The sequence below is a fragment of the Rubritalea squalenifaciens DSM 18772 genome, assembly GCF_900141815.1.
Taxonomy (GTDB): Bacteria; Verrucomicrobiota; Verrucomicrobiia; order Verrucomicrobiales; family Akkermansiaceae; genus Rubritalea; species Rubritalea squalenifaciens.
In genome coordinates this window covers 627580-685250 of sequence record NZ_FQYR01000002.1, presented here as the reverse complement: position 1 = coordinate 685250, position 57671 = coordinate 627580, and the positions used below count along the sequence as shown (strand labels likewise).

General features: G+C 52.7%; 49 protein-coding genes and 1 pseudogene (2 of these 50 only partly in view). 24 read left to right on the top strand and 26 right to left on the bottom strand.

Going from position 1 to position 57671, the window contains the following annotated elements; translation table 11 throughout:
• Window positions 1–829, bottom strand: partial view of a cobalamin-dependent protein gene (locus BUB27_RS03215; protein ID WP_143158097.1) — the 5' portion only. It extends 284 nt beyond the left edge of the window; only the first 829 of its 1113 coding nucleotides appear in the window; its start codon is at window positions 827–829; its stop codon lies beyond the left edge, outside the window.
• Between the two features lie 189 nt (window positions 830–1018).
• Here BUB27_RS03215 and BUB27_RS03210 point away from each other — a divergent pair, with 189 nt between their 5' ends.
• A complete protein-coding gene (locus tag BUB27_RS03210) occupies window positions 1019–2362 on the top strand; it encodes a DUF5690 family protein (RefSeq protein ID WP_143158096.1) in 1344 nt (447 codons plus the stop codon).
• Between the two features lie 139 nt (window positions 2363–2501).
• Window positions 2502–6818 (top strand): polysaccharide lyase family 8 super-sandwich domain-containing protein, encoded by a 4317-nt coding sequence (locus BUB27_RS03205; RefSeq protein ID WP_143158095.1) that lies wholly within the window; start codon window positions 2502–2504, stop codon window positions 6816–6818.
• Between the two features lie 5 nt (window positions 6819–6823).
• On the opposite strand, the gene BUB27_RS03200 is transcribed toward BUB27_RS03205, so the two are convergent.
• Window positions 6824–7981, bottom strand: coding sequence for a helix-turn-helix domain-containing protein (locus BUB27_RS03200; RefSeq protein WP_143158094.1), 1158 nt, complete (start codon window positions 7979–7981; stop codon window positions 6824–6826).
• A gap of 234 nt (window positions 7982–8215) precedes the next feature.
• Between BUB27_RS03200 and BUB27_RS03195 the strand changes: the two genes are divergently transcribed.
• The 3 genes from BUB27_RS03195 to BUB27_RS03185 all read left to right on the top strand — a co-directional run bounded on the left by BUB27_RS03195 (window position 8216) and on the right by BUB27_RS03185 (window position 10896).
• Window positions 8216–8950 (top strand): PEP-CTERM sorting domain-containing protein, encoded by a 735-nt coding sequence (locus BUB27_RS03195; RefSeq protein WP_143158093.1) that lies wholly within the window; start codon window positions 8216–8218, stop codon window positions 8948–8950.
• A gap of 154 nt (window positions 8951–9104) precedes the next feature.
• The gene (locus BUB27_RS03190) at window positions 9105–10382 is read left to right on the top strand and encodes a 3-keto-disaccharide hydrolase (RefSeq protein WP_143158092.1); all 1278 of its coding nucleotides are present in this window, start codon (window positions 9105–9107) and stop codon (window positions 10380–10382) included.
• Between the two features lie 67 nt (window positions 10383–10449).
• Window positions 10450–10896: a c-type cytochrome gene (locus BUB27_RS03185; RefSeq protein ID WP_143158091.1), complete on the top strand. Its 447-nt coding sequence runs from the start codon at window positions 10450–10452 to the stop codon at window positions 10894–10896.
• A gap of 67 nt (window positions 10897–10963) precedes the next feature.
• Here BUB27_RS03185 and corA read toward each other — a convergent pair whose 3' ends face one another.
• Both corA and BUB27_RS03175 read right to left on the bottom strand, forming a co-directional pair.
• Complete coding sequence (gene corA / locus BUB27_RS03180; protein ID WP_143158090.1) at window positions 10964–12070, bottom strand: magnesium/cobalt transporter CorA; 1107 nt, start codon at window positions 12068–12070, stop codon at window positions 10964–10966.
• A 42-nt stretch (window positions 12071–12112) separates the two neighbouring features.
• A complete protein-coding gene (locus tag BUB27_RS03175) occupies window positions 12113–13183 on the bottom strand; it encodes a DUF21 domain-containing protein (protein WP_143158089.1) in 1071 nt (356 codons plus the stop codon).
• 150 nt (window positions 13184–13333) lie between these two features.
• On the opposite strand from BUB27_RS03175, the gene rimK reads away from it, so the two are divergent.
• Genes rimK through BUB27_RS03160 form a run of 3 tightly spaced genes read left to right on the top strand, consistent with a single transcriptional unit; the run spans window position 13334 to window position 15800 of the window.
• The gene (gene rimK, locus BUB27_RS03170) at window positions 13334–14239 is read left to right on the top strand and encodes a 30S ribosomal protein S6--L-glutamate ligase (protein WP_143158088.1); all 906 of its coding nucleotides are present in this window, start codon (window positions 13334–13336) and stop codon (window positions 14237–14239) included.
• Window positions 14240–14278: 39 nt separating this feature from the next.
• Complete coding sequence (locus BUB27_RS03165) at window positions 14279–15370, top strand: succinylglutamate desuccinylase/aspartoacylase family protein (protein ID WP_159434770.1); 1092 nt, start codon at window positions 14279–14281, stop codon at window positions 15368–15370.
• A gap of 37 nt (window positions 15371–15407) precedes the next feature.
• Window positions 15408–15800: a hypothetical protein gene (locus BUB27_RS03160; RefSeq protein WP_143158086.1), complete on the top strand. Its 393-nt coding sequence runs from the start codon at window positions 15408–15410 to the stop codon at window positions 15798–15800.
• Window positions 15801–15905: 105 nt separating this feature from the next.
• Here BUB27_RS03160 and BUB27_RS03155 read toward each other — a convergent pair whose 3' ends face one another.
• Window positions 15906–16820, bottom strand: a complete 915-nt coding sequence (locus tag BUB27_RS03155; protein ID WP_143158085.1) for a uracil-DNA glycosylase — start codon at window positions 16818–16820, stop codon at window positions 15906–15908.
• A gap of 169 nt (window positions 16821–16989) precedes the next feature.
• Between BUB27_RS03155 and BUB27_RS03150 the strand changes: the two genes are divergently transcribed.
• A complete protein-coding gene (locus BUB27_RS03150; protein ID WP_143158084.1) occupies window positions 16990–17262 on the top strand; it encodes a type II toxin-antitoxin system TacA family antitoxin in 273 nt (90 codons plus the stop codon).
• Window positions 17263–17757: a GNAT family N-acetyltransferase gene (locus BUB27_RS03145; protein ID WP_143158083.1), complete on the top strand. Its 495-nt coding sequence runs from the start codon at window positions 17263–17265 to the stop codon at window positions 17755–17757.
• 87 nt (window positions 17758–17844) lie between these two features.
• Here the strand turns inward: BUB27_RS03145 and BUB27_RS03140 are convergent, their stop codons facing one another.
• Both BUB27_RS03140 and BUB27_RS03135 read right to left on the bottom strand, forming a co-directional pair.
• Window positions 17845–18186 carry a hypothetical protein gene (locus tag BUB27_RS03140; protein ID WP_143158082.1) on the bottom strand — a complete coding sequence of 114 codons (342 nt, stop codon included), beginning with the start codon at window positions 18184–18186 and terminating at the stop codon, window positions 17845–17847.
• A 188-nt stretch (window positions 18187–18374) separates the two neighbouring features.
• Window positions 18375–18878 carry a hypothetical protein gene (locus BUB27_RS03135; RefSeq protein WP_143158081.1) on the bottom strand — a complete coding sequence of 168 codons (504 nt, stop codon included), beginning with the start codon at window positions 18876–18878 and terminating at the stop codon, window positions 18375–18377.
• Window positions 18879–19631: 753 nt separating this feature from the next.
• On the opposite strand from BUB27_RS03135, the pseudogene BUB27_RS03130 reads away from it, so the two are divergent.
• Window positions 19632–19985: pseudogene (locus BUB27_RS03130) on the top strand (transposase); the annotation flags it as partial.
• 191 nt (window positions 19986–20176) lie between these two features.
• Here the strand turns inward: BUB27_RS03130 and BUB27_RS03125 are convergent.
• The 9 genes from BUB27_RS03125 to BUB27_RS03080 form a co-directional block, all read right to left on the bottom strand.
• The gene (locus BUB27_RS03125; protein ID WP_143158079.1) at window positions 20177–20788 is read right to left on the bottom strand and encodes a hypothetical protein; all 612 of its coding nucleotides are present in this window, start codon (window positions 20786–20788) and stop codon (window positions 20177–20179) included.
• A gap of 48 nt (window positions 20789–20836) precedes the next feature.
• Window positions 20837–26227: an RHS repeat domain-containing protein gene (locus tag BUB27_RS03120; protein ID WP_159434768.1), complete on the bottom strand. Its 5391-nt coding sequence runs from the start codon at window positions 26225–26227 to the stop codon at window positions 20837–20839.
• Between the two features lie 952 nt (window positions 26228–27179).
• On the bottom strand, window positions 27180–28385 hold the full coding sequence (locus BUB27_RS03110) for an RHS repeat domain-containing protein (protein WP_159434767.1): 1206 nt from the start codon (window positions 28383–28385) through the stop codon (window positions 27180–27182).
• Between the two features lie 184 nt (window positions 28386–28569).
• Complete coding sequence (locus tag BUB27_RS03105) at window positions 28570–29643, bottom strand: transposase (protein WP_159434766.1); 1074 nt, start codon at window positions 29641–29643, stop codon at window positions 28570–28572.
• Window positions 29644–29708: 65 nt separating this feature from the next.
• Window positions 29709–30263 (bottom strand): transposase, encoded by a 555-nt coding sequence (locus BUB27_RS03100; RefSeq protein ID WP_143158075.1) that lies wholly within the window; start codon window positions 30261–30263, stop codon window positions 29709–29711.
• 139 nt (window positions 30264–30402) lie between these two features.
• The gene (locus tag BUB27_RS03095) at window positions 30403–31155 is read right to left on the bottom strand and encodes a hypothetical protein (protein WP_143158074.1); all 753 of its coding nucleotides are present in this window, start codon (window positions 31153–31155) and stop codon (window positions 30403–30405) included.
• Between the two features lie 261 nt (window positions 31156–31416).
• Window positions 31417–31872, bottom strand: a complete 456-nt coding sequence (locus tag BUB27_RS03090; RefSeq protein WP_143158073.1) for a DMP19 family protein — start codon at window positions 31870–31872, stop codon at window positions 31417–31419.
• Window positions 31873–32167: 295 nt separating this feature from the next.
• A complete protein-coding gene (locus BUB27_RS03085; RefSeq protein WP_143158072.1) occupies window positions 32168–32608 on the bottom strand; it encodes a hypothetical protein in 441 nt (146 codons plus the stop codon).
• Window positions 32609–32665: 57 nt separating this feature from the next.
• Window positions 32666–33391: a hypothetical protein gene (locus BUB27_RS03080; RefSeq protein ID WP_143158071.1), complete on the bottom strand. Its 726-nt coding sequence runs from the start codon at window positions 33389–33391 to the stop codon at window positions 32666–32668.
• Window positions 33392–33704: 313 nt separating this feature from the next.
• Between BUB27_RS03080 and BUB27_RS19025 the strand changes: the two genes are divergently transcribed.
• Window positions 33705–35690, top strand: a complete 1986-nt coding sequence (locus BUB27_RS19025; RefSeq protein WP_200797048.1) for a sodium:solute symporter family transporter — start codon at window positions 33705–33707, stop codon at window positions 35688–35690.
• Here the strand turns inward: BUB27_RS19025 and BUB27_RS03065 are convergent, their stop codons facing one another.
• Complete coding sequence (locus tag BUB27_RS03065) at window positions 35691–36149, bottom strand: tRNA (cytidine(34)-2'-O)-methyltransferase (protein ID WP_143158523.1); 459 nt, start codon at window positions 36147–36149, stop codon at window positions 35691–35693.
• A gap of 94 nt (window positions 36150–36243) precedes the next feature.
• Between BUB27_RS03065 and BUB27_RS03060 the strand changes: the two genes are divergently transcribed.
• Genes BUB27_RS03060 through BUB27_RS03040 form a run of 5 tightly spaced genes read left to right on the top strand, consistent with a single transcriptional unit; the run spans window position 36244 to window position 41042 of the window.
• Window positions 36244–37584, top strand: a complete 1341-nt coding sequence (locus tag BUB27_RS03060) for an OmpA family protein (protein WP_143158070.1) — start codon at window positions 36244–36246, stop codon at window positions 37582–37584.
• A gap of 26 nt (window positions 37585–37610) precedes the next feature.
• A complete protein-coding gene (locus BUB27_RS03055) occupies window positions 37611–38471 on the top strand; it encodes a M23 family metallopeptidase (protein ID WP_143158069.1) in 861 nt (286 codons plus the stop codon).
• 33 nt (window positions 38472–38504) lie between these two features.
• The gene (locus BUB27_RS03050; RefSeq protein ID WP_143158068.1) at window positions 38505–39614 is read left to right on the top strand and encodes an AAA family ATPase; all 1110 of its coding nucleotides are present in this window, start codon (window positions 38505–38507) and stop codon (window positions 39612–39614) included.
• Between the two features lie 13 nt (window positions 39615–39627).
• Window positions 39628–40296: a LamG domain-containing protein gene (locus BUB27_RS03045; RefSeq protein WP_143158067.1), complete on the top strand. Its 669-nt coding sequence runs from the start codon at window positions 39628–39630 to the stop codon at window positions 40294–40296.
• Window positions 40297–40313: 17 nt separating this feature from the next.
• Window positions 40314–41042, top strand: coding sequence for a uracil-DNA glycosylase family protein (locus BUB27_RS03040; protein WP_143158066.1), 729 nt, complete (start codon window positions 40314–40316; stop codon window positions 41040–41042).
• Window positions 41043–41055: 13 nt separating this feature from the next.
• On the opposite strand, the gene BUB27_RS03035 is transcribed toward BUB27_RS03040, so the two are convergent.
• From BUB27_RS03035 to mqo, 3 genes are read right to left on the bottom strand one after another with little or no spacing between them, the layout of a single operon-like run.
• The gene (locus BUB27_RS03035) at window positions 41056–41469 is read right to left on the bottom strand and encodes a VOC family protein (RefSeq protein ID WP_143158065.1); all 414 of its coding nucleotides are present in this window, start codon (window positions 41467–41469) and stop codon (window positions 41056–41058) included.
• A gap of 21 nt (window positions 41470–41490) precedes the next feature.
• A complete protein-coding gene (locus tag BUB27_RS03030) occupies window positions 41491–42591 on the bottom strand; it encodes a TlpA family protein disulfide reductase (protein ID WP_143158064.1) in 1101 nt (366 codons plus the stop codon).
• Between the two features lie 39 nt (window positions 42592–42630).
• Window positions 42631–44139: a malate dehydrogenase (quinone) gene (gene mqo, locus BUB27_RS03025; protein WP_143158063.1), complete on the bottom strand. Its 1509-nt coding sequence runs from the start codon at window positions 44137–44139 to the stop codon at window positions 42631–42633.
• Window positions 44140–44265: 126 nt separating this feature from the next.
• Here mqo and BUB27_RS03020 point away from each other — a divergent pair, with 126 nt between their 5' ends.
• Window positions 44266–44784: a tyrosine phosphatase family protein gene (locus tag BUB27_RS03020; RefSeq protein WP_143158062.1), complete on the top strand. Its 519-nt coding sequence runs from the start codon at window positions 44266–44268 to the stop codon at window positions 44782–44784.
• On the opposite strand, the gene BUB27_RS03015 is transcribed toward BUB27_RS03020, so the two are convergent.
• Entirely contained in the window at window positions 44781–45719 is a 939-nt protein-coding gene (locus BUB27_RS03015) for a GNAT family N-acetyltransferase (RefSeq protein WP_143158061.1), read from the bottom strand. The genes BUB27_RS03020 and BUB27_RS03015 overlap by 4 nt on opposite strands.
• A 244-nt stretch (window positions 45720–45963) precedes the next feature.
• Here BUB27_RS03015 and BUB27_RS03010 point away from each other — a divergent pair, with 244 nt between their 5' ends.
• The 3 genes from BUB27_RS03010 (at window position 45964) to BUB27_RS03000 (ending at window position 48808) form a co-directional block, all read left to right on the top strand.
• The gene (locus BUB27_RS03010; protein ID WP_143158060.1) at window positions 45964–46503 is read left to right on the top strand and encodes a sigma-70 family RNA polymerase sigma factor; all 540 of its coding nucleotides are present in this window, start codon (window positions 45964–45966) and stop codon (window positions 46501–46503) included.
• The gene (locus BUB27_RS03005; RefSeq protein ID WP_143158059.1) at window positions 46500–48023 is read left to right on the top strand and encodes a LamG-like jellyroll fold domain-containing protein; all 1524 of its coding nucleotides are present in this window, start codon (window positions 46500–46502) and stop codon (window positions 48021–48023) included. The genes BUB27_RS03010 and BUB27_RS03005 overlap by 4 nt, the downstream gene beginning before the upstream one ends.
• A 110-nt stretch (window positions 48024–48133) precedes the next feature.
• Entirely contained in the window at window positions 48134–48808 is a 675-nt protein-coding gene (locus BUB27_RS03000; protein ID WP_143158058.1) for a PEP-CTERM sorting domain-containing protein, read from the top strand.
• Between the two features lie 76 nt (window positions 48809–48884).
• On the opposite strand, the gene BUB27_RS02995 is transcribed toward BUB27_RS03000, so the two are convergent.
• Window positions 48885–49457 carry a pseudouridine synthase gene (locus BUB27_RS02995; protein WP_143158057.1) on the bottom strand — a complete coding sequence of 191 codons (573 nt, stop codon included), beginning with the start codon at window positions 49455–49457 and terminating at the stop codon, window positions 48885–48887.
• Between the two features lie 2 nt (window positions 49458–49459).
• The gene (locus BUB27_RS02990) at window positions 49460–50488 is read right to left on the bottom strand and encodes a hypothetical protein (RefSeq protein WP_143158056.1); all 1029 of its coding nucleotides are present in this window, start codon (window positions 50486–50488) and stop codon (window positions 49460–49462) included.
• A gap of 62 nt (window positions 50489–50550) precedes the next feature.
• On the opposite strand from BUB27_RS02990, the gene BUB27_RS02985 reads away from it, so the two are divergent.
• Entirely contained in the window at window positions 50551–51036 is a 486-nt protein-coding gene (locus BUB27_RS02985; protein WP_200797047.1) for a GDP-mannose mannosyl hydrolase, read from the top strand.
• Window positions 51033–51614: a DUF1877 family protein gene (locus BUB27_RS02980; RefSeq protein ID WP_143158055.1), complete on the top strand. Its 582-nt coding sequence runs from the start codon at window positions 51033–51035 to the stop codon at window positions 51612–51614. Before BUB27_RS02985 ends, BUB27_RS02980 begins: the two co-directional genes overlap by 4 nt.
• 2 nt (window positions 51615–51616) lie before the next feature.
• On the opposite strand, the gene BUB27_RS02975 is transcribed toward BUB27_RS02980, so the two are convergent.
• Both BUB27_RS02975 and BUB27_RS02970 read right to left on the bottom strand, forming a co-directional pair.
• A complete protein-coding gene (locus tag BUB27_RS02975; protein ID WP_234991657.1) occupies window positions 51617–52651 on the bottom strand; it encodes a ThuA domain-containing protein in 1035 nt (344 codons plus the stop codon).
• A gap of 118 nt (window positions 52652–52769) precedes the next feature.
• Window positions 52770–55799 carry a LamG-like jellyroll fold domain-containing protein gene (locus BUB27_RS02970; protein ID WP_143158054.1) on the bottom strand — a complete coding sequence of 1010 codons (3030 nt, stop codon included), beginning with the start codon at window positions 55797–55799 and terminating at the stop codon, window positions 52770–52772.
• Between the two features lie 469 nt (window positions 55800–56268).
• Between BUB27_RS02970 and BUB27_RS02965 the strand changes: the two genes are divergently transcribed.
• The gene (locus BUB27_RS02965; RefSeq protein ID WP_143158053.1) at window positions 56269–57330 is read left to right on the top strand and encodes an SGNH/GDSL hydrolase family protein; all 1062 of its coding nucleotides are present in this window, start codon (window positions 56269–56271) and stop codon (window positions 57328–57330) included.
• 57 nt (window positions 57331–57387) lie between these two features.
• On the opposite strand, the gene BUB27_RS02960 is transcribed toward BUB27_RS02965, so the two are convergent.
• On the bottom strand, window positions 57388–57671 hold the end of the coding sequence (locus BUB27_RS02960) for a DNA repair ATPase (RefSeq protein ID WP_143158052.1). The gene runs 4849 nt beyond the window's last position; the window shows 284 of its 5133 coding nt (coding positions 4850–5133); its start codon lies beyond the right edge, outside the window; the stop codon is at window positions 57388–57390.

Here is a 57671-nt window from a genome sequence, read left to right as displayed (position 1 = left end):
CCACGGTTTCCACGAGAACATAATCAAAGCCCGCTTCCTCACTTGCCATCCAGCGCAGGCATTCCTCACTCGCTTCACTTAAGCCCCCTTGCTTCCCTCGGGTCGCCATACTGCGAATAAAGACCCGGTCATCCTGACTGTAAACCATCGTAGCACGATCCCCTAACAGCCCACCTTTACGTACGCTACTCGGATCGTGGGAAAGAACGCCGATACGAAGATTCTCATTTTCTAACAAGGCACCTCGAATCCATTCATCGATCAAGGTTGTCTTGCCCACACCACCAGGGCCTGTGAAGCCGATCACCCTGGCCTTTCCGCGCGATCCTGGCTTCGCTCTCCCTTCCAATCCATACTCCACCGCCGTCAGGGTCTTGGCCAAGCCAAGATCCGTGCTGACCGGCATCATCTTCAGCTCCCTCTCGCCATAGAGTTCCTCCAGCCGCTGCGTGATTTCGTCAAAGCTCGTCCCAGCGAGAAAAATCTCATCCACACCGTCTGCCCTCATCAACTTCACGTCGTCACGGGTGATGGTGCCCCCGCCTCCTCCGAAGACTCCCAGATCGCATCCCTCTACCATCCTGAGCTGATTGACAACATCCCGAAAGAACTCCACATGACCACCATTGTAGCTGGAGATCCCCAGGCCCGCTACATCCTCTTGGATGGCCGCCCGCACCATATCCTCCACAGCTCTGTGGTAGCCCATGTACACCACTTCAAAACCTTGCCGGATCAGCGCTTCATTCACCGTGGTCACCGCGCTGTCATGTCCATCACACAGGGGGACTGCGGTTAGCAAGCGGATAGGCCTCAAGACTTCTTTCACCCTAACACTCTAGCTGATCCAGCCTCCCTAAACCAGATCATTTTAGTACCTTTACGAAACATCATCCGATCCAGATTACCAAGCCTGATTTTCCCGATCACCATCACAAGTTTCCCGAAAGACACTTTCGTCACATTGAAAGCTAATCATTGCATCCTTCGATTCATGAAGTAAAAGGGCAGAATCTCTATGACGCATTCGCCCACCTCACGTTTTGACCCACGCACCTTGATTGCCGTCGCGGCAGCCTTTGTGACGTATTACTGCATGTATGCCTTCCGCAAGCCCTTTACCGTCCTGGACTTCGAGGGCAGCTGGCTTGGAGGCCAGACGGCTTTGAAAACGGCAGTCGTCGTGTCCCAGCTACTTGGCTACACCACGGCCAAGTTTCTCGGCACCCGATTCTGCTCCGGGCTGCACCGGGAGAAGATCTTTGGGGCCCTCGTAGGCTGTATTGTCAGCGCCATGCTCTCTTTGGTAGCCTTGCCCTTGCTTCCGGGTGCCTGGGCAGTCATCGCCCTTTTCTGGAACGGTATCTCACTGGGGATGGTCTTTGGCATGGTGATGCGCCCACTTGAGGGACGTGGAAACTCAGAGTTTCTGCTCGCCGGTCTCTCCTGCTCCTTCATCATCGCGAGCGGAGACGTCAAATCCGCAGGCAAGAATGTCCTCAATTCAGATTGGTTTGCCCAGACCTTTGGGGGCAACGAACTGTGGATGCCCTTAGCTACCTGCGCTCTCTACTTTATCCCTTTCTTGATTGCCGCCTTTATCCTTTCCAAAACCCCACTCCCATCGGATGCCGATATCGCCGAGCGTAGTGACCGTCATGCGATGGATGGGAAAGACCGTCTCGCTTTCGTTAAAAATCTCGCAGGCATCCTGATCCCGCTGGCCATCAGCTATTTTCTTCTGACCGCCTTTCGCGATTACCGGGACAACTTCCAGCAGGACTTACTACGTGAAGCCGGGGCTACAGTGAAAGCCGGAGTCTTCTCAGCGATCGAGCGCAAGGTCGCCATCACCGTCCTCATCGTTTGCTCCCTGCTGATCCTGATCCGCAGTCACCTGACAGCCCTGAGAGTCTCGCTCATCTTCATGGCTCTCGGCTTGGTCCTACCAGCCTCACTCATCATCCTGCGCAACCAGGGATGGATCTCCGCACTGGACTGGATGACCTACATCGGTGTTGGTGCCTATCTTTGCTATATCCTCGTGCACTGCATCCTGTTTGAACGCTTGGTGGCCCTGACCCGGGCGAAAGGAAACTCCGTTTTTGCGATGATGCTCTTCGATGGGCTCGGATACATCGGCCCTATTCTCCTCATCGGTTTCGGAGACAAGATCGGCGGTGAAAGCAGGCTAGCCACCTTTGATGCCTTTACTTGGGTTCTCGCTATCTTCGGTGGTGCGGCTCTGATTTACACCAATCTTATTCTGAAAAAATACACCGCCAAGAAAGCGGAGGAAAATACCGCAGCGGCGGCGGCCGTAGCTACGAGTACAGACTGCACCAGTACACAGACCACCTGAGCTAAAGACCGTTTACCTGTGTGAGAATGCCAGGCCGGTTCACTCAATGGGCCAGCCCAATAGGCAAAATATTAGTATGACAGGTTTCTGTAAAGGAAATACCCTTCATCTGAAGTAAGCTGTCTACACTCACATCGGCATGAACAAGCTCACGAAATATCTACTCATCCCCGCGCTAACAGCTGGAGGCTACTTTTCCTACCCCTATCTCTACCCGGGCGATCAGGCCAGCGCTCCGACTCAAGAGGAAGCGGAAGTCACGCTCAGACCTCAGCCTCCGGTTCAGGAGTTCAGGCTAAAAAGCACGGCCAGCCCCGTTTTCCGTGAAGCCCTGCCATCAACTTCAGGCAGCTGGAGTAAGACAGGGGTGAAAGGCTTCACCCAGGGGAGAAAAGTCAGCGACACACACGCCTATTTCGTACTTAATCCTGACACGGAGCACAGCTCCAGCTTTGGCTTGTTCGCAGTCAGTGGCAGACCATGGGACAACTTCCTGAGCATGTCCTACAACAAGGACGGCAGCATCAGTTTCGGAGGCGAATCCGGACGAGGAGGTAGAGTAGGCGCTCACCTCAAAGCGGAACTCTCGCCCAAGCCTGGCGATCCCTTCCTGCTGGAACTGCATCCCAATACCAAGAATGTAGCCCTCTTGGTAAACGGACAGGCAGCCGGAGCGATACCGGCAGACATGTCAGCCAATGTGTTCGGCGCGAATTACCCCAATCGTCCTTCATACAAAGGTCAGATCGGGGAAGTACGTTTCTATGACAAGGGACTGACTGCGGACCAGCAAGAGGCTGAGCGCACACTCCTGTCCACGTACTGGCAGCTCCCAGGCAGCCAAGAAGGCGCCTTTCAAGACGGCTACCGCTTGGAGCCAGCGATCCTCACCAAGAAGCAAACGAGTGCGCAAAGTGCCGGGCTGACTCTGCAAAGCCCCCATGACATCGATCAGGCTATCTTCATCGCTGCTAGTGAATCTACTCCCCCTGTGATCGAGGGATTGCCCCGCTCCATCACCATCGCAGCGGGACGAAGCTGGAATATTAGTAGCCTGGAAAATGCCGCGCTCGATCTCAGTTTTCCTGCCGACACCTTGCCAGCTTATTACCTTGGCGAACATGGCTTCTACTCCTTGCTCCACCGTCCTGACAGCCAGTCAGACTGGAAGGAAATCTCTATCACCCGCCCGACTGCCGATGGGCTGGTTCAGTTCCAGTTAGAGCAAGGTCCAAGTGGCCAGTACACACTGGCGATCTCCCAAGGCATCCCGGTCAAACCTTCCAGCGCCAAGATTCTAGTGGCCAAGCAAGATCAACTCATCCCCGGCAGAGCGGTGAATTTGAAATGTAGCGGATCAGAGAGCGGGCAAGAACTCACCCTGTTAGACCCCGAGACCCATGCCGTCTGGTATCAGGGCAAAGCGGCAGATCTTGATCTATCCTTCACCCCGCTACGCAAACGAGAAATTCGGCTCATCGCCAAATACACCGGGACTTCCAGAGTCCTGGGCTCAAAACAAGAGCTGACACTCAAGATCGCCCCTGCGGCTGACTCTCTCTACCCAGGGCTCATCGCAGAGATCATCAAGGCAGACAAAGACACCCAGCTCCCACTCACCGCGGCTAGTTTCCAGAGTAAAGCCAGCTGGCCTGAACGCTATACAAGCAATCTCAAACAAAAAGATTACCCGGCATACCGTACTGCGGAGTCCATTCACACCCCGCCACTGACTGACAACACCAAGCAGTGGTTCAGTCGCCCTGACTATTTCCACAGCATCTTGCCGACACTCAATATGGCCCAAAAGCGCGAAGACATGATCGCCAATGGGGCCTACGTTCAGTATCCGCTGGGCGATCTCGTAGCCAACAGGCACGCACGCATTCACGGCTCGCTACTCTTGGAGCAAGCCGGTGAATATCATTTTCTCCTGAAATGCAATGTACCCGGCAGCTTGACCATCGCTGAACAGTCTGTGACAGATTTTGCAGCCATTTCCTACACCGCACAGAGCCCGACTACCCTGCCTCTGGAGCTTTTCGTGACCACCTCTAAGGAGAATCCAAGGTTATTCTGTCAGTTCCTCTGGAAGAAACCCGGCGACTCGGAATTCACCTCCGTCCCAGCCTCTGCGCTCTACCATCAGGTCTCGCCAGTTCGCGAACAGGCTCTCGCGGACGCGACCGGGCAAATGAGCTACCGCCGATTCCAATTCAGCAAAAGCTCAGATGATGCAGCCGCACTCAAACTGATCAAATCATGGGAACTAGCGAAGCTCAGCCAGGACGCGAACAGTTTTACCTCGGCAATGAAGGTACTCACCAAAGCCTACCAGAGCGGCAAGTCCCTCTCTGCCAACCAAAACTTGGCTGCAAAGGTGTTTGAGCTGGTCGAGGCCCGCATCCAGCACATTCGCAAGACGCCAGACCAGATAAAGGTCAAGGGCTTCGGCAAAACTGATGGCAGGATGATGCGCGCCTATGAGGCTGCTCTACCATTTCTGAGTCACTGTGAAAATGTACCCGGCCTACAAATGCGGGCGCTGGATGCGCGCGGGGAGTTGGCCCAGTATGCCATTTCCACCTGCTTGAACCGTTCCTTCTTCTCAGAAGTGCATCATGGAGCCAATGACGGCTACGGCGACGACCACAACCTACTGGTCAACTTCTGGCGTGCCGCGCGCTGTCTGGACGATCCTTATGCCTGGGATGCAGCCGCCTGTCTTCAGGACAGTCATTTCCGCTATGCCGCTGGACGAGGAGAAGGTCTCTTTACTGATGGCATCTTCGGCTTTCACCATGCCAATGGCCGTCACGTGCACGTCGACGGCTACGGAGCCAACTGGTTCTCACGTGTCTGTGGAGGGGGACGCTTCCATAGCCCTTGGGGATACACCGCTGAGCAGTATCGTCGACTCACCGAATACGTGAGGGCATTCGAGTGGTTTTTCTATCATGGCACGGACGCCTTCGTGACTAATGGCCGCCACAATGACCACCGGGGCAGCAATGGTGTGGTGAATGGTTTCGCCGCTCGTCTCTTGGCTGTGCCCAAAGAACTACCGCGAGAGGAAGACAGGCAAGAGCTTCAGGCCTTGCAAAAGCGCATCAAGGATAACCCCGGCAACTCCATCACAGGAAACCGCTTCTTCTATCGGGCCCTCTTCACGGTTCACCGCCGCAAGGATTACTACATCGATCTCAAGATGATCTCACCAATGGCCGGGCCACCGGAAACCTTCGCCGGAGCCATCCCTTGGAACATGTCTTTCGGTGATGGGGTCACCACACTGATGCGCAGCGGTCAGGAGTACCATGATATCCACCGCAATCATTACAACGGCTCTTACTCCGCCATTCGAGCAGCTAAACAATCAGGCATTAAAAACGTGAGTGAACCCAGCCTCTGGTTTTACCGCCAGCTTCCCGGAACCACTCAGCTGGATGACGAAATGCACCAGCCGGATCGCTACCGTGGTGGCTCTGGAGCCACTGCAGGGGGAGTTTCTGACGGCGAGCTGGGCCACAATGCCTTTCATTTTCGCAATGGCCGTACAGGCTCCGATGTCCGGAAGTTCTATGCCTTCACCGATGACGGCATGTTGGTCATGAATACGGGCATCACCACGACCAGAAGCAAAGGTGTGCCAGCAGATGTGACCATGCGCAGCACCATCAACCAGTGCGACTGGCGTAGCGACATCACCGTCATGGACGAAAACGGATTCCAGCGCACCTTCAAGCATGACAGCACGGGCGAGAAACTTAGCCTGCCACTCAACCGCCGTTACTGGGTACTGCACGATGGCATCGGCTATCTGGTTCTGCCCACCGGGAACGAAGCAGGTGCTGGCAAAGCAGGGACCCTAGAGATCGAGTTTGGAATCCGCACTCCGCTGACACCGGCCCCAGGCTATCAGCTCCCTGAGAAAGCAGCCCAGGCCCTGATCGAGCAGAAATTCCATCAGTCTCGCGCCAAGAAAATCTTCCAACTTTCCATCAACCATAGCCAGCAAGTGAAGGACGCCACCTGCGCTTACTTTGTCTGTATGCGTGGCCATCAGGTCAATGCTGCCGAGTGGCTAAAGCAGCCGCCGCTTCAAATTCTCTCTAACACTCCTTCACTGCAAGCTGTGATGGATACCCGTGACCGCACGGTACAGGCCTTCTTCCGTGAAGCCGGTGAGCTCAAAGACTCGTCCGCAAATCTACTCATTGCCTCCCCGACTCCATGCTCTGTGATGTGGCGTCCCAGTAAGTCGTCTGTCACCGTGCAGGATCCAATCGCGGCCTGTACAAGCGATATCTCCAAGATGACCGATACCATGAAAGTCACTATGGGAACAGGGCTCCACGGTATCGAATCCAAGCAGGATCTCACCATTCCTCTATCAGGCATGAACGATCCTGATGACCGCTACCGAGGAAAGCCAGAGACGGTCACCATTCACTAGATATGTTAGAAACCAGAGGATCCACCTTGTCTAGTCTGGTACGCCCTGGGTGAACAACCGAACTGCCTTTTGAATGCCGCAGAGAAATAATGCAAGGAACTGAAGCCTGCCATATCGGCGATTTCGGCTACCTTGTATTTTTTCTCTTTGAGCATGCGCTTGGCTGCCTCCATTCTGAGACGATTAATTTCCTCACCAATGCCTCGGTCCAGAATTTCCCTGAAGCGCATTTCCACCACACGCCTTGAGGCTCCAACAGCCTCTACCACATCACTCACTCCGATAGCTCGCGTATAATTAGCACGTATGAAGCTCAAGGCCTTCGCCATGACAGGGTCATTCTCTGAGAGATGGCCGGTGCTTTCCCTACGCTTGATCCCTTTGGGAGTGATGTAGACTTGATTCGATTTAACTTCCTCTCCGGCAAGTCTCTTGTGCAGCATCTCTGCTGCCACATAACCTTGCATCCAACTATCTAACACAATCCCAGTCATAGGAACGGGACTCAGGGCTGAGGTCTCCTGAATATCTTTGTCTAGGACCACAGCCTGTACATCTTCAGGGATTCGGTAACCTTCAGCTAACAAGGCCTTTTCCACACTCATCATGATCCCTGCATGAGCACAGCAAAGACCAAGCGGAAAGCTCTCTTTCTTTATTTCCTTCAGCACCAAACTTACAACTCCACTTACCCCATAGGCCTCAAGCTCCTCAGTATCGAGCATCTTCGGAGAAGCCCCCACGCGATACAGCTGATCCATGCAGCCCTTGCTATAGTAATTATCAACGAAGGCTGATGAAAAATTGAGCACCAGCACACGCTGCACACCTGAGGCCATGAACTCATCGGCCGCCATGCCGCCGGCCAGATAGTAATCGTGACTGACCAAGTCAATCTCACCATCAGGCAATAGACTGACCTTCTTCATTGGCCAAGCGCTGACACGCTCCTTGAGATCATCCGCCGTGTAACTGGCGATTTTATAGATCACCCCATCCCAGCCCGGATCTTTGACCACCCAGTCCCCGCGGACCGACCAGCGAGCATCTACGGCGATCCCGTTCTCATCGCAGTAACTGCGAACACCTGCCACTACATCTGGGTCTGGGAAGTCCATCACCACTCCGATCTCCAAGGCATTCTCTTTTAAGGGGCTTTTCATGTACTAGCTATGGCAAAACTACTTCTCGGGAATCAAGACTCAAATGAACAAATTTTATGCGTCATATCACAAACACATCAAACCTCTTGCGCATATCATTAAATTCTAAACGGAAGATTGCAACGACAAAGCCCCGCCCACTGATACTATCCAATTTGATATCAGGACTTTACGATCCTGAAAGTACACAAGAACAAACTGAACTACCCTAACTCAACCCCAACCTCACTACTCATGAAGAAAACAACCTTACTAACTCTCACATTTGCAGCTCTCGCTGCTAGCAGCCAGGCTGCGATCGTAGTCCAAGAAAACTTCGACTATGCAGATGGCCCTGTTGCCACACTCAACGGCGGCACAGGCTTCAGCGGAGCTTGGGATGCTGGTAATAGCACAGGCACACGTCTCTTTAACGTATCCAGTGGAAGTGCCATCTATAATGGAGGCGGTAATGGAACCGTCACAGTTCAAAGCCGTGACTTCGCGACTGGCTATACAGTCGATACAAGCACAACCTTGACCATCAGTTTCGACCTTATTGTGAATGAGACACAAGCAGGCCGAGGAATTGGTATCAACTTGGTAGACTCTGTCGGTGGAAACTCCGTTTTCTTAGGTAAGAGGATTAACGGCTCCTATGGGGCACACTCAGGGATCACTGCAGGCTCAACAACATACTCTAATTCGGGTGCTACAGGCTCCATGCTTCTGACAGCAGTCTTTACCTCTAATGGCACAGACACCTTTGTAGATGTTCAAGCAAACGGAGGATCAGTTGTGAGCGGAACCATCACAGGCACTCAGTTTGCCTTCGATAGCCTTGAGCTCACAGGCTACCACGGATCAACCGTTTCCAACGGTGTGGACAACATCTCGATCGATGTGACTACCACCGCCGTACCAGAGCCAAGCTCCACTTCACTCTTTGGCCTTGCCGGTGTAGCTCTGCTGCTCCGCCGCCGCCGATAGATTTTGTGGGTACATTGTGTGAACACCCCTTCTTGTGAGGGAATGTCCTCATTTATGCGTGTGACCCGCCAGCAGGAGTGCTGGCGGGTTTTTCGTGTCAGGTCAGCAAGAATTGTGGAATCTTACCGTAAGTAATCCAGAACCAGATCTACACATGATTCGAAACATCACTCTTCTACTCACGGCTGCTGCGGTAGCGCACGCAGACCCCACCCCACTATTCAACGGCAAGGACCTCACCGGCTGGGTGGGCAGCGGCTATGAAATTATCGACGACGCCATCGTCTGCACCCCGAAAGGGCGCAACCTAATGACCGAGAAGCAGTACAGCAACTACGTGCTGGAATTTGATTTCAAGCTTCCTCCTGCTGGCAACAACGGAGTGGGCATCCATTACCCCGGAAATGGCAACCCAGCCTACACAGGCATGGAAATCCAGGTACTGGATAACACCGCCAAAAAATACGAGAAGCTCAAGGACTATCAGTTCCACGGATCACTCTACACCCTGAATGCCGCGAAAAAAGGCTTCCTCAAGCCAGTGGGCGAATGGAACCACGAGAAGATCACCGTCAATGGTGACAAGGTCACTGTTGAACTCAACGGCACCGTCATCAACGAAGCCAACCTCGCAGAGCTTTCCAAGGCTCATCCTAAGCACCAGGGAGTCAAACGCCGCTCCGGCCACATCACCTTCTGCGGCCACGGTGATCGTGTATCCTACAAGAACATCACCATCGACGAGATCGTCAAAGAGACACCTAAGCCGGCAGCTCCTGCGGAAGAGGTCACGGCCGAGGGTTCCGGCTTTATCAAGCTCTACAATGGCAAGGACCTCACTGGCTGGATCCACGGTGCTGGCGATCTGGAGCACTGGAAGCCGATGGGCGAAGTCATCCACTATGATGGCAAATCACGCTCCAAAGAGAAGAATCTCTGGTCCGAAAAAGAGTTTGGCGACCTGGTTCTCTACGTTGACTGGCGCTGGGCAGGCCCTGCCAGCAAGCAACTGAAGCGCCCACTGCTCGACCCAGCTACCGGCGAGACCAAGCTGGATGAAAATGGCAAGCCAATCCTTGTCCTGGTGGACGAACTCGACTCAGGCATCTACCTGCGCGGCAACAACCGTTCCCAGGTAAACATCTGGAACTGGCCCGGTGGCTCCGGTGAAGTCTACGGCTACCGCACCAACAAGAACCACCCACAGGAAGTCCGTGCCGCACTCACCCCCAAAGTGAAAGCAGACAACCCGGTCGGTGAATGGAACCGCATGATCATCACCCTGAAGGGCGACCGCCTCACCGTGAATCTCAACGGCAAGACCGTGATCGAAAACGCCCAGCTTCCAGGTGTCCCTGAAAAAGGCCGCATCGCCCTCCAGCACCATGGTAGCGAGTTAGAGTTCGCAAACATTTACATTAAGGAGCTCTAACACGAAATAGGTCATACGGGCATTTCTCATTGATTTACGAGTGAACCTGAAGCACTGTATCCGTAGTATGAAAAAACTAGTTTTGTTTGCTGCAGTTCTTGCAGCCCCTTTCTCTCTCCAGGCTAACGACGGCCAGACAGCTTACCAGACCTGCATGGCTTGCCACGGCGCTGACGGTAAGGGCATGAAGGCTGGCCCGAATACCATGGCTCCTTCACTTGCCGGCTCCAAGCTGGTCAACGGCAACCCGGAACTACTGGCGAAAATCATCCTCAAAGGTATCCACAAGGAAGACCAGAAATACATGATGGTCATGGCTCCACTCGAAGCCGCCTATGCAGACGACCAGAAGCTTGCTGACGTGATCAACTACGTCCGCAATTCATTCGGTAACAAGAATGAGAAGAAGGTCACTGCAGAAGATGCCAAGAAGTACCGAGAGGCAGCCAAGGACATCAAGGCCCCACTCAAGCGTGCGGACCTGGAGAAGGCAGCCGCAAAAAAAGCTGAGTAAGCTCCGCTGCTACTGAATTTTATGACAACCAAGTGCAGGCTCCGGCCTCACTTGGTTTTTTATTGGCTCAGATCCACTTCTTCCTGCGGAAGTACCAGAGCATTCCCAGGAAGGTGGTCAGGAAAGCTCCCCAGAGCATCGGGTAGGCCCACTTCCAGTGCAGCTCGGGCATGTCATCGAAATTCATCCCGTACACGCCAGCGAGGAAGGAGAGCGGCAAGAAGATGGTAGCAAAGCAGGTAAGCACCTTCATGATCTCATTCATCCGGTTGCTCACCGAGCTCAGATAGAAGTCCCGCAGAGATGATGATAGATCCCTCAAATGCTCGGTGGTCTCGATGACATGGATGGTATGGTCGTACAAGTCGCGCATGAAGGGAGTCACGGTATCTGTCATGAGCTTGGACTCGGATTTATCCAGCTTGGCAACGACCTCGCGTGACGGCCTGAGCATCCGGTTGAGCAAAGTGATCTCGCGCTTGATCCCGTAGATCTCCTGCGGGTTTACTGCGGTGATGTCCGCTTGTAGACGCTCATCGAGCCTACTGACATCCTCCTCCAATTGGTCGAGAGCGAGAAAGTAATGATCCGTCACGGCATCTAGCAAAGCCCAGAGGAGGTAATCGCAGCCTGACTTGCGGATTCTCCCCTTGCCAGACTTCAGGCGCTTGAGCACTGGATTAAATACCTGGTGATCCGTCTCCTGGAAGGTGATCAAGAGGTCCTCCATCAGCAGGCAGGTGATGTTCTCCACGTGGAATGGCTGCTCCTTGCTCGCTGGCGGGTCGATCAACTTCTGGATGACCACGATCGAGTCCTCCCAGGTTTCCACCTTGGGCCGGTGCCTTTGGTTGAGCACATCTTCCTGGATCAGCGGGTGAATCTCATGCTCATCCATCAGACGAGAGAGTTTCTCGACATCATGAAGACCGATGACTCTGACCCAGGTGGGGTTTTTACGATCCTCTAACTGCAGGCATTCCTCAATAGAGCTTGCCTCTTTGACTTCAAAGCTATGCTCGCTGAAATTGACGACCTCAATGCGGACCGGTTGCTCCGTCTTGTCTCCGGTGTATTCCAGGTAGCCAGGAGGCATCGCCACCTTGCGCCTTCCAGCCAGACCTCTGCTAGTGACGAAACGCTTCAATCCAGAGACATAATTCTTCTGAGGCATGCTTTTGTTTTATCGGCCTAACTGTGCAGACACAAGGCCGAATCAGTTTGCGGCGGGCACCTTACCACTTTCCTCCTCACGATCGGAGGGGTCCATCGGCACGCGCTTGGCAATCCCCCTGAGCAAGTGGCCAAAGATATCCGCACCCGTGATGATGCGCTTGTTGTCCTCAGTCCAGTAGAGCACTACATCCTGGTCCACCACGTGGTCGTTGTGATCGTCTGCCTCCACCACGAACCTACCTAACACGCTGTCCAAGGTTTTGTTCGGGTCGGTGATCAAAATAGGGCGGTGACAGAAGCGATACGGATCCACATTGCCCTCATAGGCATAGTAACGTGAGAGGAACTCGGGAGTATCCAGCACGATGAGAGGGTGATCCTCTGCATCCACCAGAATCCTCCATTTGGCTGGATTCTGTCTCAACTGATCCAAGAGTTCCTGACCTTCCGGGCTCTCAAAGTCTGGAAATTCCGGCAGATCCATGCGGGATGGCATTTGCATGATGGTGCTCGGCTTGATCTCATTTCCGTGCTCGGCGACCTTGATGTCATCCAGGGCGAGGAAGTTAAGCGCCCCGCGTCCTTCGTTGGCACTGATTTCACTGTCTACCTCGCGAATGTGTTTCTCCAGAATGATTTCGATATCACGCTCACGGTAGAAAGTAGGGCCCTCCGGCCCGATCCAGCCGTCTAGAATGAGCGCACAGGGCTTGGCGACCACGTAGAGCAAGATCTGATAAAACCGGATCACCGGCGTTAACTTGGCCCCGATACGCAGGGCATTTCTTGAGAAATAGGCTTGGGGAATAATCTCACCGAAGAAGGTAATACCCACGGTGGAGAAGACGAAGCCGTAGACACCGGCCAGCACGCTTTCACTCAGCAAGGCCAGCAAGACGTTCACGGACACGTTACCCCAGAGGATGGTGCACAGCAGCAGGTTGGAATCCTGGCGCAGCTTGAGTATCTTTTTGGCCGAATCCCGGCCCTTTTCTGCCTCGGCCTCCAGTCTCATGCGGCCCAGTGAGAACAAGGCCAAATTCAATCCCGAAAACATTGCCGACTGGGTCAAACAAAACCCAATCCCCAGCCATAACCAAATATCCTGCATTCTCTTTCTAGTAAACTGCGCCCCCGCGCTTCATTGATTGAGATACTTGCTAACCTTGATTTGAAAAAATTTCCAGAAAAACCAAGCAATGAGTTTACTGGATTTTTCTTGCACCCACCCATACCTTGGCCCACGACTGGATATAGTACTATGAAAATTGCCATCCTCTCACGGAACAAGCGACTCTACTCAACTAACAGCCTCTACGAAGCTGCGCTTAGGCGCGGCCACGAAGTCAAGGTCATCGACTACCTGCGCTGCTACATGAATATCGCGTCCCACCGCCCCACTATCTACCTCGGTGAGGAGGAACTCTCTGGTTATGACGCGATTATCCCGCGTATCGGCGCCTCCAACACGACCTTCGGTACTGCCGTGGTACGTCAGTTTGAGATGATGAATGTTTTCTCCGTCAATGAGTCCGTGGCCATTTCCCGCTCCCGTGACAAGCTGCGCTCCCTGCAGCTGCTTGCCCGCCGTGGTGTAGGCCTGCCAGTGACCGCCTTTGCCAACGACACCAAGGCCACATCCGAGCTGATCAAGATCTGCGGCGGAGCCCCAGTGGTTATCAAGCTTCTCGAGGGAACTCAGGGCGTAGGCGTGGTACTAGCCGAGACCAACAAAGCGGCCGAGTCCGTTATCGAGGCTTTCCGCGGCTTGGACGCAGACATCATGGTACAGGAATTTATCAAGGAAGCCGGCGGGGCAGACATCCGCTGCCTGGTCGTCGGTGGCAAGGTCGTTGCCGCCATGAAACGCCAGGGTAAGGAGGGCGAATTCCGCTCCAACCTTCACCGCGGTGGCTCAGCCCAGGTGGTACGCATCACTCCGGAAGAGCGCTCCACCGCCGTACGTGCCGCCAAGATCATGGGTCTCAATGTAGCCGGTGTTGACCTGCTGCGCTCCAACCACGGCCCCGTCATCATGGAGGTAAACTCCTCCCCAGGTCTGGAAGGCATTGAAAAAGCCACTGGCAAGGACGTGGCCGGCACGATCATCAGCTTTATCGAAAAGAACGCCAAAAGCTCCAGTACCAGAACCAAGGGCAAAGGCTAGTCCGCCAAACAAGCGGTCCAACCCCGCAGCATCATCGCCGTGAGCTCAGACTCCGAAATCCGCTACCGTCATGGAGCCATCACCATTGCTGGCACCACGATTAATCCAGGGGAGCAGGCTACCGTAGCCATCCCCTACGGCACCTATAGCAGCTACGAGACCGTCCACCTCAAGGCTCATGTCCGGGTCAGCAAAAAGCCTGGCCCTACCCTGCTCGTCACCGCAGGTATCCATGGGGACGAAGTCAACGGAACGGAGATCGTGCGCCGCCTGATGAAGGAAAAGTTCATCAAGCGCATGAGTGGCACGCTGATCACCATTCCGGTGATCAATGCCCCGGCCTACTCGAACCGCTCACGCTACATGCCAGACCGGCGGGATCTGAACCGGCTGTTTCCCGGCGCCCCATCCGGCTCACTGGGTGCCCGCCTGGCTCACACACTGTGTGAATACATTCTTCCCCATGTGGATCTGGTCATCGACCTGCACACCGGGACAGTTAACCGCGCCAACCTGCCGCAGCTTCGCGTCTCCCCCGGAGACAAGGAAGCGAACAGACTGGCCAAGATCTTTTCTCCTCCCGTCCTGCTGATTGCCTCCATCCGTGAAGGTTCCTTTCGTCATGCCTGCAGCAAGCGTGGCATTCCCGTCCTACTTTACGAGAGTGGAGAGGCGCTCAGGCTGGACACCCCATCCATCCGCTTTGCCCTGCGCGGTATCCGCTCGGTCATGCGCGAGCTGGGCATGATTTCCAAATCCTCCACCAAGCGCTTCAAGCTCCAGCCAGTGGTCTGCAAGAAGAGCCTCTGGGAACGTGCCCCGATGGGCGGCATCTTCACCCCTCTGGTCCAGCTTGGCAGAGCTGTGAACCAAGGAGACACGCTAGGCTTCATGGCAGATCCCTTTGGGGACACAGAGATCCCGATCATCGCTTCCTATGATGGCATCCTGATAGGCCGTACCAATGAGGGTGTGGCCGATGAAGGGGACGCCCTCGTCCACATCGGCTTCGCCAGCCAGCAGGAAACCGCCGAGGACCGCATCCATGAATCCGCCGGCAACTTCCCGGATCTACCAGATGAAGAGGACGACCACCCGGTCCACACCGATCCCTTTGCCGATCAGCTATAAAACTTGCAATAATTCCGGTTGTAGGAAAGATTCCGGCATGTCGACATTATCAGAATTTGCTCAGCTGCCAGTCCTCGCTGAGATGTCATTCCAGCTCAAGAGCATTTTCACTATCGTTCACGTAGTGGGAATCATTCTCCTGTTCATGGGCTTTGCCTATGGTCTCAAGTCCTGGAACAAGGGAGCCGCTATCGCTCACGGCCTCGGTCTACTGATCGTCTTGATCACCGGCATGGGTATGGTCGGATCCGACTTCCGCCCGTGGGTATTCGTCAAACTCGGCGTATGGCTCGCTCTCGGCGGAGCACTGGTACTCGTGAAGAGAAAAGTACTTCCAGAGTCCCTGAACTGGATCATCATCATCGCTTTGGGAGCACTGGCCCTGTGGACCGTCTACTATGGCCGCTTCACCGCCTCTTTCCTCCAGTAATCGGGAATAGACCGACAATCTTTACGCAAAAAGCGCCACCAGACGGGGGCGCTTTTTCGTTTGGGGAAGCTGGATTGTCTTTCCCATCTGTAGAATTGACTTAGGTCATGACTGGCCTTTCGGCAGGAAGAAGCCGCGCTGCTTCTCATTGATCGGCATGCCGAGGTAATCCATGACGGCGAGCATGTCTTCCCAGACCTTGCGCTTTTCCTCGGTCTGCTCGTTGTGCAGCAGGTAGCTGGGGTGGTAGGTCACGCGTACCGGCACGCCCTCCACAGCGTGGAATTTCTCCCGCAAATTGGCCACGGGCTCTTTACGGCCTAGCAAGCCTTCCGCAGCGCTTGCTCCCAGTGCGATGATCACCTTGGGCTCCACGACGCTGATCTCCGCCTTCACGAAGCCCAGACTGCAGGCCATTTCCTCAGCACTGGGCTTGCGGTTGTTGGTGGTCTGGTTCTGCATCTTGGGACGCCATTTGACGATATTGGAAATATAAACCTCCCGGCGGCTAAGGCCCATCGCCTTGAGTATGCCGTCGAGCTTCTGCCCGGCTGGTCCCACGAAGGGCTCGCCTTTCTGCTCCTCATGATAGCCTGGAGCTTCCCCCACGAACATGATCTCTGCCTCAGGATGGCCACAGGAGAAGACCATCTTCTCACGCAGTGTACCCAGGTCCTTGGCTGGCTTCCAGGCGGCAGCCTGGGCTTTGAGACCAGCAATCTTCTCCGCGGCCGTCACGCCCTCGACCCGTAATTGAGTCACCGGCTCGATGGCTCTGGCCTGAGGTGCCGGCTCTTCGCGCAGCACGGACGGGCTTGGCTGCGAGGCAGCGCTGGCTGTTGGTGCCGTTGGCGCCTCTTGTACCGGGCTCGCCGGAGCCGCTGGCTGGCTGCTAATCCCGGCAGCACGTTTGTAAAACTCCCTCAGGATCAGGCGCGCCTGTTCATCGAGGTGGACATGCGTCTTCCCCTGGCGCTCCAATTGGCGCAAATATTCGATTACAGGTTCCGTCGCGGTCATGCCTGAGCATCCCCTTCCCCCCTCCCCATCGTCAAGATCATTTGCGCAGGCAGACAGAATGCGGAAAGTTCTCGGTATCTTCACCTCTACAACCATGGCTGCCGTGATACAAAACAGTTGATTTGTAGTGCACATTGCAATACATTTAACCCCATAAGGAGATCAAACCATGGCTACCGCAACTGCAAATATTCAGGCCCGAGTGGCACCAGAATTTAAGCAAGAACTCATTTTAGCTGCTGAAATGGAAGGACTCAGTCTAACTGACTATCTAGTCCGGAACTTGGGTGCTTGCGTTAAGAAAACTTTACAGCGTGACCAAATATGGAAGCTCAATCGCAGTGATAGCGAAAAGCTCGTGGATGCTCTCATGGGTGATGCACGTGACATTCCAGCACTCAAATCTGCGGCTAAGCGTTACAAAGATTCAGGTATCCAGTAAATGCTTTCAATCAGTCCTTTCAATAAAAGCTTTGATCGTAAGGGCTTTACTTGTGGTGAGCCATTGTTGGACGCCTACATACGCAGCCAAGTTTCCCAAGATCTGCGTAATAAAGTAGCGAGTTGCTTCATTTTACACGAACAGGAACAATCTCAAATTCTCGGCTACTACACCCTTTCCACTCTATCAATTGAGCTAGAGGCTATCCCAGAAGACTTTAAAAAGAAGCTTCCACGTTACCCTCAAGTTCCCATGATTTTGTTGGGCCGACTTGCAGTATCACAAGCCTACAAAGGCAACGGCTTTGGTGAGCTACTCCTCATTAGTGCCTGTCATAAATCCTTACAAATCACAGATTCTATCGGAGCCTGGGCTGTTGCTGTTGATTCATTACACGACCAAGCACGTGCCTTTTATTCCAAATACGGATTTATTGAGTTCCACGAGGGACAAATGTTTCTCACAATCAAAGATATCCAAAAGAACTTAGTCTGAAGATTCATTATTGAGCTGCTTGGGTATGTAGTCAGAAGTAGATTAGTTCGCACGCCTACGCCATAGTCACAAGCGAGGGTTCGTCTCCTAGATGGACGCAGGAATCATTCTCAGACTCTCCAGTATGTATGCCAACGAAACCCAAACCCCTAAAAACACCGGAAGCCACATCACCCGTGAATGATTGATGGATTTTCCGCACCTCCAATCCATCAGCACGTACCCAATTTGAAGCAGGATAAATAGTGCAATCAGCCACTCGCTGTGAAAGAAAATCAACTCGTTCACCTTTGCGAACGACATGCCAGCCCATCCTTGTTGCGCCGCCACTTTTTCGAATCTTTCGGCTATATACCAGACATAGACGTAGACCATGCAAGACATCAGCGATAAACACACATCTATACCTGTTTTAATTTTCTTCATCATGATCTAACAAATGAAAAACACTTACTGACACTCTCTCCATTCGCACTCAGTCGTCCACCAGAAAATCACTGAGATCTTAACCGTGAAGCTGGATGAAAAACACATCTAACAATAAACTTAAAGCACAACGTGCATTGGTTGGTTGCACTTGTTCATATCCAAATCCGTCACAATTTCTGTTAGGATCGCTATGGTTGAGATTTACTATCTTGTCGCGAAGCTTTCTGAAGATCTATAAATTTTTTATGTAGCTTAATTGATTCTGGGAAATCCTTCTCTGCAGTTTTGAGTAGCTTCTCATAGAGTTTTCCACTTCGATACCACTTGTTACTTTTTAAATAGTCTTCTATTTTTAACTTTAGCACCCCACTTTTTCTCTCCTCCATTTTCTGTATTACCCTGATCCGCCCTGACAAAACATACATTTCACATAGGTAATCCGATCCACTGTCGTCAATCTCAGCTATGAAAAAGAAAATTGTTGGAAGCAGCGGCCCTTCACTAGTTGGTTTGGCCTCAGTTGTAAGACCCTCAACTTTGACCATCTTGGTTAAATCAAGATAGTAATAATCATCGTCAAATCGCTCTACCGACTGTCCACAATACTCTTTCAATTTAAAGACAGTTTGCTTCTCTGCATTGCCCAATACATAAAGCATTGCCCAGATAATAATTATTCGAAGTAAGTTCATTTATTTTTTTTGCACGGAACAGAGTCATATTCATTATCGCTAATAAAAAGACTGACAATTTCAGGCATGCGACACCCCTAGCATCTAACACGAAACCGGCTCTCAGCAAGCATTCTCTTCTCTTAAAATGTCCTTTTATTGTACATCGCCTGAACGCAAAAAGCATCACATCTCCTCACGGAGCATGATGCTTCTGGAATCAAATTCTGATGAAAACGTGGTAATCCAACAAAATTCCTACGACATCAATTCGGCAAGATCATACGGTCTCAAATCGGTGCGTAACAGTTAACGCAGTGCTCATGCAGCCCCACTGGCGTCACAACCAGCAGCTCGAACCCATCCAGCCCATAGCGATGACCAACAAGGAAAAGCACAAGCTCTAGCACAATCCACATCATAGATTTTCGGCTAAACGGAGGCTGGCTCTGCGGGGACGCATCCAGGCCAAGGGATAACCGGAAGCACGGGCGACCGATAGCGTCGTAAAAACAGGGCCGCATCCAACAACACACAGTGGGTGCGGCCTTCCGCATCATAAAAAACGGCTCATCGAGAGCCTGTGCCATGCCTCGGAAAATCCCGGGGTCTGGGGCAGAGCCCCATCGCCTGGACGCAAAAAGCATCATACCTCCTCACGGAGTATGATGCTTCTGGAACCAAATTCTGATGAAAACGTGGTAATCCAACAAAAATCCTACGACATCAATTCGACAAGATCATACGGTCTCAAATCGGTGCGTAACAGCTAAGCGCACAGCGATTGCCATCATCACCGCCTTGCCTGAACTGGGAACACTATCCAACAAACAGGTAACCTCCCTGGCAGGACTTGCGCCCTTCAACCGGGACAGCGGTACACTGCGGGGCAAGCGCTCGATTGCGGGATGCCGCAAGTCAGCCAGGAACGCTCTCTACATGGCGGCTTTGGTTGGAACGCGGCACAACCCTGTTCTCAGGGATTTTTACCAGCGATTGAGAGCGGCAGGAAAGCCCTTCAAGGTCGCCATCACCGCCGTCATGCGCAAGCTCCTCACCCACCTGAACTCCCAGCTCCGGAGGCATATTCATGCCTCCGAAACAGAAAATGTTCTAACAGCATATTAATACAGTTGCTGTCCTTTTAATGTGTTACATGAAGCTGAGAAACCAACAAAAATCCTACGACATCAATTCGGCAATATCATACGGTCTCAAATCGGTGCGTAACATTTATAGCCGAGAAGCTGGACGAACTTCACCATTACCAATGCAGTTGGCATACAACGTGCATTGGTTGGTCGCGCCTGTTCATTTTTTTATGGCTGAGGTTTGCCTTCCTTTTCAAAATTCCAATTTACTTTATAAGTTTTATTAAGACAACTAGATATATTCTGAGAAAGGATTGGGAAAAATTTGGCTAATTCAAAATTAAATCTAGCCATCACACTAATATCTATATCTGTCCAAGCATCCTTAAACTTTTCATTTTTACTAACTAGATAAAGATAGTAAGGACTCCAATAAAAGGCACTATTATTGCCACGCCTAATTGTAATGCCAATACCGTCTCTTCCACGATCCATGATTTCTTTATCTTTTTCACTCAAACTAAAGATACCGTCTGACTGTAAAATCAAATTTTGCAAATCATTAGACATCGAGCATTCAACTGATCCAGATATTTTTAATTTACCATCTCGTAGTTCCGTAAAAACGAATTTATCGTTCAGAAAAACAACAGTTAAATAGTTGTTAGCTGAATCATACACATCAATTATTAAATGCTTATGATATTTTTCATGTAAGTCCTTTTGACGAAGAAGATATTCATTCTTTGGTGTAAGGTTCACATCATTCGCAACTGCGGATAATTGCAAAAACAACAAGAAAGCCACAAGCTTCACAGTCCAACTATTGAAAATAATCATGCTTTTTGTATTTATATAATATTTAGATTACGAAAGAAATCATTTCTTTCACCTTCTTTTTCTCTCTTCTCTCCTTCTTCTACGCTCCTCTCTTTCTCTACGTTTACGTTCCTTTTCTGCTTCTTTTCTAGCTTCCTCTTCTCTTTCTTCTAACCTGTTCCGCCTCTGTCGAACTTCAGTCTCACTGAGAAACTTTTTATTATCGCAATCATAATGCCAGCTTTTGTTATTTAAACCTCCACCTTTCTCTCCATATTCGATGATTTCAATTATTCCTGGAGGTTTTCCACTCTCAGGCTCAGTGACAATGTAATGAGGAACATCGGGGTTTGTTTTTTTCCCATTTCTATCAGAAGGCGATGGTTCAGGATTGGAACCTGGATGAGTATGCAAATCTAATATTTTTTTGAATCCTTCGGGGCAGATCGGTGGAATACACTGACTTTCATTCCCTGCTCTGCTCAATATTTTCTGGTCAATAATTTCCCCAGTCTTTTTATCACATTTTCTACATACAACATAACACTCTTCATTTCCATGACCTTTAGTTTTTTTATGAGCCTCACAAGCAATCTTTGTAAGTAGATCTCTACCTGTAGCATATAACCCTAGCAAATCTATATGATTCACCACATCCCCAGACAATATATCGTACATATTCAATCCGCCCCACTCTTCAAGTGGGTCACGATTGATCCACCTGCCCGTCTCTGGGGCATAGTAGCGGTAGCCGTAGTAGTATAGCCCAGCTTCGCCGTCCCACTGCTTCGTGGAGAAGCGGTGCGCGAAGTTCTTCGTGTTCTGGGTGGTATCGTTGACCGTCTTACCGAAGGCATCGTACTCATAGTGAGTAACGACTGCGCCAGCGGAGTCCAGATATTCAGAGACGTTCCCATTGCCATCGTAGGTCGGATAGTAGCTGTGACCGCTGGAAGCTTCCTTGACTGCAAGCAAGCCACCTACGCCACCAGCTCCCTGCATGGAGTCTGAGATGTCTTGACCCCATGTGTAGGTTCTGGAAAGTGTTGTCCCCGTGTAGACCGCTACTGGATTCCAGCCTTTATAAATATAGCGGGAGACATTTGCTCCTTCTGTCCTTGTTATTCTGCGGGAGGCAAAATCATACTCATACGCTACAATCTCCACGTCACTCTGGTCTGTCACCTTCACAAGCCTGTTCTCTGCATCGTATATATACTTCTGAGTTCCGTCATTGGTGAGGTTTCCGTCTGCATCGTGAACCTGTGTAGTACCACCTACAGAGCTGTACTGGTTCTTGCTGTTAGCCGTGTAGTTGACCGTAGTGCTGTCTTCCGTAGCTGTAGTACGGTTGCCGATGCCATCGAAGGCATAGCTGCGGTCAAAGGCGTTGTTTGTGTCGTGATTATCGGATACAACCTGACCTTTGGCGTCATAGCCGAAGCTGCGTACGAAGCTGGAGCTGAAGGCTGTGCCAGCTGTGGTCTGGCTCTCGCGCTGACCGAGGGCATTCACCGCATAGGTGAAGTGACTCACGGTTGCCGGAGTCGTTGCCTGGTCTTCGTTTTTCTTCTGAGTGAGCACATTGCGATCACTTGCGTAAGCATTGGTTACACTATGAGCCGGGCCCGTAAGGCCTCCCACCATGCCACCACTCTCTGCGAGGTAGCTGTATGTGAACTCAGGTGAGGTAGACAGCGGATAGCTGGCGCCTACTTGATACAAGCGGCCAGCATTGTCGTAGCCGTAGCCAGTTGCCGTAACCGTGTTCCCTCCGTTCTTCAACTCGTAGCCTTCTGGCCTTAGGAGGCTGTCGTAGTGACGGTCTAGGGTCCACACCATTGATCCAGCATTATAGCTGATGGTTTCACTGTCCAAATGCAGTGTATTGGCATCATACGTGTAGGTATGGGTGTTGTTGTCCGTGGCTTGCGTCACTGTACTTACCCTACCATAGGCATCGTAAGTGTAGGAAATATCCGGAGTCGAGTCGCTATAGTCTGTTCCGGCCAACATACCGTTCTCATAGCTGTAGGTCGTGGTGATGCCACGCTCCCACGTACGGGTCAGCAGACGGCCTGATGAGGTGTAGGTGTAGTCCGGATCTGTGGAACCGTCATCGGTTTCTCCGTCGTAGTTTTTCTCAAGCAGCCATCCACGCTGGCCGTCGTAGATCCAAGCAGTCTTGGCGAAACCAGTCGTTGCGGAAGTAGGCTCGGTACCGTGTGCCAGGTTCTGATAAGTACGCAGCTCAGTCAATCGGTTGAGACTGTCGTAGACATTGAAGCGGGCGTAGGTCTGGTCACCCCAGGTCGCCTTCACCTGGCCGGTCGGGTAGTAGCTGGTGTAGGTGATGTTCGCCAGCGTGTTGCTATTGCTATCTACGGTGTCCGGGGCATTCACCTGGATGGTGCGGCCCATCTTGTCGTACTCATAGGAGGTGGTGCGGCTGCCCGCATCCGTCATGGAGACAAGTCCCCCGTTCTCTCGGTAGCTGTTGTAGGTGACCGTGCCTGTGCGGGCGTCAGTACGGCTGGTGGTGCGGCCAAAGGCATCGTAGGCGACACTTGCGCCCGTGATGAAACCTGTGTCGGTGACATTGGTGATGTCCGCAGGTGCTGTGGAAGGAAGTGTCGCTCCGCTCTCGAAGCTGACGGTAGACTTCATTAATCCATCGCTGTAGAACTGCTTCTGCTGGGTGCCATCGGCTGCCAAGCTGGTTACCTCCCACTTCCCGTCGGTTCCATCAATGGTCTTGATGTCTCCGATCTGCTTACCTTGAGGGATCGTATCGCCCTGCTCATAATAAGTAATCAACGGAACAGTACGGGATGAGCTACTGGTGCCCGCGAGTGTCGTTGTTTTCGAAGAATAGCCGTCACCTGAGCGCAGACTGGTGGAAACCAGTACTCCGTTGGTGTAGGACCGGGTACGGAGGCTGACCCCGAGCGTACCATCACTGACTACATCCGTGTCTGTGGTCTGGACGAGCTGCTGGTCGTCTGGAAGTTGGGTAGTCACGCTGTTGCGCTCGCCCTCTGCGTTGTAGCCGTAGGATGTGTGGGTACCAGAATCCGCCAAGATCACTTCGTCCGCATCCTTGGTGACATGCAGCTTACCCCGTGCACCAGCTGCTGCCGTCTGCGCGTAGTAGCTCATTTCGCTATGATTACCGTCAGCGAATTCAGTGCGGAAGGTACGACCAAGCTGGTCGCGGTAAGTCTTTGTGCTTTGAGTCGTATTCGGAGCCGTCACCAAGGTATAGAGACCTCCGCCATTCAGTGTATGGGTGCCCTTGTCGTAGCTGGTCGTGTTACTAGCCTGGTCAGTAGATGACTTGGTAGAGCCGTCCATGTAGGTGACGGTTACCGTGGTAGAGCCATCGGGTGCGGTATTTGTCGTCGTAGAACCGCTGCCAGTATTGTGAACAGTTACCCGGCTACCAGTCTCTTGCTGACTATCGCCGTCGGCATCTGGATATTTGTAGATCGTGCTCAAGCCACTGAGTGTCTTCGTGCTTTCCGACACCAGCAGGGTGGTCGTGCCGTCATTGCGGTTCACCGTGGTGGTCAGTCCGTCATAGGCTGTGGTCGTGTAGATGGAGGCTCCGGTCGAGGAGCGCTTGCTGGTGACACGATAGGTACGCTTGAGGATATCCTTTGAGTAAGTCGTGGTGGCGCCTGAGCGCTCACGCTTGAATTCAAGCCCGCAGCAGCCGTGCTGTTCAATCTCGTAGTCACTGGTATTCCCGTTGAAGAACCACTTCATCGGACGGCCCAAAGCATCCATACCATAACCAGTATCCGCTGTCTTGGCACTGATGAGCAGATTGGTCGCGATGTCACGCACCTCAATACCTGTCTCGAAGTAAGCTGAGTTGTAGGTGGTAATCGTGCGGGTGCCACTGGTCACCGCAGCCGTACCCCCGGCTCCATTGTCCTCGGTGACAGTTAGCTCGCCACTGGACAGGACATAGCTCCAGGTGGTAAAAGTCCCGTCGGCATTTTTACGCCACTTCATGCGGCCAGCCTTCAGACTACCTGCCCCGTCCGGATGATAGGCGGTGGTGATCTCAGCCCATTCGCTTCCGGTCCACTTTTTCTCGGTAATCAGAATATCATTGTTGGTGTCGTATGACTTCACCGTCTGACTTTTTGCTATCTGCACCCCGTTGACCGTCGTTGTCTTGGTCATTCCGGCTGCCTCGTAGATGGTTTCTTCGAGCTTGGCCTGGGTGCGGTTAGCCATGGTAACGTCCTTCCATGAAGAATATTTCTTGGTGGAGGATACGGAAGATCCTGCCGTATCCGTGTACTCGAAGTACTCCCATGAACCGTCTGGACGGGTCACCGATTTGAGGCGACCGTCGGTAAAGATATTTCCTGTCGAAGGATAATATTCATAGGTGGTCGTCAGCGCAGCACCTCCTGTACCAGGGTCCACCACGACTGAAACCAGTCTCTTGGCTCCCGGATCTCCTCCCGCCGTATTGGTGCTCTCCGAGAAATCCTGATAGACTTCGCTGGTATGATTTATCAGGTCTAGAGTACCGGCTCCGTAGGTACCATCTGCATTGAGGTCAGCGCGGTACTGCTTTCTCTCGATGGTATAGTCCCACTTGCGTGCCCCCCTGTTGGAGAACGTGAGTTCCTCACGGGCTACTAGTGTCCCTCCCGTTCCCTCACCCTCATAAGTGTAGGTAGTCATCGTGTCATTGACAGTGTCTTGCACGAATTTCTGGGTCTTGGTGCTCACTCCACTAGCACCAAAGTCCTCCTTGGTGACGATCTGCAGCTGATAGTCGGCCAGCTTGGTGAAAGTGATGTCCTGTAGAGGGTCTTCAGTAGGTACCGTGTAGAGGGTCTCACCCGATGGCTTGACCAAGCTGATGTCCATGCGGTTCCAAATTCTGACCCTGAAGCCATCAGTATTCTTGTCGACATGAGTGAAAGCATTGTCTGTAAGAACCTGATTGATAAAGCCGTTCAGCTCGATCCGCTCATCATGGCCTGAACTGGCTATCTTCAGCACGGCAGGGTCGAAGACATCGCCTGACAAGTCGGCCGCATCCAATTCCAACTTATGGGAAATACGTCCGATGGCATCATCGTTAAAAAGGCTGTTAAAGGTCTGCTCGAAAGTACGCTTTGTGCCCCCGGAGTGTCCCTCGACGGCGGGCTGTCTGGAAAGCACTTGGATGTCCACGTCCTTATCCTGCCTAGAGACACCGATACCCACGTTCCAGTGGAGGCTGTTAGTACCGGAGCCAGAAAGAGTAGTCGGTACATTCTCCCCGCCTTCACAGCAAGGACCACACTTGGGCCCGGATGGGTCAGTGTAGGGAGGGTTGACTTGAGTAGCCCCCAGCTGATGACTACTGACTGAAAACAGGGAAATTCCCAAGGCAAGCGCTGCCAGAGGGCTAGTTACACAATATCGTGGAACAGATGGTAGATTCATAGAATTAAAAGTAGGTTGTGAGATTGGTAGATTAATTAGTTTTGAAATTTCTTGAGTGCAGACTGGGCTGCATAACGGAAGCGGTCGTTGCTGTTGATTCATTACACGACCAAGCACGTGCCTTTTATTCCAAATACGGATTTATTGAGTTCCACGAGGGACAAATGTTTCTCACAATCAAAGATATCCAAAAGAACTTAGTCTGAAGATTCATTATTGAGCTGCTTGGGTATGTAGTCAGAAGTAGATTAGTTCGCACGCCTACGCCATAGTCACAAGCTAGGGTTCGTCTCCTAGATTCATCACGCTCGCGTTTGCGGTTTTGGACCCAGGTTGCGAAGGTCTGGTATTTGACGCCGTGAAGGGCGGCAAACTTCGTTCCTGACAGAGGGCTCTTTTCGAAGGTATCCAGCAGGGCCTCCCGATGTTTCTTGTCCAGACGAACCCGGCCGATGCAGTCGGTCTTAATGAGGGGATTTCCCGGCGAATTCGTAGACGTCATAGTTGTCATGCTATGACGTCTATGAAATCGACGTTACAACGGCGAAGCGCAAACCGAGGGTCGATGATTTAGCGCTTACCCAGAGGTGAAGCATATGGACGAATGGCTGGCTGTCGTTGAAGAGGATGACCGTGGTTGCTTCTGGGGATAGTTGTGTCAACTTCCCTCTAGGACACCCTACGAAAAAAGCGCACCCTCTCAGGTACGCTCTTGTGATTGGTTGTCCCCAGCCTCGCTTGAGGCTGAGAAACTAACAGAAATCCTACGACATCAATTCGGCAAGATCATACGATCTCAAATCGGTGAGTGACAATTACTTTGTATTTAACAATATACGTATTAAAAATCCACCGACTAGCAATGTTCCGAATATGGCAAATGATGTTGACCAGCCAAGAAATGCCCAGCCTGTTACCATCAATAGAATAAGTGATATAATTTCTTTTTTCATCAATCGAATACACTCGGATCACCAAAATGATTAGGAGTTTTATCCCCCCAACAACATTTTTTCACCTGACACGCAGCCTTTGCTTTAGTATCCCATGATTTTAAACTTTTTGAACCTGCTATCATCATAGCATAGCAAGCTGGCCAATTTAAAGGATGGGTGAGTTTACACTCTACAAATGTGAGCTGCAATATAACTGCCCCTTGCGCACCAATAAGTCCAACCACTTTCCAACAGCTATCCGAACTTTCCCAACAGTTCCGAAGAGCTGCTTTGTATTGAGGTATCAAAGTTAACGCCAAGAGTTTAATATATTTACTCACTATTTCTTTCTTGCTTGGCATTCCAGGCAATCCAAAAAAGCCAAGATAATCGTAACTGCTAATCGCCTGATTATCGAGCATAAGGTAAGGATGTTTCTCTATCTCAATATTCAACGGCTGCTGAATTTGAGTATTAGTAATCATCTGAAGGAAATTTTCTACTTCTTCAATCGGATCTCTATTGATCCACCTGCCCATCTCTGGGGCGTAGAACCTGTATCCATAGTAGTACAGCTCAGCCAACGGGTTCCACTGCTTCGTGGAGAAGCGGTGCGCGAAGTTACCCGCAAGGGTTCCATTCTCCACCACAGTCTTCCCGAAGGCATCATACTCGAAATGAGCCACCACAGATCCGCTTGAATCCAAGTATTCAGACACATTCCCGTTACCGTCATAGGTCGGGTAGTAGCTGTTGGAATTGAAACTAACTTCAAGCAACCCACCTACACCACCAGCACCTTGCATGCTGCCTGAGAGGTCTTTACCCCAAGTGTAGGTCTGAGACAAAGCTCCTGCATTATACATGGCTATCGGGTTCCAGCCGTCATAGATGAAGCTCTGCACGGTAGCACCACCGTAGACGCTTCTGGTAATGCGGCGTGAGAGGTAATCATACTCGTACTGCTCGACAGTATTCCCGCCAGTGTCCTTCACTTCAATGAGGCGGTTTTCCGCATCGTAAACGTAGGTCTTGCCGTCATTGGTGAGGTTTCCGTCAGCATCATGTGTGCGGCTTGTACCGCCCACTGAGCTATACTGGTTCTTGCTATTAGCCGTGTAGTTGACCGTAGTCGTGTTCTCCGTAGCTGTAGTGCGGTTGCCGATCCCATCGAAGGCATAAGTGCGGTCGAAGGTGTTATTCGTGGAATGATCGTCCTTCACAGTCTGTCCTGAATAATAAATAATAATAAAAGGACAGACAATTCCCGAGGAAAAGACAAGCCGTATCTTCACGTATTCTGTTAGCCTTTGAACTCCACTCCTTCCACCACCCCTCCGGGGTGGAGTTCATGCCTGGTGCTGGATCAAGCATCCGGAGATAACTACAGATACCGCCTTGTTAGGATTAAACTCCGTTTTCTGCCAGCTTGCGTAGGCTCCATAGGTTGCTGGATTTCATCCGCCCGCCGAGGCGGCCGCCGCTTCCTTTTCTGTTAGCCGGGAGATAGCTTCCTTTCAGGCTGGTCACCACGTCTTCGACAAACTGCTGGCTGCCGAGCACGGCACCATCGATGAAGTAGCGCGTCTTGCAGCGTGCGATCTCGGCCACGCTGAGCTGGCCGCTGCGTTTTTCCTCGCGCTCCACGGCCTCGCTGGTGAAGCCCCTGCGCTTGTGCCCGCTGAGTTCGCCGGAGCTTTCCACCCCGTCGTCAAAGAGTATCAGTCGGTACCTGCCTGCCACGCTGCGCCAGTCGTACCTGGTGATGTCCCTGGCGCCGCTCCAGCCGTCGTTGGAGAGGTCGCTTTCCAGCTCGCTGATCACGCGCAGTAATCCATTGCGTGCCAGGGTGTTTCCGGCAATGGCTTCGCCGTAGCCGCACCAGCGGTAGTCCTTGGGGTCCTTTACCATACCGGCGCGCACCGGGTTGAGATCGATGTAGGCGGCCATGGTGCGGGCGGCCAGGCCGTTTTCTACCAGCACGCTCTTGTAGCGCGCTTCCCAGAGGGTGCCGCGCCTGCCGTGCTTCTTGTTGTACCAGGAGGTGAAGCGCTGCTTCAGCGTCTTCATGAAGAGCCCCATGTCCCACATGCGCGAGGTGTAGGACTCCCTCAGGTTCTGATAGGCCTCCCTGCCCTCCGGTGTGCGGGAACGCGAGAGGACGGCCAGTTGTTCGCGCACCAGGTCGACGTGCTGGGATGAATAAAGCCCCTCCAGCTTTTCCAGCAGGGCTGCGTCGCTCAGCTCGCGCTCGCTGGCGGGTGGCACTTCCAGCAGGATGTGGAAGTGGTTGCTCATGATGCAGTAGGTCAGCACGCGCACTCCGCAGAAGGCCTCGTAGAGGCGCATGTACTTGACGAACTGCTCCTTCTCCGCCCGGCCCAGCAGGAATTCCCTGCCCACCACGCGCGAAACCACGTGATAGATCGCCGAACGATCCTCAACACCCGTCCACGGAGCCAGCAGTCGCGCCTTTGCCATCCCTAGCATCTAACACGAAACCAGCCCGCAGCCAAGCATTCTCTTCTCTTAAATTGTCTGTCCCTTTAATGGTCGATGTAGGCGGCCATGGTGCGGGCGGCCAGGCCGTTTTCTACCAGCACGCTCTTGTAGCGCGCTTCCCAGAGGGTGCCGCGTCTGCCGTGCTTCTTGTTGTACCAGGAGGTGAAGCGCTGCTTCAGCGTCTTCATGAAGAGCCCCATGTCCCACATGCGCGAGGTGTAGGTCTTCCTCAGGTTCTGGTAGACCTCCCTGCCCTCCGGTGTGCGGGAACGCGAGAGGACGGCCAGCTGTTCACGCACCAGCTCGACGTGCTGGGATGAATAGAGCCCCTCCAGCTTTTCCAGCAGGGCTGCGTCGCTCAGCTCCCGCTCGCTGGCGGGTGGCACCTCCAGCAGGATGTGGAAGTGGTTGCTCATGATGCAATAGGTCAGCACGCGCACCCCGCAGAAGGCCTCGTAGAGGCGCATGTACTTGACGAACTGCTCCTTCTCCGTCCGGCCCAGCAGGAATTCCCTGCCCACCACGCGCGAAACCACGTGATAGATCGCCGAACGATCCTCAACACCCGTCCACGGAGCCAGCAGTCGCGCCTTTGCCATTCCTAGCATCTAACACGAAACCAGCCCGCAGCCAAGCATTCTCTTCTCTTAAATTGTCTGTCCCTTTAATGTTATGCTTTAATGCTTTAATGTTCACACACCCTGCATTAAAAAGACAGACAACATCAAGCATGTAAGTTCATTTCATGTCCCTATCCGCTTTGTCGTGAGACTTAGGCTGAATGCGTTCTAGCTTTTGCTTTCTCCCTTTGCCGAGAAACTGACCGGCCATGTCTGGGTCTTGGACGATCTCTCGGTAGATGCGCTCTAACGTTTCACCCTCTGGAAAATACAATCCTACAGTATACTCATAGCAGATGAACGTTCTTTTCTTTTCGTCTATCCCAACATGCAGCACCCCACTTTCCCTTGATTTAACATCAAGCTTCCAATTCCACTCGATTACATTCAGACCATCAGGAGATAATCTGTGGGGAGGATCAGAATTCTCTCTCCAGTAGATGGCACTCTTCACAATCGATTTCTCTAAGTCGAAATTGTCCTTGTTCCACAAAGCAAAAAATGAACTTTCATAAATAGAGGCAACATCATCCCCATGAAGTTTGTCACCTGACACAGCCAAATCAGACATTAGCTCATCCATTTTTTTGCTAAGGCCTTCATCCGGCCCAAGCGATACGTGGTGATGGATCCAACGAATCGAATCCTCGTTTTTCAAATCATGAATACTCTTGGGCTTCTCTATACTTGATAAATGGAAACGAACTTTCTCGGGCATCTCTTCAATCAATTTTTTATGATATGCAGATAGAGCATGACCCAGTGATTCTAATGTCTCTTTTTTTAGGTTTACAGCGACATCAGCATTAGCTCCTACAGCTCCTGCACCCATGAGCCAAACTAAAATGGCCAATATACTTACATACTTCATAATGCACCTTGTTTGTTACTTATCTTATTATGGCTGATGTCCCTTTGAGGTTCCCCCTTCAATATCGGTCCTATCTCAGTCACTCTACGACATAATTCGGCAAGATCATACGGTCTCAAATCGATGCGTAACAACTACGACCACAATGTGAAAAACTAACAGAAATTACCAGATGACAAATCGACCATACAGCACGATGAGAATTAAGCCGTTAACAGACTTCAACAGCAACATCTTCGCCAAGCTAAATCAGAGGGGCCTCTATTGATCGTTTACGTTGATTTTGTAAAATTTATATATCAAATCATACAAATTATCATCAACTTTTACGTCGATAAAATCATCTACCACATCACAGCCTTTTCTTTTCGCTAGAGACCACACATAATCTTCTCGCTCATAGCCATCTCCTTTTATTACTTCCACTGGGAAATAATGAGCCACTGCCTCCAGAGATGAGGCCAAAGATGAGGCTCCGACAACTTTTGCTGCGTTTATAACATTGTAATAGTCATCACCGTTAGGTCCTCTTAAATACTCATGTAACCCTCCATTATAAAAAATGTTATCGAATTGCATCAAATAAAAAAGATTGCTTTCATATTTCGGCAAACTGACAAGTAATGCATTTGGCTCATCCGAATCAAATATAACTTTGTTTAGACTAACCTTATATTTCTTACACCATTCATATGCTACCTCTTTAGACTCATTCATAAATTGAAATTAGCTTAGTTATTCACCTTCCAACCATAACACGCCCACCACGCGAAGGGTTTGCAGCAAGACTCGAAGGCGTATTTCGATATTCTGGATGTGGGCTTGCCTGTGGATATCGATTTTGCAGACATTTCGAATTCAATGCTTTATCTAGCGGCACTTCGATCCAGCAATGAGGCATCTCGTCCTCTTTTATTTGTATTTTTGACGTATCATCGCAGTCCTATTGCAGGCCCACACCCTGCATTAAACAGACAGACAGACAACATCAAGCATGACCAGCTGGCGCTCGTTATTTTTTAGGCTGTTTAGTTTTCTTGATGAGATTTTCGATTTCTTTTTCAGAGAACCCTAATCTGGTAAAATCGAGCATAGATCCTTCGCTGTGATCAATGAAGAAGATCCGTGATTTTGGAAATTTTTTGCTCGGCATCCATGAGCCACAAAGCAAATAAGTCTTATTAACTTTAAAACCCTCTTTTTCCATTTCATGGGAGCCGAGCAGTACGACCTCAAATATGTTCTCATCTTTCGATTTAAAGCTCAATCTAATGTAGGAACTGGATCTTCTTTCCTGTGAAGGAGTAAATTCCCTCACTTGCATAAGCGTAGCAATCTGGGCATCCACCGTTTCAGCGATAGACTCTACGATTTTCTCTTCGAAGAAATCTTTGCACCCATAGGCCATTTGGGAACCTAACAGGAGGCAAAGAATATAAAGTATAGGTTTCATAATTAGGAATCGTTGTAACAAAAAGACAGACAATTTCAGACATAAATTTGGTTTAAACTATTCAATGTCAGGAATGGATGTTGTACCTGAACCTTCCATCTCTTGTGTTGCAAAGCATTCGCTTTCGATATCTCCACGTATACCCGCCAGCAAGTTATCAGCATACTCTGGTCTCAATTTATCAACAACTACCCCCCAAAAGTAAGCTTTTTCATAATCATGAACTACATACCTGTAGTGATTCAAAACAAGAATAGCCGCATCCGAATTCCCCCTCAAAGCCTCGGATTTTGCTGACTTTAGTTTATTATCTACCGATTCAGCTCCAAGGTGTTCATTCTTTTTCTCATTCTGAATAGATGAATCCCCTTTTTTGTTAGACACCACCCACTTGCTTGTGATGGTTAATATGTCATTAGCGTCTACCTCACAGTCTAGCCGAATCAGCCGTCTATTTGTAAAAGCTTTTTCAAACTCGCTCCCTAGCGCCTTCTCAAGTGAAGCTATGTCGTACTCACTGGTGATCTTACCACACCATTCATCTTCAACTTCATATCCAGTAAACCCACCGCCACCACCAATTGTTTCATGGGTGATATTTTGAGAATCTAGAACACCACAGATAACTTCACGATAATCATCCAAACTATATGTAAACGGCATGAAATCTTGCTCCTGTGATGATATCTCTTCTGGCTTTTGATTTTCGCTACAACTCACCATGCAAAGTACGCCTATGAGCAGTTTACAAAAGACGGCTATTTTTCTTGCTGCAGATCGCATACACATTTCTCTTTGAATAGTTTACTCGCTACACGGTGAACAGTGGTCTCCAAGAGCGAGTGAAGTTTTTCTTAACTAACAAATACTGAATACCCCACCCTCACAGTCAAGGCAGCTCATGTAATTTTTAATGATGACGGCATCTGTATTTATACTCGTGGCCATCACCTACCACGTTCACGCCTGAGCACCATTCCCCGTCTCTCCACCGTCTAAGCCATTACTTTAGTAGTCCGAATGCGGAAAGTTCTCGGCAACTCTGTAGAAAACGCCTAACATGCTTAGTGCCAGTATTGGAACCCCGCTAGCTTGTATGAATTATTTGGAAGTCGTTCTCTTTATCGTCGCCGTTGTTGGAGTGATTGCGCTTGGTATCTGGAAATCCCGGGGTGAGGACACCCATAGTGAGTCCAAGGGGGCGAGCGATTACTTCCTGGCGGGGCGCGGGCTGACCTGGTGGTTGGTCGGCTTTTCGCTGATTGCGGCGAATATCTCGACGGAGCAATTCGTGGGGATGTCCGGCTCAGCCGCCAACTGGTTAGGGATGGCGATTGCGTCTTATGAATGGATGGCGGCGATCACGCTGGTGCTGGTGGGGTTCTGGTTCCTGCCGCGCTTTCTGAAGGCGGGACTGTATACGATTCCCGAGTTTCTGGAGTACCGCTTTGGTGGCATTGCGCGGCTGGCGATGGCGATTCCTGCGATCGTGACCTTGGTCTTCGTGACGACTTCTTCCGTGATCTTTTCCGGGGCGAAGTTCGTGTCCGAGTACTACAACGAGGTTCCGTACCTGAGCAACCTGACCTTCATGTGCTGGGCTATCGGGATCTTTGCGGCGCTTTATGTATTCATCGGTGGTCTCAAGGCCTGTGCCTGGACAGATCTGATCTGGGGCGCGGCGCTTATCGTGGGCGGGGCGATTGTGATGTGGTTCGCCTTTGCCACGCTGTCTGAGCGCTCAGCCGATGAACTGATCCTGACCAAGGTGGAGAACTCCCAGGCCACGGTGGAAGACCTGGAGCAGGCCTCGCCGTGGGAGCGCTTCATTCTGCTCAACGATGGCACCGAGGGAGAAGCTGTCGCCGTGAACGGGGAGAATGGCTCCGGCGGCAAGCTGCACATGGTGCGCCCGAAGGAGGACAGCGACCTGCCCTGGACCGCGCTGATGATCGGCCTGTGGATTCCCAACTTTTTCTACTGGGGCCTGAACCAATACATTGTCCAGCGCACGCTGGGCTCCAAGTCGCTGGCCGAGGGACAGAAAGGCATCGTCTTTGCCGCCTCGCTGAAGTTGATCGTTCCCTTTGTGGTGGTGATCCCCGGCATCCTGGCCTTCAACCTCTTCTCCGGCGACCTGCATGACTCAGCGGAGAAGCGTAACAATGCGACCATCGAGCGGCTCGCCGAAGGGCAGGTGCTCAAGGTGGATCAGGCCTTTGTGGAGACGCAACCGGAGACCGCGAGCCGCATTCTTAGTATCAACGCCAAGTCCTCTGAGGAGGGCTCCATGATCGGCCCCGAGGCGAGCCCGGAGCAGATCGCCCTACGCATCAACAATCTGGCTGACAAAGCCGTGAAGGCCAAACCAGATGAGAAAGGCGTACTCGCGGGCACGCTGGTGGGCTACGATTACGATGCCGCCTTTCCGATCCTGGTGCGCAACTTGATCAAGCCGATGCCGTGGATTTCCTGGTTCATCCTAGCCGCCCTGTGCGGGGCAGTGATCAGCTCGCTGGCCTCGATGCTGAACTCCGCCTCTACCATCGCCACGATGGACCTTTACGCCAACTTCACGGGCCAGACCAATCAGGCGGTGCTGGTGAAGGTGGGCCGCAGCTTTGTGGTGCTCTTTGTGATCCTCGCCGCCATCGTAGCGCCGATGCTGAACAAGCTGGAGAGCATCTTCGCCTACATCCAGGAGTTCCAGGGCTTCATTTCTCCGGGCATCCTGGCGGTGTTTATCTTCGGCTTCTTCTCGCCCCGTACGCCGAGATGGTTTGGTGTGGTGGGCATCGTGGTCAACGCGGTGGCCTATGCCCTCTTCAAGTGGTGGCTGGGTCCGGTGATTGTGGAGCAAGGTTGGTGGTACTCCGGCGAAATGGCCTTCCTCGACCGCATGGCGATCTGCTTCTTCATCGTTATCTTCACCGGTGTTCTTGTGACGCTACTTGCTCCGCTGGACAAGCCTGTGGAGATGCCGGTGAACGACCAGATCTGCCTGGAAAGCTCCAAAGGCGCCAAGCTGGCGGGCTCACTGGTCATTGTCACGACCATCGCCCTTTACTTCATTTTCTGGTAATTAGAATTCATTGACCTGGCGGCAGGCCTCATAGAGGACAATCGCGACGGCGGTGGCCAGGTTCAGGCTGCGAGTGCCGCCCTCCACCATCGGGATGCGCAGGGCATTCTCCGGGTATTTGGAGATCAGCTCATCACCCAGGCCCTTGGTTTCCCGGCCGAAGAGCAGGTAATCTCCCTTGCTGTACTCCATGTCCCAGTGGGCCTTGGTGGCCTTTGTGGTGAGCAGGAACATGCGGGCATCTTCAGGCAAAGCCTGCTCAAACTCCTCCCAGCTCTCCCAGACTTTGAGATCCACGTCCTTCCAGTAATCGAGGCCGGACCTGCGGACCGCCTTTTCATCGATGGAGAATCCCAGCGGCTTGACCAGGTGCAAGGTCGCCCCGGTGGCCAGCGCCAGACGGCCAGCCGCACCGGTATTGTGCGGAATTTCAGGGTGAACCATGACAATGTTGAACATATGCACTTCTTAGCCACGTATCCCTGGAGATGCCAACCATCAATATGACGTATCAACCCTTTATTATTTGAGAAATTTAAGCTAGTTTCCCCACGTGACTCGTCCATACACACGCTACTCCACCCTTCTTGCCCTCGCGTCCTCTGCACTCGTCGTGGGCTCAGTATCCTGCAGCAAAAAAGAAAGCTCGGAAACCACCTCCACGGATTCCAGCAGTCAAGCGGCTGATACCAAGCCAGCAGAGACCAAGAATACTCTGGCCGACTTCGATACCCTGCCTGATACGACAAAGGATCCTCGCGATGGAGTCGAGAATATGGGCATGACCATGGACTTCACTTCACCGGAAACCGTGGTCGAGAAGCTCGCCAAGCTGCTGAGCGAGTCCAAGAGCCCTGAGGACATCGACAAGATTATCCAGATCATCGGCCAGCAATCCATTTCTGAAGAAGAGCTGGCTCAGCTGAAGGCGCGCCTGAACGGTACCGGCATCGCGCTGGACCCGACTTCACCTTTCGAGCAAATCGGCGAGCTGAGACCCGGCCAGCATTCCCGCTACGCGATCAAGCTGGCAGACAAGTCCCGCATCTTCCTGGACCTCAAGAAAGAAGACGACGGCAAGTGGAAGGTGGAGAACATGAAGTTCCCGGACAAGCAATCCGGACTAGCTGGCAACGATCACCCGGATGCACAAACCGACGCCCTCAACTACGCGCACTCCTTCCTCGAGCACCTGCTCAACCAGCGTTTTGAACAAGCCCGGGCGATGGTCGACACCAAGAATGTGAACGACGCCAAGCTCGCCGGACTCTGCATCATTTTTGAAGAAGCCCAGTACAAGCTGGATAAGAACAAGCCTCTGCGTGCGATCTATCTGCGTGACAGAGCCGCCGGCTTCTACGCCAAGGTTTCTTCCGCCAACGGCAAGACAGACGCCCAGTTCTCCGTGATTACCCAGCGTGATAAAGCGGGTGATCCATGGCAAATCTACGAGATCAACCTGGACAAGCTGTTAGGCGACTACGCGAAGCAGGTCGCCGGTGGTGACATCCATTACTCCCCACTGATCAAGAACCCAGCTGGTGGCGAGACGCTGGTGATCTACTTCGAATTTGATTCCGACGGTCTGACTCCACGCACCAAGCACCAGCTGGACATCGTAGTCGGCCTGCTCAAGCTGGACCCTAACAAGAAGATCAACATCTCCGGCCACACCGACTCGATTGGCAGCAACACCTACAACAAAGGTCTCTCCGAGAAGCGTGCGGAAACCGTGAAATCCTACCTCGCCTCTCAGGGCGTGCCGCAGGAGCAGATCGTGACAAAAGCCTATGGCCAGAGTCAGCCGCGTCTCCCTAACACCCGTCAGGACGGAACGGACGACCCATCAGGCCGCCGCGCCAATCGCCGCACAGAGATCTATCTGGACTTCTGATCCGCTCACTCGCTAAGATCCACCGCGTGCCGAAATTTCTCTCCAGACTGGTCCCCGCCCTGATCTTCGGGATCTTCCTCTACACCGGCTATCTGGTGCTGACGGGTCACTATGTGCCTGAGCCTCCGGTGAAGAGCCTAAAGAACTGGCAGGATGCGGATGCCCCGCTGGGTTTTCCCGTCACCGTGAATGGGGAAACCAAGGTCCAGAAGTTCAACCCGCAGTTCAACTTCCACACCCCTTTCGAGCGGGCCGCCATTCCGCGTGCGCCGCGCTTTGACGCCGCGATGGGCACAGAGAATGCCGCGCTGACCTACAACGCACAGAAGTTCTGGGAAATGAATGACAGCCGTGGCGGCCACCACACTGGTGACGACCTGAATGGCATCGGCGGACAGCACAGCGACCTGGGAGACCCGGTCTACGCGGTCGCCAATGGTCTGGTCATCTATGCGGGGGAACCTTCACCCGGCTGGGGAAACACCGTCATCCTCGCCCACCGCAGTGAGGACGGAAGAATCCTGCACAGCATGTACGCGCACCTCAATGAGATCCTGGCCACCTACGGCAGCTACGTCGCCCGTGGTGATGAGATCGGTACCGTGGGAACGGCGAACAACAACTACCTGGCCCACCTCCACCTTGAGATGCGCGAGGCGGACGGGATTTCACCACAGCGCGGCTACACTGCCTTCCAGTTCGACCGTCTGGATCCTGAGAAAACCATCAGCGAACTTCGCGGCGCCAAAGCAGACGCACTGAATCCCTCCGTTCTGCGCATCATGCGCGATGAGGAGAGAAAGCAGCGCCTGCAGAACCTTCCCGCCATGGATGCCGAGTCAACTCTCAAGCTGCAGGAATTTCTCAACAAGAAGGAGAAAGAATAACCCCTTTCCATGGCTCTAACCCCACTTTGACTGATGCTAGAACGTTTTCTCATCACCGGCTACAGATCCTTACTTGATATCGATTTGAAGCTGGATCAAGTATCGGTCATTACTGGCGAGAATGGAGTCGGGAAATCCAATTGCTACCGCGCGCTCAAGCTGGTCAGTGCCATTGCTGAGGGGAATTTCGCGCAAGCTATCGCTGATGAAGGAGGCATGCCTTCCGCCCTATGGGCTGGACCAACCAAGGCAAAATCTCCGCAGCAAATCACTATTGAGATCACGCACTCAGACTTTATCTACCAACTGGTGACTGGCCTCGTTCCCAGCAGCCCAGAGGATCCGACATTTTTCGCACTGGATCCGGACATTAAGACAGAGAAGCTCTACATGCGGAAAAGTGGAACAAAGCGATTGGTTGCCTCCCGCACAAACTATCAGGTCAAGCTGCTGAGTGCCGACAATGTAATGGAACTCTATGAATTCCCGGTCTCATCCTGTGAGTCCCTGTTAGCGCAGATCAGGGAGCCTGAAAAATACCCATTCATTTCCATGGCTCGCGAGGAGATACTTGGCTGGAGATTCTTCCATGAGTTTGATACATCATCAAGGTCACCACTGAGGCAGCCGCAGATCACTCACTGGTCACCACGCCTGCATAATGACGGCACAAATCTAGCCAATGCGCTGCAGAGCATCAGGGAATCTTCTCCAAAGAGAAGTATCGAGGATTGCTTCAGCATGGCATTCCCCAGCATGGAACTGGACATTACCCCAAGAGAAAACTGCCTGAGCATCGAAGTTTCCCAAGAAAACATGAGCCGCCCGCTACAAGCTTCGGAGCTCTCGGACGGCACATTGAGATTTCTCTGCCTGCTCGCAGCTCTGAAGTCACTTCATCAACCCAATCTCATAGTGCTCAATGAGCCGGAGATGAGTTTAAACCCATCCATTTACCCAGCCTTAATTGACTTAATTAGGGCGACAGCTGAACAAACACAGCTTATCATTGTATCTCACGATAGTGAGTTACAAAAGCAACTATCCGAGACCTGTGAGTGTAAGTCACTCGACCTGATCATGGAGAACGGCGCAACCAAACTGGCCACTCATGCTGGAGCAAACAAAGTCTGGGAATTCTAGCACCTTACAATCAATGAAAGTTTATCTCTCCTCGTTCTGCTGTCTGGCAACTTTAACGACCTTGTCATCATGCGACTCCGATTCAGTGAAAGCACCTACCACTGAGCAGGCCATTCCTGAACAAAAGTGGACCACTGCGCTGGAGAAGAAAGACCTTTGGCAAGACCCGCTCAACGGGCAGACGACCGAGTGGCATGAGGATGGCAGCCTGACGATCCACTACGGGGAAAGCGTGGCTGGCGTTAAATGGACGGGCGATCTGCCCGAAGCCCCCTACGAGCTGGAGCTGGAGACCAGAAGGCTGGACGGAGTGGACTTCTTCTGTGGCCTGACCTTCCCCGTCCGGAAAGCGGACGAATGCGTGACCCTCATCCTGGGTGGCTGGGGTGGCACGCAGGTAGGCATTTCCTCCATCGATGGGATGGATGCCTCCCAGAACGAGACTTCCCAGATCATCAGTTTTGAGAAAGAGCGCTGGTACCAGGTGAAGCTCAAGGTGACTGAGGAAAAGCTTCAGGTCTCCCTGGATGGCAAGCAGATCATGGATGTAGACATCGCGGGTAAGGCACTGGGTCTGAGGCACGGCCCGATCGAGAATTTCACCCCGCTGAGCCTGACCACTTTCCAGACTGACGGGCAGTTTAGAAATCTGAAATGGAGAGCGCTTGATTCCGCGCGCTGAATGCGCAGACTCCCGGCATGCATCAAGCCATCCAGCAAGCCGCACTCGACCTCTCCAAGGACCTCGCTCCGCTGACATTCTCCGCGCCAGTGAGCCACACCTACAACCCGCTCGAGTACGCCTGGAAGCCGCATTCCCTTTACCTGGAAAAGTACGCCAACTCCAAGAAGCGCGTGCTTTTCCTCGGCATGAACCCCGGCCCTTGGGGCATGGCCCAGACGGGTGTCCCCTTCGGCGAAATTCCTGCCGTACGCGACTGGATGGGCATCTCCTGTGAAGTAGACAAGCCTGCCGACGAGCATCCGAAGCGCCCGATCACCGGCTTTGAGACGACTCGCTCGGAGGTCTCCGGCCGCCGTCTGTGGGGCATGTTTGCGGAGCGCTACCCGGATGCGAAAGATTTCTTTGCAGATCACTTTGTGGCAAATTTCTGCCCGCTCGTCTGGATGGCAGACACTGGCCGCAACATCACGCCGGACAAGCTGCCGAAAGCCGAGTCCGCCGCCGTGGATCAACTTTGCCTCAAGCATCTGGCCAAGATCATTGAGATCCTGGAGCCTGAATATCTGATCGGCGTGGGAGCCTTCGCAGAAAAACAGCTCAAGGCTGCGATCAAGGAATACTTCCCGGGAGACAAACGCCACATCGGCAAGATCCTGCATCCCTCACCAGCCTCCCCGGCAGCCAACCGAGGCTGGCCGCACGTCGCGATCGACCAACTGATCGAGCAAGGGATCTGGGAATAAGCTCGACCAGCGCCTAGGATTCATCCTCCGGGCCAACCCAGAAGAAAGGATTGTGCGCCACTTCCCACAAGTAGCCGTCCGGATCTTTGAAGTAGCCGCTGTATCCACCCCAGAACACTTTCTGGGCCTCTTTCACGATGACTGCCCCCGCAGCTCTCGCCAGATCCAGCACTTCGTGCACCTCCTCCTCGGAAGTAACGTTATGTGCCAGCGCAAAGCCTGCGAAGCCTGAGCCTGCTGAAGAAACCTGCGCGTCTTCCGCCAGAGCTTCACGCCCGTAAAGGCCGAGCCAGGTACCGTTCAGCGTGAAGAAAGCCACACTTGGAGGTGACTCCATCCTGGGAAACCCGAGCCCATCCTCATAGAACTTGATGGATGCCTCCAGATCACTCACTCCCAGAGTGATCATGCTCATGCGGGGTTTCATGGCTCTCTTTGAAATGGATTACTACTCGGGCTTTTCAGCCAGCACAGCGTTGACAGTGAGGTCCGCGAAGCTGCCAAGCTGCCCCGTGTACTCGATCACTCCCTGCTGGTTGAGCACCAGACACCATGGACTGGTTTCGATACGATAGGTGCGGAAGAGCGTTTCGTCTGGATCTGAGAAATTCACACCCGGCACCATCCCCAACTCCGCAAGATCTTTAAGGTTATCGCGGGTGTCATTGTTCACTCCGATGAGTTGGAAAGGTTTGCCTGCATGCTGCTTTTCACTTTTCTTGAGGAATTCCAGCACCTGTGGACCATTTTCCCAGCTAGACCAGAAGACCAGCATGACGACCTTGCCACGGTAATCACTCAACTTGAGTGGCTGACCCTGAGCGTTGGTCCCCACCAGTTCCGGAGCCACGCGACCCTTGGTCAGCTTAGTCATGCGGTAGAGCTGTTCCTGGGCCAGTTCTCCCACGGTGGTATCACCGATTTTGGAGTCCATGGCATCAATAATCGCCGGGCGCAGCAGATCCAGTCTGCGCTTATTCAGGCCAGCACCGCCTCCCATTTTACCCAGTGCCATGGACAGGGCGAGTGAAGCCTCACCTTTGACCCGCTTGCTGGGGCTCTCTGCGAGCACTTTCTCGATGAACTTGATTTTTTCGCTGAGGAAGCCGACTTGGTAAGGCGTGTTATCATTGGCCACATCGACAGAGGCGTCATTCTCCGCAGCACCTACGAGAGCGATACAGAACTTGCCGATCTCCGGAGACTTCATGTGAGCCGTCTCGGCGGCGGACATCATGAAGCGGGCCTCTTTGACCAAGAGCTTGGGATGATTCTGCAGCAACCAGGTAGAGTAAGGCACACTCCATTCCTGATTCAGTCCTCCTTTGATCTCCTGGATCATGCGTGCCCCATAGGCGGAGGCGTCAGGAGCCTTATCGATCAGTGCCGCTTTGGCGTCCACAGATGGAGCCGCAGCAAGCTGTTGCTGCCACTGCAGCGTGGCTAGACGATGCTCCTTGAGCACACGGTCGGCACCTGCCTCAGTAGCATTGGCAGCAGCAAGCGAAACGCAGAGAGTCGTGCAGATGATAGAAAGGGCCTTATTCATGGCCGCAAAGTAGCACGACTCCCCGTGTTGACAAGAATGTTACGCGATGCCGAGCGCCTTGTCCGCGCGACCGCGAACTTCCTCGTAACGCTCCTTGTTTTCCGCAAGGGATTCACCGTAAGAAGCTACCATGCCCTTCACGCCATCTTTCCAGCCTTTCATTTCCTCAGCGAAGCAGCGCTCGAGGACTTCGAGGATGATGGCCACGGAGGTAGAGGCTCCCGGAGAAGCACCGAGCAGGGCGGCGATAGAACCATCAGACGAGGAGACAACCTCCGTACCGAACTGGAGCTTGCCGCCTACTTCCGTATCCTTCTTGATGATCTGCACGCGCTGACCAGCAGTGACGAGACGCCACTCCTGATTCTTTGCATCCGGGAAGAAGTCACGCAGCATGTCCATGCGGTCCTGGTGGGTATTCACCACTTCCTGATAGAGATACTCGGTGAGGTTCATGTTATCGCGACCGACGGCCAGCATAGGGCCGAGGTTGTCGACAGTCACAGAAGAGAGCAGGTCAAACATGGAACCGCTCTTGAGGAACTTAGGGGAGAAACCGGCGTACGGGCCGAAGAGGAGGCTCTTCTTGCCATCGATCACGCGGGTATCGAGGTGAGGAACGGACATCGGAGGCGCACCCACGGCGGCTTTACCGTAGACCTTGGCGGCGTGCTTTTCCACCAGTTCTTCATTGTCACAGACCAGGAACTGGCCACTGACAGGGAAACCACCGAAGCCTTTTCCTTCCGGGATGTCAGACTTCTGGAGGAGCTTGAGGGAGCCACCACCGGCACCGATGAAGACAAACTTTGCGTAGAGCTTCTCAGAGCTGCGCTCGCCATCGCGGCGGACACGCACCTTCCAGCCACCGTCAGGCTGCTGGTCGAGATCACGGACGGAGGTCTCGGTCGAGAGGGAAACGCCGTCGAGGCCCTTGAGGTAGTTGATCAAAATCTTGGTCAGGGAACCGAAGTCGATGTCTGTGCCAGAATCCACATGAGTCACACCCACTTTGCCGCTGCCATTGCGTCCTGCGGTGAGGAGTGGCGCCCACTCGCTGATCTTTGCCGGATCTTCGGAGTACTCCATTTCATCAAAGAAATGGTGGCCCTTCATCGCCTCGTGGCGCTTTCTAAGGAAGTCACAGCCGTCGTCACCATTGACGAAGCTCATGTGAGGCACCTTACGGATGAAGTCACCCGGCTCATCGATCACGCCCTGCTCGACGAGGTAGGCCCAGAACTGCTTGGACTTCTCAAAGTCCTCGTTGATCTTGACGGCCTTGGAAATATTGATGGAGCCATCGGCGGCTTGCGGAGTGTAGTTGAGCTCACAGAGGGCGGCGTGGCCAGTACCCGCATTGTTCCAAGCATGGGAGCTTTCCAATGCCACACTGGGAAGAGCCTCGATAATCTGGATGGTCATCTCTGGCTTCAACTTTTTCAGCATCACCCCGAGCGTCGCGCTCATGATACCTCCACCGATAAGAATAACATCAGGATGTGAAATCAACCCGCCGTTTACTGCCTTACTTGCTTGTGAACTCATAATTCTGGAGCTGCCTACCGCACAGCGCGCTCCCGCTATAAGACATCTCGGCAATTGTCAAATCCATCTAGACATCAGCAGCTTATCTCGCTGGATTTTTCGTCAAAATTGAGTCATCTATTACTTATGCAGTTACCACAGATCAGCATCTGCGGCGTGGTCGATTTTAACAAGATCGACCCGAAGAGCTACACCCACGTCATCTCCATCTGGCACCCGAACCCGAATCTAGAAAGGTTTCAGAAGCAAGTCCGGCTGGGTTTCGAGCAGGCAAACATCCTGTTCTGCACCTACAATGATGTGGAAACGCTGGAGCACAGCATTCAGGCCCCCACGAGTAACGATGTAGGGGCAGCGCTGGATTACGCCCTGGAACTCCCCGAAGACGCCCACTTGCTGGTGCACTGCATGGCGGGCATTTCCCGCTCCACTGCCACAGCCATGGCGATCATCGCCCAGGCACTGGGAGAGGGCAGTGAAAGGGAAGCGGCGGTCACCGTGCGCGAGATCCGCCCCATCGCCAATCCGAACCGGCTGATCCTGCAGTATGCCGACGACTTGCTGGAGCGCAATGGAGCTCTGCTGGAAGCCGCCGAGGAGGTCTTTGGCCCCTCACTCGGCGAAATCAACAAAGGCTGGAGCTAGCTTTGCAGGAAGCTCTGCAAGCCATCCTTACCCATGTAGCGCATCAATACGGCGGAAGGAGCCTTGCGGAGATCCACGAGCACGAGGGCATCGAGGCAATTGCCAAAGTCGGCATCCACATTGAACTCCAGCAGGGTAGCATTCAGCTTGAGATACTGGCGTAGCAGGACGGGCACTCCCTTGCCGTCTGGTTCTACCTCGGCAATGCGGGCCGCCACTTGCTCGATACTGCTGAGCTGGGCACTGATGTCTGCATGATCCTCCGGGATTTCCTGATAAGGATTGCTGGCGGTCACCCACTGGCAGAGGAGATTGTTCATGTGAGATTTCCTCATGTACTTCACAATCAGGTCCAGGGAAATCTTCGTGTAGTCATCACTGATGCTGACGGTGCCGAAGAGACGTGCGTAGCGAGGATACCTCGCCACAAAGCAGGCAATCCCCTTCCACAGGAGAGAAAGGGCAAAGATAGATTTCTGGTGACTCGGCGCTACGAAGGCACGGCCAAGCTCCAGGCCAGGATTCAGGTAGTCCAGGAAGGGCTGTTCAAACTGGAAGTGGGTGGCGGTAAGCAAGCCCTGAGGTCCAAACTCCGCTAGCAGGTGATCCGTACGTCCGATGCGGTAAGCGCCGGCAATGCACTTCATCTCCGCATCCCAGAGGAAGAGATGCAGGTAGTGTGCATCATACTCATCCGTATCCAGCGGCTGGCCGGTCCCTTCGCCGACGGCACGGAAGCTCAGTTCGCGCAGGCGGCCAATTTCATGTAGCACGCAGGGCATCTGCGGGGCGGAACCCAGATAAACTTCGAGCGCGCCCTGACGAGCAAGCGGACCTTGTTTCTGGAACTCATTCATCTCCCTCAACAGCTCGCGCTGACTGACTGGCTCAGCTACCGGAAGGAAACCTACTTGGGTATTCATGATCGTTTTCATGGTGAGTCACTTTTTGCGACAACACGAAATTAGAGCCCTTTCCTGATTCACGGTTATATAAAAAACGCGTGTCAGTATCGACTCAATCGATACTTCCCAGACTGATGGTATTCAGCCTATTATGGAGAATTCACCCTCACCTTTTCTGGCCCTGAGGCGGCCATAGATCAAAGATCTGAAATTTGAGTAAAAAAAATGCATTTCGCGCGTTAACGCAATTTCTTCGCGGTCTATACTAAGTGATATGTCGGAATCCTCTGCACAATATCGCGACTTCGTCTCCCTGTTGACCAACCATCAGGAGGTGATCCGTGCCTACCTGATTGGCATGCTGCCGGGTAGCCCGGACATTCGCGACCTCCTGCAGGAGGTAAACATCTTCCTCTGGGAGAAGCAGAAGGATTTCAAACCAGGCAGCAACTTCGGCGCCTGGGCATGTACCGTGGCCTACTACAAGGTACTCGAGTTCCGCAAGAAGAAGGCCATCCACAACAAATACATGTTCGACCCACGTGTCGCCGACCTTCTCTACCAAGAAACGAGCCCCAGCCCCCCAGAGTCTCACGAGGCCAAGCGCAATGCCCTGCGCCACTGCCTCAGCAAGCTTTCCGAAAAACAGCGCAAGCTGATCGAAGCACGTTATGAATCTGGCCGGCATGACCTCAATGAGCTTTCCACCATGACTGGACGTACCAATGCTTCTCTGCGGGTTACCCTGCACCGTCTACGCCAAACACTGAAACAGTGTATCGAAAACAAGATTCCAGAAGGAGGTGCCCTATGAGCGACGACCGCTTTGAATCCCTCCTCTCCGGACTCATCGATCAAGAGCTCAGCCAAGAAGAGTTCAATGAGCTGCAGAACCTGCTCGCTGAGTCCGAGGCGAACCGCCAGGCCTACTGGGACTTCATCGAGATGCATTCCTCGATGGAGATCATGATGGAAAAACGTGATGCAGGCAAAATCACCCAGTTCATCTCCCGTGGTGAGCAGCTTTTGAAACTGCAGGCTCGCCGCACAAAAATACTCGCGGCATGCGGAGCTGCGGCCGTAGCCATGATCACGGCGGTCACGCTCAAGTTCATCATGGTCGAGCCCGACCAGAACCTGGCGAGCTTCGAGACTGCACCTGACACGCGATATAGCATCACCAACGCGACAGATGGCCAAGTGGACCACATCCAGACGGGTGACGTCGTCTCTATCAGCCAGGGTACGATGGAGCTCAAGTTCAAGCAAGGGGTGCGCGCCATCATTACTGGCCCCGCAGAGTTCACCCTGGTGAACGACTCACTGTTAGATCTGGAGCAAGGCTCCGCCTGGTTTCACGTACCTCAGGAAGCAGTCGGTTTCACCGTGGAGACACCTGAGATGGAAGTGGTGGACCTAGGGACCAAGTTTGCCGTCAAACAGATCCCGGAATCCACTCCTGAAGTTCATGTATTCACCGGCAAGGTACGCGTCACCAGCAAGTCTGCCCCAGATAATGGCATGGAGCTGACTGAGGGAAATGCTCTTAAGCTGAACCGCAGAGGGCAGCTTGAGCCGATCAAGCTCAACTCTGAAGCTTTCCTCACGGAACTCACCGAAACGCTGCCTTATCTCTACTGGTCTTTTGACAGCAAGGATGGCTTCCAAGCCAAGGGCAGCCACTCGGCTCTTACCAATCTCCACACGAATCCCGTGAATGGGGCGGAGATCGACAAAGGCTATCTGGAGCTGAACGGCAACAAGCAATTCCTGCAAACCAACTGGAAAGGCTTCGCTGGCACGAGACCGCGCTCAGCCACCTTCCTGCTCAACCTACAGGAAGCTCCAGGCGACAGTGGCAATCCGGGCATCTTGGCCTGGGGCAGCGAGAAGCATCCCTTGGGAAGATGGAAGGTCGCCGTCCAACACAGTGACCAAGCGGACGGGTATCGCATCCGCATTACCTTCGGCGCCTACCGACTCATCTCTTATGAATCTCTGAAACTTGATCAATGGTACCAGATTGCCGTCGGCTTTGATGGCATAGACGAGGAGTTCAACACCCCACGAGTCAAACTCTATGTCGACGGCCAAGAAGCCGCCCTCAAACCTAACAAGCGGAAGATCAAAGAAACGAACAAACTCGGCACCGTCACGGACAGTGCCACCTCCAAGTCACTCCGTATTGGCTCCACCATTAACTCCGCAGAAGCCAATTCATTCTACATTCACGGCAAGATCGACGATCTCTGCATCTTCGACGGCTATCTACCACCGGCCAAGGCACTCAAGCAGGCCGAAGAAATCCGCCGCAGAAATCAAGAAGAGAAGTAGCCAATAGTCCCAACTCACACTCTAGCAGGACTCACACTCTCTGCGCTCTTCGCCCTCATACACTCAACTCATAACACCGCATGTACCAACCCTAAACACACTACATTTATATGAAATTAACAAACCTCGTATGCATGCTGGGACTTCTCGCGCTCCCAGCACAAGCCGCTACAGTCGTCTTCGACTTTTCTCGAGAAAACACAAGCACCGCCAATAACTCGCAGAACGGCGGTGACGGAAACTGGGCTCCTTTCGCCGAAGGAGATACTGTAGGAGAAGTCAGCACCAATATTGGCGGTGTCACGATGACCATGAACGGCACCTCAACCACTGCGACTACGACAACTCAGTGGGGTATCAACAACCAAGGTATCGGCATCATCACTGATGGATCAGGTGGTGCTACAGGTCGCCGTATCGATGGTCAGAACGATGGGGAATCCATCACCTTCAGCTTCGACACCGATGTCAATCTTGTCTCCGTTCGTTTTGGCTCATTTATTAGCATTGGCGCTGACAATGACGTAGTCACGATCACTCCGTCTGGACAGAGTGCAATTACCCTCACCTCTACAGACACCAGCGCGCCTACAGATGACATTAGCCTTGGCAATGTATTCGTAGCAGCAGGAACTGATATCACCATTACCTCCACATCTGCCATTGATGGAGGCTTCCTCTTCAACGAGATCACCATCGACACCGTCTCCTCAGTGCCAGAGCCAAGCTCTACCGCACTCATCGGTCTTGCTGGTCTCGGGTTCATTATCCGCAGACGCCGATAACTCTCCCCAAGCAAACACACCAACCTAGACCTCTACCAAGCCGCCTCGGACTCCGGGGCGGCTTTCTTTTTAGAGCCTACTGGAAAAGCAGAGCCGTTTCCTCCGGGATGAGCAACTTGCTTTCACCTGGCTTCAACTCATGGAGCTGTAAATCGCCGATGCTGATTCTCATCAGGCGGAGAGTCGGGAAGCCTACCTTGGCGGTCATTCTTCTCACCTGCCTGTTCTTCCCCTCGGTAAGCTCCATCTTGAGCCAGGATGAGCGGGCTTCCGCATGGACATCCACCGCAGGATCACGCTCCGGCAAAGAAGGAGCCTCACCTAACAACTTCACCTTACAAGGCTTGGTCACTCCCCCCTTGATCTGTAGACCGCCAGCTTCTAGCTCACGGATCACCAAGTCATCCGGCTGGCCGTCCACCTGCACCAGATAACAACGGCGGTGCCCATGCTTCGGGTCCAATAGTTTGGTCTCCAGCTCTTTGTCATCGGTCAGCAGCAGCAGACCTTCGGAGTCCAGATCCAGTCTACCCACTGGATGCAGATGCTCAGGAAGACCACACTCTCCTAACACTCGTTGATCAGGATAGTCTGGATTCTTGTTGAACTGGCTAAGAACCCCGTAGGGTTTATGAAATGCTACAATCATGATTATACTTTGAAGTCGATGCCCAGCATGTACTTCACATGCTTTGCTGTTAGATCCCCCATTGACTTGCATTTAGAGAACATGGTGGTGCCGTGCATACGGTCCAGTTCAGCAGCCAGGCTCTTCAGGTGTGAGGTCGGTGCGATGTCTGATTTCCGCATCATGGTCAGCAGGGCGTTGAGTCGGCGCTGATCGGCAGCGGCTCGGCGCGCCATCTGGCTGCGCTCCTCTTCCGCGTATTGCTGGATGGTCTGGCGGTTGAGGTTTTTGAAACTCATGCGGGTAATGTCCCGGTTCGACTGGAAGTAGTAGGCCTGATAGACGCGACCACTGCTCTCGTAGGACTGCTGGTCGAAGTCGATCGGGCGCACGCGGTACTGGACTTCCTCGAAGTCAGGGGTGATGTCCACCACGTAGTTGACCGAGCGCATGTCACCCAGCAGACGGATGAAGCAACGCTCATTGAACTTAGTAAACTCTTTAGCGATACGCACCTTGTTCAGGTCCGGGCGAGTGATGTAGTCACGCAGGAAGACATTTCCCGGCACACCGGCAATATGGTCCTCGATCAGGGTATTGCCATTGACCAGGTAGTTGATGCGGTTCGGTGAGAGAATGTGCTCCAGCTCCAGCCCGAAGATACGCGAAGCGTCTGCCACCTTTACGTAGAAGTAGTCGGCGTTATCATTGTACTGGTTGATGATCTTGATGCGGAAAGGACGGGAATTACCAAACTCGCCGAAGTCAATCCGATCCACGGTAAGGTGCTTGTGCAGGGGGTTGTTACCACCGATCTTGAGCACGGCATAGATCATGGTGAGCTTGTCATGAAGCTCCTTCATGTCCTCCCTGGGATACATCACTGTCAGCCAGAGAGTTTCCTTGCCTTTGGGATCCTCGTAGGGGATCGAGCCGGTAAATCTGAGCAGGTCATCATAGACCAAAGGAATATCCGACTGTCTCCCGAAGTGGTAGAGATAGTGATGCAGCGAGGGATTAACCGGATACTTGATTTTTCGGCGGGTGATCATTGGTCAGGGAATCTTCGCCAATCACCGCCGGGAGGCAACCACCAATTCGCTTGCCATGCGGCATGAATCACGGGAACCTGCCCTCCACCAAGACCATGCTGCCAGAAAAAGAATTCCTTCACATCGTCGAACACACGCCCCTTGTCTCCATCGATCTCGTCATCCGCAATGCGGCTGGCGCGGTGCTGCTCGGCAAGCGGCTGAACTGCCCGGCCAAGGGGACCTGGTTCGTGCCGGGTGGCTCGATCAAGAAGGATGAACGACTGGCGCAGGCGATGGCCCGCATTTCCCAGCGCGAGCTGGGCTTCGTCATCGACATGGCGGACACCAAGCAACTGGGAGCTTATGAGCACCTGTATCCTGACAACTTTGCCGAGGCTCCAGGCATCAGCACCCACTACGTGGTCGTAGCCTACAGCTACCAACTTCCAGAAGGACAAGTCATCCAAGGCGATGACCAGCACGACACCCTCGAGTGGTGGGATGTGGAAACGCTGCTTGCCGATCCTGAGGTGCATGATAACACCAAAGCCTATTTCCAAGCATGATCACCGTATTCACCCGCGTAGAAACTGACGACATCGATTCCCTGATCAACGATCCGGAAGTCGTGCTCGCCCTCGTAGAGGATTTGGGATTTGACCCGAGCGACCTGCTTTCGCTCGCCGGCCAGGCGGAGAACATCGAGAACGTGGATCCCATGGCCCTGCTGCAGAGCATGGAAGAGCGCTGGAACGGCGAGGGCCAGACATTCTCTCTGGAGGACCAGATCTACCTGCTGACCCATATCCTGCAGCAGACGGAGATTCACAAGGGCTCCCGCATCGCCAACTTGCATCGTGCCGGCAAGGCCGCTCCCGTCTATACCGAGCACGGTCCTGTACGCGTGATCACTCCAGAGGAAGCCAAAGAAATCGCTCAGGAGCTTGAACTACTCCCGGTGGAAAACATCCAAGGCTACGCCAAGCTGGAGAGCCTGAATGCTGCTGGGGTGCTACCGCATGAGAACTGGACCGAGCAGGAGCTGATCACAGCGCCGCTATGGCAGCTCTATGATGCCCTCGGCCTCTTCTTCAAGAATGCTTCCGAGGGCGATCAGTATATCCTGTTAGCCGTAACCGACTAGTCCTACCTCCTGTAGTTTTTCGGATCTTCCGGGCGCTTCATGGGCTTTTGCTTGAGCAAGGCATCAGTAGGCAGCTTGATCGGCTTGTCCTTGACCGGACGGTCGAGGTTTTCGTTCAGTTTTTCCTCGGTGATCTTTTCTGACTCCACACCATCCTTGGGGACCTCGGCACCCGCCACCCAGACGATGGCATTGAGAGTCAGCTTACGGAAATCATCGATAGCCCAGTTGCGGTGATAATGACCACCGACGAAGCCTACACCACGGCCTTGACCATCGCCCGGCTCACGTGCCCACATGAGGCCCTGAGGTGTGCCGAAGCAGGCATCGCCATGCTCGTTCCACAGATTGATGTAGCGCACAATCTTCTCCGGAGTCGGAGTAGCTACCGCCAGATACATGCAGCAATCGCAGTCCCCTTTCGGGTGTAGCTTGCGCATGTTGTAGTAGAATTCATCGTAGGCGGTGATCTTGTTAGGAAGGCCATTGCCGACCGGATGATCCTGCTTGGCAGTCATGTCGGCGATCCAGTGTGGGTTCACACTCCAGCCGGTCTCGAAATAAGCCCCAGTCCATGGGCCGAAATACTTTTCCCCGACTTTCTTGGTCGGGTGGACACCGTAGTGCATGAACATGATTCCCATGCCTTTTTTCACCTTGGTATCCAGCAGTTCCTGGATCTGCTCGTTCATCTTGCCGCCAGCATCCGCATAGACGATCACTGCGTCCACCCCATCAAAAGCTGAGAAATCCTTGGGCCAGCCGTACCAGTGTACCTTGGCCTCTACATTGGCAGTGCTCTTGTTCAGCGCATCGGCTAGCAGCATGCAGCCCGCACGGAACTCATGCTCGCCATTGCCATGGCTGGGAGGCCCGGCAATCAACAAAATCTTTTTCTTCGCTTGTGTCACAGTGGTGTCTTCCTTCGCTTGGGCTCTGGGCCCCAAAACATAGCCAGCCATGATGAGTGCACAACCCAATACGAGGGTCAGCGGGATCCAGAATGAGGTTCTTTTGCGTGTTTGGTGAGAGCTCATGAGCAGTAATTACGGTAAGCTCGAGTTTAAGTTATCAATTGGTGGCAACAATGACAAAGCTGGACATAAAAAGGGGCGTCCAGCTGGACGCCCCTGCAATCATTACACGTAAACGCAGTTAGTTCGGTGTACCGATGAGATTTACCTCATCCACGAAACCATATTCCTTCTTCGATGAGGCATTCGTACGAAAGCGAATGGCTAGTGCCGAATTATTGGCCGCAGCCGCAGACAGGTCAGCACTGACACTGCCCCAGACGGTCTCCTGAGTCTGCTCCACAGTGACCCAACCACTACCCGCATTGTACTCAACAGTGAGGTATTCGCCACTATCGAGCTTCTCGGTGCGGCGGCCATACTCCAGCTTGATGTCCGAGTAGCCTACCGTGCTGATGGTCTTCTCGATCCAGGTTCCCCTCTCTAAGCTGGCACCCTCGGCACCATTTTGTGCGGCGGCGCCATCTACGGAAGCATTAGCATTCTGGGTAGACCATCCACCAGCGGCGAAGCTACCACTCTCAAAGTCATCGCTGAAGATGGAGACCGGGTCGGCCCCGCCGGTTTCACCTGCATAGAGAAGGACGATTTCTTCAGGGGTGATCACGCGGCGCCAGATCATGGCGTTGTCAATCCCGCCTGTGAACCAGTTAGCCCAGTTGCTGCCCAGTGTACCATCGGTGCCCACGGCCGTGACCAGCCCGGCATCGATGTCCCCAATGGTAGAAATGTCACGAGTCGCGACCTCCTGACCATCGTAGTAAAGACGGGCCAATCCGTCACGGTCATGCGTAGCCACCAGCAAGTGCCAGTTACCATCATTGATCAGGCCACCAGCACTATCGTAATCACGACGGCTGGAACCATCGCCGATATTCCACTGCCAGCGACCATTGGCACCTGCAGCGAGAATCCAGCCTTTATTGACTCCGCTATTCCAGTCTTTGTTAGAAAGGATAGCTGGATCATCAGCAGACCCGCCACTGGCACGGTTATCCTGGAAGCCTCCACTGTTCTTGACCCAGACAGCAACCGAGAAGTCGGTGCCCGTACCAAACTGCAAGCTGGTCGGGTTACCCAAGTTTACATACTGGTGAGGGTTCGCGGTATCCAGCAGGGAAATCGCATTACCATCTGTACCCGTCGTAAAGGAAGGGCTGCCATTGATTGTTCCATTGTTAGACTCGGACGAAAGGTCACTCGCGTCACTATCCAGAGGGAGAAAGAGTACTCTATCCTGAGCAAGATCCACCGGAGCACCCAGCATGCTGGAAAGCGGCTGACCCGCCTGTCCTTCAGAATAAAGCAACTGTGCTTCAGACGGATAGAGGGCACGGCGCCAGATGGCCAAGTCATCCATATCCATCAGGGTGAAGTCGCTGTAAACGCCAGTCCCGTCCTGACCAATATTGGTCATCAGGGCATCAAAGGAGCCAGTGACATTGGCAATCGATGTGGAGCTTGTTAGCACACCATTCACATAGAGTTCCATGGTCTGACCGCGCTTGAAGACAGCAGTCACGTGGTACCAGGTATTGAATGCCAGATCGTAAGTAGCACCATCCGCACGGTTGGTTCCATCACCGCATTGCAGGGCAAAATCATCGCCATTGTCTGCAGCGGCTTCAATCAGCCAGCCAGCATTACTACCACTAGCCCAATTCTTGTTACCGATGATTACCGGATCAGAAGCTTGGTCAGCACCAGTCTTGTACCAGAAACTGATGGTAAAATCCGTACTAGTCCCGAAGTTGTAGTCAGCAGGATTTCCTAGGGTGACATAGTCATCCACCCCATCGAGTGAAACGGCATTTCCGAAGAGACCACTGATGTAGGAAGGGCTGCCACCGCCGACGGATCCGTTATTGGTATTCACGGAGCCTGAAGCATCTGAGAGGTCACCGTCAAAGGCGTAGTAGCCCACCAGATCATCAGCAATATTTCCGGTGTAAGCGGATAGATTCACTGACAGCACAGGGCAGAGAGAACTCTGAGTACCGCCAGTGGCTGTCAGCGTGTAGATGTAGCTGACCTCACCCGGCTGAGCAGGGATGGTCACCGTATCCGTGTAAGAGGAATCACCCACTGGTAGATTGGCCACCACGACACCATCACGCTTTAGTTCATATCCGGTGATATCCAACTGAGAAGCTGGGTTCCAAGTCAGGTGCACCTGGCTATTGGCCACGTCAATGCTACCTGCCAGCTTGTCCGGACAGAAAGGAGGAATGGCAAAGCCATTGAAGTCGTCCCAGCCCCAGGATGGGTTTACACTCAAGCCCAGATGTTTCAGCACGGTTGCCGGCACTGCATTGTGGCCTGGACCGTCAGTCAGCACCTGCACAGGCGCAGCGCCACCGGAAGCAATCATAAAGATCTTTCGCTCATCTACACTCTGGCCACCATGACCGAATCCGATACCGCCATGGTCCGTAGTGACAAGATAGAGCCAGTCTTCATTGGCATAGTTCGGGCGATTCTGGATGGCAGTAAGGATGGTCCCGATTTGTGTATCCACCCCTTCGATGGAGTTCACGTATTGGCTTACGCTGTTACTATATCCGTATGCATGACCTGCATGATCCACTTCATCAAAATGGAGAAAAAGTACATCTGGATCACTGTTCCCGAGGTGTGTCACCGCTGAATTGGTGAGTGCCACATCGTCAGCGGAATTAACCCGGTAATCAGCACTATTAGCGGAATCGGCCACGATGATATCATCAATCGGACTCCATACGATGATGGATGAGAGGCTGGCATTCGGATTAGTCTCTCTGATTCTGCTATAGAAGTGAGGATAGGCCGTGAAATCGCGTCCAGAGAAGCCGTTTCCGGTGACTCCGTGCTTATTTGCCCACACGCCTGTTAGAATGGATGACCAGCCCGGACCACTCATGGTAGGTTGCTGGGTCACTGAGTTCAGTTCACCACCAGCATAAGCATTGTAGGTCACCGATCCAGCCGCTATCAAGCTGTCCAGATTCGGGGTATTTGCAAACTGGAGGGAGTCTGGACGGCACCCATCGATGCCGATCACGAGGACGTGTTTGTCTCCAAACTCGCCTGCATGCGCGTGGCCGAGCAAAGCCACACAGCATGATGCTAGAGTAATCACTCTATGGTTTATTTTAGTTATAGTTTTTGTCATGGGTTCTATAATTACATTGTGTCACATGCGCCACGAAGTCGCGCAGTACAAACCTAGTACCAGCGAGTTACACATCACAAAAACTCTCTTCTCATCTCAAAATCAGCCACCCCCTAGCAAATTCCCCTAACTAACAGATATAAAAAAGGGGCACAAACCAAAGATACACCACAGAGTCAAGCTCCACGGGGCACCTACCTAACAAAGCTTAAGTTGTCACAGAGAATTCACTGGAGATCATCCAGCAAAGATGTTTTATTTGTCGCTTTTTTTACCCCCGTGAAGCACCTCGTTTTTTGGCTACGCCCGTAAATTTTACATTTATTTGTTAGATTTCAAAAAATACCAGAGACGTAAGACTCAACATGAAAAATACTCCCGATCTCCCAATGGGATGTTCGCCACAAAACAACTCTTCTCATCATATTCATCCTGTTCGGGATCAATTCATTAAGGGCATACTACACCGATGATCAGACACCTCTCCATTATCCTTTCAGCCTGTCTACTTCAGGCAGCTTTTGCTGAACAGATAGCTCCTGATGATTCACGCATTTCCTACCGTGGCGTGCTCTACCCACAGGTAAGCACTACACAAGCGGAATTCCTGCGATTCCCACCAGAACTCCTAAAAGAAGCATCTCCTGCCACTCACGGATTCAATCCAGCCAAGGCACGCTTTACAGCTGGAGCTTCTATTCATTTCCAAGCAAAGGCCCCTGAGATCACCCTACAATTTGAACAGGAAAAATTCTGTAAAGTCTCCGTATTTCAAAATGGCACCTTCGACTCCATTTACCCACTCAAGAAGGACGGTTCACTCACGATCAAAAGTAAATCGCCCGGTCAGGCGGTTGACTTCAGCATCATCCTTCCCAACTTCAGAAATCCTCTCTTCAAAGGAATCACCCTCCAAGACGGGAGTCTTATCAAAGCCCTTCCTGACTCCAGACCAGAAACCTATGTAGCCATTGGTGACAGCATCACACACGGCCAGGGTCAGGATTTCGCCTATCAGACCTGGGGTGGCCAAGTGGCAGACAAACTTGGCATGAATTTCTACAATCTGGCCGTGGGAGGCAGCAATGCAAACGCTCATCTAGCTAAGCCCACGCTTGAGCTCGATCATATCGAACTCATCACGATTCTCTGGGGATACAACGACTGGGTACACAAAGGGAAATCACCAGAGAAGTTTGCCGACGACCTTACATCTGCCATCAAAGTCATCCGCTCCAAGCACAAGGGTACTCCCATCGTAGTTCTAGGCATGCTGAATACCTTGACAGAGACATCTAAACGCACCGGTGAGCAGTACAAGGCAGACCAGTTTCGTAAAGCAGCGCAAGCCCTCGTGAATCAGCTCAAATCAACAGGCGATCAACACATCCATTTCGTGGATTGCCTGTATATGATAGATGAAAAGACGGATCTTCGAGACAAAGTCCACCTCTCCGAGAAAGGCGCTACGAAGCTTGCCAGTAAAATCACACCTATACTCAAAGATATCCTGTCTCAGAGTAAGAAGTGATCTAGCCACTCTGTCACCCTTGGGGCGTCACTCGAGACACCCCAGGCTGACCTAGCTTCATTCCTCGCTTGGCTCACCCCCTTGGCGAACCTCAGGTTTGAATCCTAGCTTAGGGTCTTTCTTCTTCCTGTTAGACTTTTCGATACTGGCGATATCGTCCTCGCCTTCATCGGCGACGACGTTGATATCTACCTCGACCGGGACGGCGCGGAGTCCGGAGATGATCTTCTCCAGCTGGGCCACCGTAGTTTCGCTGAGTGACTGAGGCTTGGCGTAGCCATTGGCTGCCGCGCTGATGCCCTGCGTGATGGAGACCAGGCCGTCATTGAACTGGCTGAGCT

Excerpts from the sequence above, each read along its gene's own strand:
- BUB27_RS03210 (WP_143158096.1), top strand. The coding sequence starts at position 1,019 with ATGACGCATTCGCCCACCTCACGTTTTGACCCACGCACCTTGATTGCC.
- BUB27_RS03205 (WP_143158095.1), top strand. The coding sequence starts at position 2,502 with ATGAACAAGCTCACGAAATATCTACTCATCCCCGCGCTAACAGCTGGA.
- BUB27_RS03200 (WP_143158094.1), bottom strand. The coding sequence starts at position 7,981 with ATGAAAAGCCCCTTAAAAGAGAATGCCTTGGAGATCGGAGTGGTGATG.
- BUB27_RS03195 (WP_143158093.1), top strand. The coding sequence starts at position 8,216 with ATGAAGAAAACAACCTTACTAACTCTCACATTTGCAGCTCTCGCTGCT.
- BUB27_RS03190 (WP_143158092.1), top strand. The coding sequence starts at position 9,105 with ATGATTCGAAACATCACTCTTCTACTCACGGCTGCTGCGGTAGCGCAC.
- BUB27_RS03185 (WP_143158091.1), top strand. The coding sequence starts at position 10,450 with ATGAAAAAACTAGTTTTGTTTGCTGCAGTTCTTGCAGCCCCTTTCTCT.
- corA (WP_143158090.1), bottom strand. The coding sequence starts at position 12,070 with ATGCCTCAGAAGAATTATGTCTCTGGATTGAAGCGTTTCGTCACTAGC.
- BUB27_RS03175 (WP_143158089.1), bottom strand. The coding sequence starts at position 13,183 with ATGCAGGATATTTGGTTATGGCTGGGGATTGGGTTTTGTTTGACCCAG.
- rimK (WP_143158088.1), top strand. The coding sequence starts at position 13,334 with ATGAAAATTGCCATCCTCTCACGGAACAAGCGACTCTACTCAACTAAC.
- BUB27_RS03160 (WP_143158086.1), top strand. The coding sequence starts at position 15,408 with ATGTCGACATTATCAGAATTTGCTCAGCTGCCAGTCCTCGCTGAGATG.
- BUB27_RS03155 (WP_143158085.1), bottom strand. The coding sequence starts at position 16,820 with ATGACCGCGACGGAACCTGTAATCGAATATTTGCGCCAATTGGAGCGC.
- BUB27_RS03150 (WP_143158084.1), top strand. The coding sequence starts at position 16,990 with ATGGCTACCGCAACTGCAAATATTCAGGCCCGAGTGGCACCAGAATTT.
- BUB27_RS03145 (WP_143158083.1), top strand. The coding sequence starts at position 17,263 with ATGCTTTCAATCAGTCCTTTCAATAAAAGCTTTGATCGTAAGGGCTTT.
- BUB27_RS03140 (WP_143158082.1), bottom strand. The coding sequence starts at position 18,186 with ATGATGAAGAAAATTAAAACAGGTATAGATGTGTGTTTATCGCTGATG.
- BUB27_RS03135 (WP_143158081.1), bottom strand. The coding sequence starts at position 18,878 with ATGAACTTACTTCGAATAATTATTATCTGGGCAATGCTTTATGTATTG.
- BUB27_RS03125 (WP_143158079.1), bottom strand. The coding sequence starts at position 20,788 with ATGATTATTTTCAATAGTTGGACTGTGAAGCTTGTGGCTTTCTTGTTG.
- BUB27_RS03120 (WP_159434768.1), bottom strand. The coding sequence starts at position 26,227 with ATGAATCTACCATCTGTTCCACGATATTGTGTAACTAGCCCTCTGGCA.
- BUB27_RS03105 (WP_159434766.1), bottom strand. The coding sequence starts at position 29,643 with ATGGCAAAGGCGCGACTGCTGGCTCCGTGGACGGGTGTTGAGGATCGT.
- BUB27_RS03100 (WP_143158075.1), bottom strand. The coding sequence starts at position 30,263 with ATGGCAAAGGCGCGACTGCTGGCTCCGTGGACGGGTGTTGAGGATCGT.
- BUB27_RS03095 (WP_143158074.1), bottom strand. The coding sequence starts at position 31,155 with ATGAAGTATGTAAGTATATTGGCCATTTTAGTTTGGCTCATGGGTGCA.
- BUB27_RS03090 (WP_143158073.1), bottom strand. The coding sequence starts at position 31,872 with ATGAATGAGTCTAAAGAGGTAGCATATGAATGGTGTAAGAAATATAAG.
- BUB27_RS03085 (WP_143158072.1), bottom strand. The coding sequence starts at position 32,608 with ATGAAACCTATACTTTATATTCTTTGCCTCCTGTTAGGTTCCCAAATG.
- BUB27_RS03080 (WP_143158071.1), bottom strand. The coding sequence starts at position 33,391 with ATGCGATCTGCAGCAAGAAAAATAGCCGTCTTTTGTAAACTGCTCATA.
- BUB27_RS19025 (WP_200797048.1), top strand. The coding sequence starts at position 33,705 with ATGAATTATTTGGAAGTCGTTCTCTTTATCGTCGCCGTTGTTGGAGTG.
- BUB27_RS03065 (WP_143158523.1), bottom strand. The coding sequence starts at position 36,149 with ATGTTCAACATTGTCATGGTTCACCCTGAAATTCCGCACAATACCGGT.
- BUB27_RS03050 (WP_143158068.1), top strand. The coding sequence starts at position 38,505 with ATGCTAGAACGTTTTCTCATCACCGGCTACAGATCCTTACTTGATATC.
- BUB27_RS03045 (WP_143158067.1), top strand. The coding sequence starts at position 39,628 with ATGAAAGTTTATCTCTCCTCGTTCTGCTGTCTGGCAACTTTAACGACC.
- BUB27_RS03040 (WP_143158066.1), top strand. The coding sequence starts at position 40,314 with ATGCATCAAGCCATCCAGCAAGCCGCACTCGACCTCTCCAAGGACCTC.
- BUB27_RS03035 (WP_143158065.1), bottom strand. The coding sequence starts at position 41,469 with ATGAAACCCCGCATGAGCATGATCACTCTGGGAGTGAGTGATCTGGAG.
- BUB27_RS03030 (WP_143158064.1), bottom strand. The coding sequence starts at position 42,591 with ATGAATAAGGCCCTTTCTATCATCTGCACGACTCTCTGCGTTTCGCTT.
- mqo (WP_143158063.1), bottom strand. The coding sequence starts at position 44,139 with ATGAGTTCACAAGCAAGTAAGGCAGTAAACGGCGGGTTGATTTCACAT.
- BUB27_RS03020 (WP_143158062.1), top strand. The coding sequence starts at position 44,266 with ATGCAGTTACCACAGATCAGCATCTGCGGCGTGGTCGATTTTAACAAG.
- BUB27_RS03015 (WP_143158061.1), bottom strand. The coding sequence starts at position 45,719 with ATGAAAACGATCATGAATACCCAAGTAGGTTTCCTTCCGGTAGCTGAG.
- BUB27_RS03010 (WP_143158060.1), top strand. The coding sequence starts at position 45,964 with ATGTCGGAATCCTCTGCACAATATCGCGACTTCGTCTCCCTGTTGACC.
- BUB27_RS03005 (WP_143158059.1), top strand. The coding sequence starts at position 46,500 with ATGAGCGACGACCGCTTTGAATCCCTCCTCTCCGGACTCATCGATCAA.
- BUB27_RS03000 (WP_143158058.1), top strand. The coding sequence starts at position 48,134 with ATGAAATTAACAAACCTCGTATGCATGCTGGGACTTCTCGCGCTCCCA.
- BUB27_RS02995 (WP_143158057.1), bottom strand. The coding sequence starts at position 49,457 with ATGATTGTAGCATTTCATAAACCCTACGGGGTTCTTAGCCAGTTCAAC.
- BUB27_RS02990 (WP_143158056.1), bottom strand. The coding sequence starts at position 50,488 with ATGATCACCCGCCGAAAAATCAAGTATCCGGTTAATCCCTCGCTGCAT.
- BUB27_RS02985 (WP_200797047.1), top strand. The coding sequence starts at position 50,551 with ATGAATCACGGGAACCTGCCCTCCACCAAGACCATGCTGCCAGAAAAA.
- BUB27_RS02980 (WP_143158055.1), top strand. The coding sequence starts at position 51,033 with ATGATCACCGTATTCACCCGCGTAGAAACTGACGACATCGATTCCCTG.
- BUB27_RS02975 (WP_234991657.1), bottom strand. The coding sequence starts at position 52,651 with ATGAGCTCTCACCAAACACGCAAAAGAACCTCATTCTGGATCCCGCTG.
- BUB27_RS02970 (WP_143158054.1), bottom strand. The coding sequence starts at position 55,799 with ATGACAAAAACTATAACTAAAATAAACCATAGAGTGATTACTCTAGCA.
- BUB27_RS02965 (WP_143158053.1), top strand. The coding sequence starts at position 56,269 with ATGATCAGACACCTCTCCATTATCCTTTCAGCCTGTCTACTTCAGGCA.